Source organism: Aphanizomenon sp. CS-733/32, assembly GCF_028330045.1.
GTDB lineage: Bacteria > Cyanobacteriota > Cyanobacteriia > Cyanobacteriales > Nostocaceae > Dolichospermum > Dolichospermum gracile.
The window spans coordinates 1-57,671 of the sequence record NZ_JAQMSE010000172.1; the positions used below are offsets into that span (position 1 = coordinate 1).

Here is a 57,671-nt window from a genome sequence, read left to right on the forward strand (position 1 = left end):
AGGAGGAAGAATTAGAAAGATATAAGAATAGTCTCAAATTCCAGAAAGTGATAGGTTTTTAATGGTTTCAATGCTTATTCCTTGCACCTAATTCACTTTTTTACCCCGGAAACTCTTAATATATCTAGGTTTTCGGTTTATATGGCTTACGCCACGCTACGCTATCAGCAAGCCCTACTTAATACCTTTAATTTTAGTTCCTGGATAATAAAACTCCAAAATCTTAGCACTAGACCAACCCAGTTTGGCTAGGTTCTGAGCGCCTGTTTGGCTTAAACCCACCCCATGTCCTAAACCACCACCAATAAAAGCATATCCCCACAGACTGGTTTGACCTTTATTCAATGGTCGAATGTAGAAAAGCGTGCTAATGGGGGCAGCAAAGGCACTGCGGACTTCATCTTTTTGTAAGGTAAAAACGCCGATATCTGTTTTCACAGCCAGTTTTAAAACCCGTCCGCTGGAACTGCGTTTAACAACGGACATGGCTTGAATTGTTTTGAACTTGCTATAGTGGCTTTTTTTTGCTTTTAAGAACTTTTGCAAGTCCTTGGTAATTTTATTGATGTCCGTTTCTCTGTGCCAACGGAAGACATCCCATTTACTTTCATTAAATCCGGCTTTAAGATTGATGAATTTCTCGAAGTTCCGATCATCTGCTAGATTCTGATGTGATAAGTTCCACAGATTTTGATTAGGAGTATCTATGATCGGTTTTAAATAGGGACGATCTTCTCCATTCCAGATATCACTAAAGTTAGCGGTAACGCCACCTGTAGTGGAAGAATACAAAGCATCAACTATTTCGTTATTATAAGTGAGAACCTGACCTCTGGTTGAGGCGATCGCCTGATCTGTATTTTTAGCAATTCCGCTCAGTCCTTGATACACTTGACAGTGTGTGTCCGCACATAATTGATAATTATCTACCGCAAATCGGCGAACATTTCGCAAAGCATAGGTGCGGGCAATAATCGCTTGTGCTTCTAGGGCTGCCATTGGTGCATCTATGCCAATTTCATGGGGTAAAACTCCTCGCACATAAGTTTCCAAGGGTACGGTATTCACTAAGGTGTAATGCCCATAGGCGTTAGGCTGCAAGGTCAATTTTCCTGGGTAAACACGCTTTAATTCGAGTTTGTCATCGGTACTGACTTTGACCAATTCCTTACCCGCAGTCACTTCCAGATAATTGGGACTATAATTTTTACCATTTACTACCCAAGTAATTTTTGGGACTTTTGATAAAATATTGGTGGCTAAGTAAGCATTTTGATCACCGGATGTTTCTATACTTTTTAATAGCAAGCGGCGAATTAAAGGAGTGCTGTAAACGTCCCGTTTTGCCCATACTTGCCAACGTTCTGGTTGGGATATTTCCACCTCTATCCCCAAGGAACGCCAGCGATTAGCCTTATCTTCTGCTGTTTCAAAGGTGCGAAAGTCACCCAGCACCAATACTTCCTGAACCACTGTTTGGGTTAAGGGCTGCATAACTGTTGCTAACTGGATGGGTTTGTCTGTGACTAGGGTTTGTTGCTGATTACCTACTGCAAATTTTAATGTTAAGCGATCGCCTTTGGTGGGAGATAATTCTAACTTGTCTGTGGGTTTAGCCCCAAATCGTTGGACAATACCAATTTGCAATTTTACATCCTGGTTTTTGCTTACGGGTTCTGATGCGGCAGTCAATCCCAATAAGCACAAGGTTGTTATTAATCTGTAGGAGGAACGCCAAATAAATATTTTCATGCAAACTAATTCTAATTGCCCTTATGCTGTCGGAGAGGTTTTAAATTAATTAACTCAAGTTACTCATGATAAGAAGATGCAGGGCGGCAGGAAGAATCACAGATTACAAATATAGCAGGAGTCAGGAGTTCGGAGTCAGATGTACAACTGGCTCAGTGTTTAGCTTTGCAGTTGTATCCTGTATGTCATTGATTTGCGATTCGCTGTATATATTTTTTACTTATGCGCTTCTATAATACCATTACGTCTTTGCTTCGGCACATTTGCAAATCAAACTCATTACGAGTACGATTTATTGAGTGATTTTTGAGTTTCCAAAGCAGAGGATAATGAAAAAAAGGTATAATAGCTAACAATATATTAGATCCCATATTTTATGGTGCAAGTTGACTTGACTGATAATTTGCGAAATTTAATGCAAAAAGTTGGTTGTGATAGTTTTAACGCTTTAAGTCGTGCTGCTGGTGTTTCCCAATGGCAAATTTTGCAGTTGCGGAGGGGGAAAATCGCCAAGATGCGGATAGAAGTATTGGTAAAACTGTCAGAGATTTTACAAATATCTTGGGTTGAGTTGGTAGAAACTTTCGGTGTTGATGGTTTATTTTCAAGTGTCAACAACACTCATTCCTCTGATCAAAACATAAACTTATTAAGGCAAATTACGGATTTACAATCTGAGTACGAAAGATTAACATTATCAATGTTAGAACAACGGGAAGTATTACAACAAGAATTTCAGCGATCGAGTTTACAAGTATTGGAATCTTTACTATTACAATGGCCAATAGCAGCACATAGAGCCAGGGAGGATCACCAGTTAGCAGCCGTAAAAATACTACCTTTGGTAGATAAACCCCTAGAGAGATTATTACAGAGTTGGAACGTGCAAGCGATCGCTTCCGTCGGTGAGCAAATTCCTTATAATCCGCAACTTCATCAATTATTGGAGGGAACAGCACAACCAGGAGAAATCATTAAAGTCCGTTATCCAGGTTATATGCAACACGATCAGCTTTTATACCGAGCTAGAGTCAGTCCCATATAATTGTTTCTTGCGACGCAATCTACCAAAAATGCTCTAAAGGATCACTATTTTGTGTTATGAGAAACTGGAATAAATGCCTGATGAAAAATTGCTCAATATTTTTGTGTACAAAATGTCTTTATCCAATTTAACATTAAGATATACTAATAAAATCAAAATTCAGAACCTTCTTAAATAAATCAAAATTAGCATATTATGAATCAGCAGGTGAAAGTGATTTCTATCAGTGGGAGCTTCAATGCCAATAATTCTCAAAGCTTTCGACAAAGTATCACAGAATCAATGGACAGTGGAACATCCATTGTGTTAGTTGATTGTCATAATGTTACCTTTATGGATAGTTCTGGATTAGGCACGCTGGTTTTAACATTTAAAGCTTTACAAGAATCAGGGATCAAAATGGTAATTTGTTCAATTAATGAACAGGTGAGAATGCTATTTGAATTAACTGGGATGGATAGTAAATTTACAATTGTTCCTAGTCAAGAAGAATTTGAAAATCTTTTGCTTTCTGCTAATTGAGGCTCTACTATTCCCTTTATGTAAAACAAGATTGATTGTAGGTTGGGTTGAGGAACGAAACCCAACACCTCTTATTTATCCTCCTGCTAATGTTGGGTTTCACTTCGTTCAACCCAACCTACGAAAATTAAATTAATATTCTCTTCCATAAGGGGAGCGGTAGAACCCTAATTGATCAATCAAATTTAACTTGAAGAATAGATAAATCATCCTCAAATATTTCTTTAGAGTTTAATTTAATTAGGTAATCCAGTATATAATCTAGTTGATTATCAACAGAATACTGTAAGCTAATTAAAATCTGAGTAAAACCTTCTAAACTCCAAAGATTGCCATTGGATTGAGTGATTTCATAAGCACCATCACTAAAAATATAAAGGGTACTAGATTTTTCAATCTGACAATAAGCATCAACATATTTAGCTTCAGGAAACATCCCCACCGGCATTCCTGGAGTTTTTAATCTTTTTACTTCTGTGTTAGTAGGAGAGTTACCAGAAATGATAATAGCTGGTGGATGTCCAGCACTAGAGTATGTTAACTGCCGACTAACTCGATTATAAACTCCATACCAAATCGTAAAATACTTATCATTTTGATAATTTATTTGAAAGGTATTATTTAAAGCCGCTAATACCTCGCTAGGTTGATAGTAATTTAAATCTTTGAGAGCGCGGGAACGGAGGAGATTTAGTACAGAAATTGAAGGCAGAGTCGCTTTTAGTCCATGACCAGCAACATCTAGTAGGTAAATAGCTAAAGAATCAGCGTCCAGCCAATTATAGTCCAAACAATCTCCACCAAGTTGGCGTGATGGCACAAACTTAAACTGAATACTCAGGGGGTTATTTATAGGTAGGGGTAAAAGGGATTTTACATATTCTGTAGCTTCGGCTAATTCTGTTTCTAAAAGTAGTTTTTGGGTCTGTAAATCCTGACTTAATTGATGTAGACGTAAACCGGCTCTAACTCTTGCTTGAAGTTCGTTTTGTTCGATAGGTTTGGAGATAAAATCATCAGCACCAGCATCTAATCCTTTAACTCGATCTGCGACGGAATCTAAAGATGTTAATAAAATAAAAAATGTGGTAGATAATTTGGGATCTTTTTTAATGACATTACATACTTCTATCCCAGTTAATCCCGGCATAATCCAATCACATATAATTAAGGCTGGAGGTGAATCCAGCGTTCTTAGAATCCCTTCTTCTCCCGTACTCGCGGTAATAACTTGATAACCTTGTTTTTCTAAAATTCTTTTCAGGAAAATTTGGATGGATTGGTCATCATCAATAATTAGGATTTCAAACATGAGATTATTAAGAAAGGGGATTTAACCAAAACAATATAACTTGTTTTAATTGATTTAAATCTCGATAAACTTCTTGCTTTAACCATTGTCCTAAAGCATCAAAGGGACTAAAGGAAGTTCCTGGTTGCCATTTAACATCTTGTCCTAAAGGTGTGGTATGAGTGCCTGATAAAGTTTGTGTTGTCACCAGATCAGGAAAGAGTTGTTGTAAAATTATTGTTAAGTTTGCTGATTGATCTAGGCTATCTTTATTAAATCTGATTAATAAATTTCGCCGAATCTGGTAACTGTCTTGGACTATTTGGTTAGTTTGTGCGGGTGTGGGTGTAAATTCAATATCTAATTGGGAATTGAATTGGGAATTGAACTGTTCTACTAATGGTATGGCTTCATTGGCGGCAAAGTTATTAAAGGATATTAAAATATTACCAGCCCTTTGGATGGGAAACAGGCTACCAATTAGTAAATGCAATTTACAACCCATGCTATGTCCGATTCCATAGGTGGGAAGATAAAGTTTGCGGAGTTTTCCAGAGTCTTGTAACTTTTCTAGGGTATATTCAAATTTACGGAGGACAGATTTAGCGATCGCTATATGATCTAATGTATTCACAAAAGGTGTAGCAATAATCACATATCCTTGATCCGCTAAGTTTTCCAGTAACCAACGATAAGTTAAATGTGGTAAGGTGGCGACAAATGCACCACCTAAAAAATGAATAATCCCGATAGGATTACGGGGAATAAGTACCCAATTGCCTCTAATTTCTTGCCAGTTCATTTAAAAAGTTTGTAGAATAGGATGTAGGGGCGCAGGGCCTGCGCCCTGTCAGGAGTCAGGATAAGAAAGAACAAGAAGAAGAAAGTATTTTATATATAGCAATCCTAAATGATTTATGAAGACTTCTGTTTCCTGTTCCCTGTTCCCTTCTCTCACCGATAAGTTCTCAACTTAAATAGGATTGCTATGGCTATATTTTACATCTAAACATATATCAAATCTTAACTTTGACTTTGTAAATTTTTCATTTCTCGCTGTACATCTAGGGAAATTTGCAAGGCTTCATTTAATAATTTACCATGTTCGGTGGCTTCTTCAGTAATTTGCATTGATGCCAAAGCGGCTAAATTATTGGTAAATAAATCAGTATTAGTGATAATAAAACTTTTATTTTCTCGCAAAATTCTCTCTGTTTTTAAAGCGCGGATTAAATCGTTTCTAGTTAATTCAAGTGCTAATAATACTTTTTCTCTTTCTTGGATACTGACTCCTAAATTACCGACATCCTCAATTTGGTCATTAATATCTATAGCTTTAATCACCGAATTATATCTTTCCACATCATTTAGTAAAATCCGCAAAGAATTGGTCATATTCTGCTTGAGAAACTTACTTTTACCTTTCCATAATAAATATAATAATATTTGGATACTCCCACTTGTCCATAAAATAAAAATAATTAATAACAGTAAAGATGATAGTTTTACTAATAGGTAAGTACAAACAGAAATAGCCGATCCAGCGAAAACAACAGTAGCAATTTCTGTTTTTTGAGCTTTTTTCAGCAACTTGATACTGAATTGCTGGATAATATGAGTAATAATTATTAATTTATTATCAACAGGTAAATTAGTCGCATCTTGAAGTTGATCATGACTAATATCCAATCCCTGCAAATCATCTCGCACAGTTGCTAAATCCTTAACTACTATTGATTTAGTCTAATATAACAACTGGATTTCCACAATGGCAATTACCAATTACCAAACTAAGTTACTTGTAACAAATAGCTCATACAGTTCCCCATTAAAAAGTAAACTACTAGCATTGCTGCTGCGGCTAATGCCACTAGTGTACCAGCCAGCATGAGCGAAAATTCTTTATGCTGATAAGCTTTTTCCATTAGGTGTAGCGACCATGCTACAAGTGCGACATCAAAGATTAAAATAGGAATCAACATATTTCTTAATATTTCTTAATAGAAGTACCCTTATCTTAACACTGTTTTGGATAACTGTGTTTTGTCTTCAATAGATGCAGTTGGTCGCTGTATTTGATCTCAAGTAGGAAGCCGGACAGGAACATGGCGTTCTTGCAAATAGGTTTTAATTTGTGCCACGCTTAGTTTCCCAAAATGTAACAAAGACGCTAAAAGTGCAGCTTCGGCTTTACCTTCCGTTAAAGCAGTGTGAATATGTTCACAATTCCCTGCACCACCAGAAGCGATGACGGGGATTTCCACAGCATTAGCGATCGCTTTTGTCAATTCCAAATCATAACCAGCTTGAGTTCCATCAGCATCCATACTCGTCACCAACAATTCTCCAGCGCCTCGTTTTGTGACTTCCTCAGCCCACCAAAGGGCATCAATACCAGTATTTTCTCTGCCGCCGCGAACGTAGACATCCCAGCCAGGATTTTCAGGATCAAGTCTACGTCTAGCATCAATAGCTACAACAATACACTGATTACCAAAGCGATCGCTGGCATGATTAATTAAATCTGGGTTTCTGACCGCCGCCGAATTAATACTAACCTTATCAGCCCCTGCCCTTAACAAACCTTTAACATTTTCTAATGTTTGAATCCCACCACCCACAGTCAGGGGAATGAAGACCTGTTCAGCAGTCCGGTAAACCACATCAATAATCGTGTCCCTGTCTTCATGAGTAGCCGTAATATCCAGAAACACTAACTCATCTGCACCGGCTTGATTGTAAACCTTGGCCAGTTCTACAGGATCACCCGCATCCTTAAGATCCACAAAGTTAATTCCCTTCACAACCCTGCCCGCCTTGACATCTAGACAAGGTAAGATTCTTTTAGACAACATAACGACTTTTTCACTCCCGGTAATTGCTAGGAATTTAAATTGTAAAGGCAATTGGGGAATAGATGACAAGAGAGGGTTAATATCAGTCAGTTGTCATTGGTCAGTTGTCAGTTGTCATGGAAATAAGTAGTTTAACACTGATAATCCTGTAAATCCTATAATCCTGGACATCCTGATTCTGACAATTATCTCGTTCCCAGTTTCAGACTTGGAATGCTATCATCAAGGTTCTGCCTCCGCTATTATTGATAGCGCAGCGTGGCGTAAGGAATGTGAATTAAATAAAGTGCAAAAGTAGGGTGTGTTAGCGACAGCGTAACGCACCATTCCACGTTAAATCAGAATTGCAGGTTATTAAATTTGCGTTCCTAAGCCATAATCAGAGACTCCTAGAATCCTATACAGAGTATGGGAACGAGAAAATCCTTAAATTACTAAACAATAAACAGGTATTAAAAATAAAATGCCAAGAACAAACATTATTAATCCAGATCAGTCTTATACTTTTGCTGATTATTTTAAACTTAACTTTGCTCCGCAAGATATTTTAGCTTATTTTAATGTTTCTCTTCAACGTCACGCTTTAAAATTGCCTCAATCTACTCATACTCTTGATCGTTTAACTGATCTAAAAGCACGTATTGAAGAAGTTTTACCTCGTCTTAGTCTAACTAGTGAAATGGCCCGAAGGGAATTTCTGATTGCTCCAGTTTTAACGGACGTGCTGCACTATACTCAAGCTACGCTTAATATTGAATATCCGATTGTTGTTAATCATCAATTAAAAGGTTCTTTAGATTATTTCATGCAAAACTGCCAAATTTTTCTAGTTGTTGAAGCTAAAAATGAAGACTTAGAAAAAGGTTTTTTGCAATTAGCAATTGAACTAATTGCTCTTGATCAATGGATTGAATCAGACAAGAATATTTTACATGGTGCAGTTTCTACAGGCAATATTTGGCAGTTTGGGAAATTTGATCGTCAGTCTCAGACAGTAACTCAAGACCTTGATTTATATCGTGTTCCGGCTGACTTGGAGGATTTATTGAGAATTTTAGTGGAAATTTTGGAATCTTAATGATTTTTATACTACTTCATTTTAAAAGTTATTTAAGATAGTTCTTCCTTATCAAGCTCAGAATAACATATTTAAAATGAGATGTCAATAGGTTTATTACCTTTTTTTGGCGATGAGTTATGAGATGATGAAAATATTTCTTTGGATTATTATCTGATGCTTTGGGAATAATTGTCTGATAGCGCGGATTAGGTTGTTTGCTATGATAAGAGTCACTAAAATCCGTCTAATCCGTGATTCAGACCCTATTTTATTTTTTTCAAAATGAGAATTGCTGAGGATTTACAGGATTATATGTATAAGAGTAATTATTGTGGATGATTTATGGGATTTACTTTAATTATTGCCTCATTTTCTATCTAAGCAATTTTCTATCTATGGTTTTAGTAGTTGTTCTCAATGGTTTTTGGTAAGTTAATGATGAATTACGCAAATCAGAGTTAGTTTTGTGAGAGTTTCCCACAAAATCGCATTATATTTATTTAACTCAAGCATGATCTTCTTCAGGATTTTAGTAATTTATCAAGTATTTTGACAATTATGATCCTGTAAATCCTATAATCCTGGATATCCTGATTCAGACAACTTTAAGATTGTATGACAATCATTTCTTTATCTATCATGATCAGATGCTTCTGTTTGCTGCTGCAAAATTCCCGAAGACATGACAATAAATCAGGATTGCTTTCTATTTGCTCGCCAAGCTATACTAGCAACTTGAGTTAAATAAATTGTTACTTTACAAAACTATTAAAAATATATAAACTAAATAAAAATTTCTATAGCTATAAACTAATATTTGCAGCGCCAATATAGGTTGCAGTCTTGATTTATCACAATTAGAGCAATTTGTACACATTCCATAGGAAGATGATATGTGACTAGAGTAGCACTAAATTGATTGAGTACGTTGTTAAGCACAGCAATTATGGAGGTTTGGTTATAGCACCAAACCTTTTTTTTCGCTTCTCAAATTCAGGAGTCAAGAGCATTGGTATTAGTGTTAAATTAACAAAAAAACCATCCCGCAAGGAACTCAAGTTCCTTGCTAATAGCGCAAGTTGTCTTTTGATGACTGAACACTAGGAAAATCTATTCAGTAGGTTTACACAATAAAAGCGAAATAGTAAGTCTGGAAGGCAACAGATAAGCTATTTTTAATTTAAGTTATTGTTGTATATTAATACACTAATAAATACAGAGCATACAGAATATTTGTAATTATATTAAAGCTCATAAAGTCTTGACAAAACCCATAAGTAATGTGTTAACATGGGAACGTTGACAAATATGCTGCCCAAAATACACATCAGTATACCAAATACATTAATTTAGATTAAAAGGATTATGGGATGCCGACTGAAAATTTTGTTAAGTGATGAAGAAAAATTAACTTTAGAAGAGTTGAGAAAAGCTAAGGATGTTCCTCAGCGGACAAAAGACCGCGCTCAAGTTCTACTGTTAAATGCTCGTGGATTAAATAACGAACAAATTGCTCAAGGTTTAAACTGGGCAGTTTCTACAGTCCGTCAGACCCTACATCGTTGGCAAAAGATGGGTTTAGCCGGATTATGGGATGCTCCAGGTCGAGGCGGAAAACCCCGCTATTCAGAAAATGATTTAGAGTACCTAGAAAACTGTCTAGTTGAAGAACCTCAGACTTATAACTCTAAACAACTAGCCAAAAAATTAGCATCTGAGCGACAAGTTTACTTGAGTCCAGACCGACTCCGCAGAGTTCTCAAAGCCAGAGGTAAGGGGCAGAGGGAAATGACAACTGACAACTAAGTATTTATTTCTAATAAATAGGGTATTTTAATTACAAGAAAGAGGTGAAAAAGCAAAAAAATCCTGAAATCTATATAAATTAATAGTTTCATCTATCCACTTCGGGCGACAACACCTTAGAATGATTCATTGAAAAGTCAAGTCAATCGTATTTGCAGCGATTTTGAGTGTAAATACTCTCAAGGAACGATTTTTGTATTTCTACAAACAGAGATTTACGTAAAGATGCTTTAATGGTGCATTCTGAGAAATAATCTCTGATAAAACTTTAGGAGTTTGATATGAACAAGGGCGAATTAGTTGATGCAGTAGCTGAAAAGGCTAATGTTACCAAGAAACAGGCTGACCAAGTTTTGAGCGCTGCCATCGAAACTATTGTGGAAGCGGTTTCTTCCGGTGATAAAGTGACATTAGTGGGATTTGGTTCGTTTGAATCACGGGAACGCAAAGCCCGTGAAGGACGTAACCCCAAAACGAACGAAAAAATGGAAATTCCCGCTACCAGAGTTCCCGCTTTCTCTGCTGGAAAACTGTTTAGAGAAAGAGTAGCGCCCCCAAAAGAGCCAAAAGAATAAGTTCGGTTATAAGAAGGATATTTTTGATGCCACAACAAGCACACGGGGGAAACTTGGCTTGGGCAGCAGCACTGGCTGGCTGTTCCCCTGATGCTATTGTGGATTTTTCTGCCAGTATCAGCCCGTTGGGACCACCAAATAGTGTGATTACGGCGATTGTGTCTCAACTAGGCAGTTTGAGGAATTATCCTGACCCAGAGTATGGTGAATTACGACTTGCTCTGAGTCATTTTCATCAATTACCTACTGAGTGGATTTTGCCGGGTAATGGTTCAGCAGAATTATTAACCTTGGTGGGTAGAGAATTAGCACAATTAGCAGCAACGGTTGTACTAACTCCAGCTTTTGGCGACTATTACCGCACGCTTGCGGCTGATAATGCTAAAGTTCTGGAGTTTCCTGTGGATTTGTCCAGGGGAAAGGGGAATATGTCTCTGTTGCCAGATTTCGGATTGGAAACTTCAGGTTTTGGGTTATTGCTGAATAACCCCCATAATCCAACGGGAAAGTTATTTTTGCGGGAATCTGTTTTACCGTATTTGAAAAAGTTTGCTTTGGTGGTGGTAGATGAAGCGTTTATGGATTTTTTGCCACCGGCAGCGGAACAAAGTTTAATTGGGTTGGTGCAGGAATACGAGAATTTGGTGATTTTACGATCGCTCACCAAATTTTACAGTTTACCAGGGCTAAGATTAGGATATGCGATCGCTCACCCTCAACGTTTAGCTAAGTGGAAATCATGGCGAGATCCTTGGCCTGTAAATACTTTAGCAGCAGCCGCAGCGATCGCCGCCCTCCAAGATACAGAATTTCAAAATCTCACCTGGAAATGGCTGCCAGGGGCGAGAAATCAACTATTTCAAGGTCTAGCCTCAATTCCTAGTTTAACCCCCCTAGAAGGCTCTGTTAACTACCTATTGGTACAATCTCAAGGACCTACTTCCCAGCTACAACAAAATTTACTTCAGCAACACCAGATCTTAATTCGTGATTGTTTAAGCTTTAAGGAATTAGGCGATCGCTTTTTCCGCGTCGCAGTCCGTACAAAAGCTGATAATCAATGCCTATTAACAGCACTTGAAACAATTCAAAATCAATAGCAGGAGTTCAGGCGGTAGGGGCGCAGGGCCTGCGCCCATTCAGGAGTATGGCTAACGCTGCGCTATCAGGAGGAAGAAGGGAGAAGGGAGAAGGGAGAAGGAAGAATAAAATTACCTAATGACAAATGACAAATATTGATTACGACATCGTTGTTATTGGTGGCAGTATTACTGGATACCAAGCGGCTTTAAGTGCTACTCGGCTACACGCTAAAGTTGCCTTGATTATTAGCGCAGATTTTTCTCATAACTATAATTTGAATTATCAATACATACTTAGTGAAATTAGTCAAATTACTCAGAAATATTATAATTTAGCAAATCTAGGAATTTACGAAAAAAATATTCAATTAAATCCAGAATCTTTAAATTTAAACAAAGGATTGTTGTATGCAAATGCTGTTGCCAAAAATATTAATCAAATAAATTCAGCAGAGAATTTAGCTGCCCAAGGAGTTGATATTATTGTTGGCAATGGTCAATTTCAATCTTCTCCTCAATTAAGTTTTACAGTTAATGAAAGACGGTTATATAGTCGTACTTACTTACTCGCTAATGGTTCTCGTCCATTAATTCCTAATATTTCAGGATTAGATACTATTAAATATCTAACTTTAGCTAATATTTGGCAATCTTTAGAAAAAACCACATTACCCGAAAATTGGGTGATAATTGGTGGTGTTCCTCAAAGTATAGAAATAGCCCAAGTTTTAGCCAGATGTGGTTGTCAAGTCACATTAATAGTCAAATATTCTAGCATTTTGCCTAGTCTTGATACAGAAATAGCCAAATTACTAACAGCACAATTAGAAATTGATGGTGTACGGATTTTAACACAAACTCAAGTTACCCAAGTCCGACAAATAGATCATAAGAAATGGGTACAAGCTGGAAATCAAGCCATTGAAACCGATGAAATTTTCATTGGTGCTGGACAACAGCCAAATTTAGAGGATCTGAATTTACCAGCGGTAGGAGTAAAATGGCATCAACACCGCTTGGTTGTCAATGAAAAATTACAAACTACAAATCATCGAATTTACGCTTGTGGTGATGTGCTAGGTGGTTATGATATTCAGAGTATTGGTAATTATGAAGCTAATATTGCTGTCAAAAATGCCCTATTCTTTCCCAAACTAAAAGTTAATTATGAATTTGTTCCCTGGGGAATATATTCTCAGCCCAGGGTAGCACAAGTTGGTTTAACAGAAAAACAAGCTAAAAACCAATATTCTCAAAAGCAAGTTTTAGTTTTTAAGCAATATTTTAAAACAGCCACGGCGGCACAAATACAAGCAGAAATTACAGGTGTTTGTAAATTAGTAGTTTTGGAAAATGGAAAAATTCTGGGATGTTCTATATTGGGAATAGCAGCAGAAGAATTAATTAATTTAATTAGTTTAGCAATCTCACAAAATATGAAAATTCAGTATTTGGCTAAATTATCACCTGTTTATCCCAGTTTTTCCGAAATTCTTATGGAAATAGTGCGAGAATGGCATAGACAGAGAATTAATCAAAACCATACTTTTTCAGAATTGCTACTAAGTTTCTTTAATTATCGTCGTGATTGGAATTTATAGTGCGTAACTCCTATTATCTATTCTTCCGTTGTCCTTTTTCTGATAAAGAAACACTACCAATTCCTTGTAAAATACCTCGACCAACTAAACCTAAACCTCTACCAACTATTTGAGTAAGAACGAAAACAATTCCAGTTCCTAAAAACCCTACCAATGATTGTATACGTGGAGAAATAGCATCCCGAAATTCCAGTATTAATGTTACCCCTAAAGGAATACCGGAAAGTTGAGCTAATTCTTGATTTCGAGGGGCATAAATTGATGTTTTCCTAATTCCTCGCGGGGAAAAAATAAAGAACTCATAGCGACTTTCAAAAATAGTTTGTGCTTCAGTTATATATTGATATAATTGATATTTCCAAGACAAATTATTTCTGAATTTCTCAATTTCCCTAGTAGAAATCATTTGCCAATTATAAAAATTTTGTTTAATACTTTCCTCGTCTGCTAAGTTATTTAGTAATGGTTGAATTACAGCATTAGCTATATGAATCAATAAATTTTCTAAAATTAATAATGCTTGAGATTGAGATTCTTTAGTTCCTGCTGGGTAAGAAACATTATCAATACATAAATCTGTTAGTAGCAGCAAATAAGACAATAACTCAAATAATAACGGCACTTTATTAATAATTTCTGTTTGCAAATCTGTAGTTTTATCTAATAAAAAATTGACTAAATTTATTTCTTGTTTATCTAAAATAATCCGATAATAATTACCAAAAAATTCCGTAATAGCAAATTTCCATAAATCTAGATAAATCTGATTTTGTAAATTAAATAGCTGATTTTCATCGAAATTAAAAGTATGTATTTCTTCCACCTGAGTAAAAAATTTCCTCAGAATAATATAAAGCAACTCTCGCTTTTTATTTTCTCGGAGAATATCAATTTCTAAAGGTGTATTAGTGAGATTTTCTAAAGAAAATTGCAATTTATTTAAACATAAAGTCAATAATTCAGATTGCAGTTGTCGACAACTAACTATAGGTGGTATGTTAACTGATGGTAGTAGTTCCAAATCAGATTTAATAATATTATCCTGGTTTTGAATATTTAGGGATAGTAATTGGTTTTTTGGTGGTAGTTTTTGTCTTTCTTGTGGTATCGTCAATAAGTGATTAACAACCCAACGAGCGGCTAAAAGTTCCCGTCGTTGTCCTGCTAAAATTGCTTTATCTAATAAGGGTATTCCTGGTGTTTTTAATTTCTCTGTAACTAGATTAATGGCTTGATTAATATTATCAATTCCTGAATTTTGTAAATTATTTCGTAACTTAGCAAATGGCAAAGGAGAATTAATCATTACTGGTTCTGTGAACCAATAATAACCACCATTAGCTACTTCTTGAAGAATGGGGACTAATTGAGAAATTGATATCCCTTTAGGACAATAACCATTTATTCCTATTGCTTTGGCCGCAATGAGCATTTCTGGTTGGGATTTTGAACTTAAAAGTAATATAGGTAGATGGGGATACAAGGATTTTAGTTGTTTACAGAACTGCAAACCCAATTGTTCATTCTCTAATTCTAAAATGATTAATTTAATTTGCTGGGAATTTACTTCTGCTAAAACCTGTAAAGCTGCGGTATCTGTGGCAACATCTGCTATAACTTGTAAATTAGGAATAGCTTCGAGTGTTACCTTTAGTCCTAAACGGAAAATTGGATCTGGGTCAATTAATAAGAATTGTAATAGGCGATCGCTCATTTTCACAAAAGATTTGATTCCTGATTTTTAGGCTAGTTTAAATTCTCAATTTCTAATCATTCATTTTGTCACGATAACCATAAAAGTTAATAGTATATTCAGAAATCTTAATCCCCGTTTGCGCTTCTACTTGACGTAACAAATCTTCAGGTAGTTCTATCTGCACATCTAAAATCTGATTTGTATCTATACAGTTAACATGACTATGGGAATCACTATTATTTCCATATAATCGTCCATCACCATGTTCAATACACTCTATAATACTCTGGCTAGATAAAGCTTCTAAATTTTGATATACTGAGGTATGTCCAATTTCTTTACCTTCTTGATTGAGTCGATCATAAATCTCCCTAGCAGAAAGATGCTCTTTTGCTCGCCAAAGCAACTCCAGTATAAAGCGTCGCTGACGACTGATACGCATTCCCAACATTTGACACCTATCCAAAGCATCTTCTAAGGAACGAATAGGTTTAAGACAACTTCCTTGCTTGTACATATTTTAGGTTGTGAATTCTAGAAATTGGAAATCAATTCAAAATACCCTCACGACAGGACTCACTCCCGCAAAATTAAAGAACACTTTGCCTTTTGCCTGCTTACTAATTTATAATGTTCTGAATCTAAAACAAACTCATAACAACTTTATCTTAAAATTCCTCCCAATGTCTACCTCAAGTGGTTAAAAAACTGTTACTGTGAATTGTCAACACTGTTGAGTAAGTATCTATCAGTCCATGACAATCACAATCACCCTCAACAACGATTCTATTTATAGTTTAGATGTATCACCTGCCTTAATGGTGATTGAACCACTACTGCAAGCCGGAAATATTTCCTCCTATGAACAGCAACTACGTCTAGAAATTAATTATGAACGGGAAGAAAATGATCCACGGGAGTTATCGGAAATTCCCGAGGTAAGACTGTGGTTTGTGCGTCTTGATGCTAAATATCCCTGGTTGCCATTTTTACTAGACTGGAAAGCTGGAGAATTATCTAGATATGCAGCAATGTTAGTACCTCATCAGTTTAGTTCTAAAGAAGGTATCCAGTACAACCCCGAAGCCTTAGAAATATTTTTGATGCACAAAATCTTTATTTTAAGTGATTGGTTGTACAAACAAGATATTGTGAGTCCATCTCGACTCAAATCCTTAGCGCAAATTCTGGGCTATGAATTAGATGATGCTTTCTTTGAAATGATTGAAAAAACTAATTAATTGGAAAGGGAACAGGTGACAGGTTACAGGTGACAGGTTACAGGTGACAGGTTACAGGTGACAGGTGACAGGTGACAGGTGACAGGTGACAGGTGACAGGGAAAAAATTTCCTCCTGACTCCTGCTAGTTGATTTTGAATCTAAAATCCAAAATTGATCATAGCTAACTTCCCCAAATTTTTTCTAAGACTATTTGGGGTGTAATATCCGCTAGTTTTCCAGTGGGTGAGGTAATAGTTAAGACTTTTTCACTTGTGGGTAATAATTTTTTTTCTGAATCCGTAGAATTAAGCAAAGCTATTGTATATGTTTCTACTGCTATGCTCAATTGCAGAAGACTATTTTCTACAGACAACATTAAACTAGCGCCACCAATAATGGCTGTTAGTTTGCCAATATCATCGGGGGAAGTAACTTTAATATTGTGACAATGTTCTAAAATTGAAAGCACAAACGACTCATTATCAGCTTCTTTAATGACAACAACAGGTAAATCTGGTTGTTTTTCTTGGCAAGCTACAATGATTTTTTGCCAACTTTCTACAGGGTAGGTTGTATCTAAATCAGTTCCACCAGCATTGATGAGAATAAAACCTGTTTTGCTTACGCCCAAACGGTTTTGTTCTCTTTGCGCCCATTCGATGTCTACTTTAGGCACATTTACTGATAGTGGAGGACAAGGAGTATTAATCTTTAAAGGTTTGAGTAGGTCATGGTACACTTTTGCCACATATTGGGATAGGTTGGGTGTAATGGGATTAGTGAAAAAAACCGCACCTTGTCCTTGGTAGCCAATGCGTGTGGGTATTCCTGTTAACCACATTAGCAATCCTACTAACCAACTTTGTCCGACAATAATAGCGATATCATACTCACGATCGCGGATCATGCCAACTAAGTTACCCCAATCAGCCAAACTATTCCGATCTTTGTAGTCAAAAGTTAATACATCATGAACTGACTTGCTGACTCGGTAAGCAGCCTTTGACTGGGGTTCGACAATGACATCTATCTGCGCGTCGGGATAATAACGCTTAAGATCATCAAGAGTGGCAAAAAAAAGAATCTGGTTATCAATTGAACCAGGTACAAGGGCTACTACACGCATAATATTTATTAACGTTTATTGTTTTATATTTTAGGAGAATATAGGAATTCAGAAGTTCGGAAGTTCAAAATTTAATCAGTCAAGGATTTAGGATTCAAAAGGTTTTGAATTTATTTTATTTATCCTCTATTTGAAAATTAAGGAAAAGTTGTGCATTTACTAATTCCCGCCGCTGGCAGTGGCAAAAGAATGGGCGCTGCTCGTAATAAACTTTTATTACAGGTACGCTCAAAACCCTTGATTGCTTGGACTTTGTTGGCGACAGAAGCCGCAAGTTCTATTAGTTGGATAGGAATTGTTTCTCAACCTCAAGATTGGGACGAGTTCAAGTCTATTATCGCTGACTTAAAGCTGAAAAAAACAATAGAATTAATTTCTGGTGGTTCTACCCGTCAAGAGTCAGTCTATAATGGTTTACAGGCATTGCCAAGTAACGCGGGACAGGTATTAATCCATGATGGCGCTCGTTGTTTGGCAACACCAGATTTATTTAACGCTTGTTCTGAAGCAATTCTTAATTGCTCTGGTTTAATTGCAGCTGTACCTGTTAAGGATACCATTAAAGTTGTTGATGACAATGGCATAATTAAAAGTACACCAGAACGTAAACAACTTTGGGCGGCTCAAACCCCTCAAGGGTTCGATGTCAAATTGTTAAAACAGTGCCATGCTGAAGGTGTCCGTCAAGGCTGGGAAGTGACTGATGATGCGGCTTTGTTGGAAAAATGCGGTATTGAGGTGAGGATAGTTTCCGGGGAAGAGACTAATTTAAAAATTACCACTCCTCAAGATTTAGCGATCGCCGAATTTATACTTAGTTATAGAGAATAGCTAATAACAACTGACAACTGACTAATGCCCAAAAATATACCTATAGCCGGCAAAATAGAAGCGATTCTTTATTTAAAGGGTAAACCCTTATCACTAAGTGAAATTGCTGAATATGCGAAATGCGATCGCCTGACGGCAGAAGAAGGAATTATCGAACTAATTGAGAATTATTCCCGGCGAGATACAGCTTTAGAAGTCGTAGAAACTGAACATGGTTATAGTTTACAACTGCGGTCAGAATTTCATGATTTAGTACAAGCTATCATACCAGTAGAATTGGGAGTTGGGGCATTACGGACATTAGCCGCGATCGCCCTCCATAATCCCATATTGCAAAGCGAATTGATTAATTTACGGGGTTCGGGAGCTTATCAGCACGTTCAAGAATTAGTAGAATCCGGTTTTGTCCGCAAACGCCGAGAAGGTGATTCTCGTTCCTTTTCCCTGCAAATAACCCCCAAATTTCATCAATATTTTCAAATCGAACAACTACCCCAAATTTTGGCAATTCCCGACAAAGAACAGCAACTAGAACTAGAGTTACAAGGATTAGAGGCAGAGGAGGAAACAAGTGAAAATTAAAAACCTATTCTTTATTCCCTATTTCCTTTTCTCTGTAGAAAATACGCTACCCTATGAATATGGTTTAGAGTATAATCAGCAGTTAAGCTAATATAAATCGCCAATGGTGTTTGATCCTGACTTTTTGCAAGACGACTCTGAGCAACACCCTAATCAACTTCTGAATGATCGCTTTGGGGACAACCCAAACCAGTTACTAAAATATTTACAGCATCAATCTCCTGAAGTTTTAGCCCGTGTCGCCCAAGCTGTCAGCCCCGAAATTAAACAAATCATTTCCCAGAATGTCCAAGGACTCGTGGGAGTGATACCGACAGAACATTTTAATGTGCAAATTACAACAGACCGGGAAAATTTAGCGGGACTACTAGCATCGGCAATGATGACGGGCTATTTTCTCCGCCAAATGGAACAGAGGATGCAATTGGAACATTTATCCAATCAATAGGAGTCGGGAGTCAGGAGTTCATCAAGAACAAAAAAACAAAGAACAAAAAGAAAATTTCTTCCCCTCTCCAACTCCCCAACTCCCCCTGTTCCCTGTTCCCTGCTATTGAGGATAATTTCCTCAACGAACTTTAAAGACTTGAGTTTTCCCATTACGGTTGACTTCTGTGTAGCGCTGATCATGCCAATAAGCTGTTGTGCATTTAGTTCGTATAATTCTAGCGGGCAAGATGCCCGCACCACAAAGTTCAAGTAAATTAATGGATAGATGAAAGCTTATCTCTTGAGGTAATCAAGCAAACCATCAGTGAACAGATCATTTGAGCGATAAATATCGAAAATTTGTCAGCATATTCGGAGATCATATCTAGTTCTTAGATTTCATCATGAATTTACTCGAAATGGGTAGTAAAAAGATAGAGGAAAAACTTGATCCTATCTTTAACAATTCCCCACTAAAATCTAAAAATTAGCGATTTCTGGACTTATTTACATGAAATTTTCCTATCGTTCACTATGTTTTTGGAGCTTACTTAGCACTTTAGGTTTATTATCCACCTTATCGCCATCACAAAGCGTTAATGCTAATCCAGGGAGTTGTCCTAGTCCCGTCTTAGCTCGTATCCAACGTCATCAAGTTAATCGCGGTGAAACTTTAGCAAGTATAGCTAGTCGTTATAATCTATCACCAGAGACCATTATGGGAATCAATCCATCTGTTAAGAATGGGGTGGTAAGTCCGGGTACAGAATTGCAAATTCTCCCTTTTAATGGCATTGTTGTGGAAGTTCCTCGTAATCAAAGCTGGCGACAAATCGCATCCAAATATAAAGTTCGTCCAGATACAGTCTTTGAAATCAATGGTTGTCAGAAAACCCCTAAATTTGTCTTTTTACCAATACTTTCAGGGGTAACTAATACTCCTGCCGCTGGAGTAATTGCTACCGCACCTAGTACCCCCACTGAAAACATTACTGGTTATCCCTTACCAAGTGTTACAGAGGTGGGATTAGCTTATGGTTGGCAATATCACCCGGTAACAGGAGACGTTTTCTTTCATAGTGGCGTAGATTTGTTAGCACCAGTAAATACTCCTGTGGCAGCGATCGCTCCAGGAATCGTCGTCTTTGCCAAGGAACAGGGTAGCTACGGCAAATTAGTCATTATTAACCACGCAGGTGGCTTACAAAGCCGTTACGCCCAACTTGACAGCATCAAAGTCACTCTAGGTCAAACGGTCAACAAAGGCGATATTTTAGCAGCAGTTGGAACTACAGGACAACCAACCTCTACTCAACCCCATCTTCATTTTGAAATGCGTTCCAACGGTTATTTAGGTTGGGAAGCAAAAAATCCCAAGGAGTTTTTAAAATGAGGAATCAGGATATTAACTACACGCCGAAATATTTTTGACCTTAATCGTGCGTAAAGTCCTCAAACTGTCTTTTTAATTCAAGATTAACTTGTTCACCGGGCTTAGGGGCGATTAGTTTGGTTGTTAAATGATTTTTCTCTAACAATGTCCGAAATTCTGCCACACTTCCCTTTTCTTGCAGGAATTTTACCAATAGTCCTGTAAACAAAATATCCCCTCCGGCTGCGGTAGGCAGGATAAATTGAGGTTTTACGGATTTTGTCACTTCTAGGGCGCTGTTCATGCCTTTGATAATCGGACCGAGTAAGGGTAAGCTCAAATCAATGATTGGAGTAATTACTACGTCAATGGGTGCTAGTTCTTTGAGTTGAGGGGAATGATAGCCATGAGGTTCATAATACAGTGTGGAATTATTTGCTAAATCTTTCAGTAGATAGCTATTTTCTAATAGGGTTGGTCCAATGGGAGAACCGGGAAAAGCTTTAATTTCTACTTGATGATTTAAGGTAAAGGTTTCGCCATGATTGAGGCTGATGATTTGTTGATAACCCAGTTGTTTTACTACTTTAACCGCATTGGGGGAAGCGACAACGGGGATATTTTTGTGAAGCTGCTTTAAAGTGGGTGGGTGTGCGTGATCTTCTAAACCTTGAGAAAGCAAAATTAAGTTTATATTATCTGGTATTGACCGATCCTGAGAACGAGAACCTTTAAATAACCAATCTAAATTATTAAAGGTTAAATCACCAATTAACCAAGGGTCAATTAGTATCCGCTGTTCACCAATTTCAATTAACCAACTATTACTATCTAACCAAGTAAGGTTCATATTTACACAAATCCTGAGTTTACGTGAGTTCGGAGTTCGGAGTTTGGAGTTTCTCCTTCGGAGACGCTACGCGAACGGAGTTATAATTTTTTCAACGAGATCATAAGGGCTTGAGACTCCTACGTGGGGTGAGTTTTCCACAAATTATCGTTATGTCGAACTCACGTGAGTTTTTAATTTTTAATATTTGATAATTTACCAACCTACAGCGATTTCCAATCATATAAGGTACATCTTAGCCCCCTCATCGCTTGCGGGGAGGGGGTTGGGGGTGGGGTTTTTGTTACGGGTTTGATGACAATTTGCTGTAATCAAACATTCTTCCCTCTTCCTCCTGACTCCTGACTCATTGTCCTGCTAACATTTGTAATAATTTATCCATGTTATCTAAGTTACCAACCATCCGCCGAATTGGGTGGGGCCAAACCTTAACTAAAGTGGGAGTAGCGGAAACTTGATCAATTTCTGCCTGTTCTGGATTTGTGAGGACATCAATAACTTTGAGAGTATAAGGATATCCTAGCGATCGCTCCAAGGATTCGTGCAAGTTCTGTAAAATTTTTTCTGTAGTCGCACTATGACCAGCCACAAACAAGCGCAAAACAAAACCCGGTACTCCTGGAATATTTTGTAACACAGGTTGTCTATTGACAACTGGTGGCTGGTCTTGGGAGGGAGAATCAGCCAAATCTAAACGCACAATTAAATCATGATCTTGCCAAAGCTGAGGAAATGTCGAGCGATAAGTTGATAATACCAGGCGATCGCACAAACCATCCTGCCAAGGTGCTGATTGCCAAACCAAATCCCCCGTCCCAAAAATCGCATTCAACACAGCCTGATGCCTAATCACTGCCGGGTAAGCTTCCGCAAAAATCTGTACTTGTTGAGTCCGCGGATTTAACCAATGATCAATAGTTGCGGTATAGCAAGGCACTAAAAAATGTGGCAGCTCCGGTAAATCGAGAATTTCCTGTAAAGCCGCACATAAATTTAAATGCCATCGTCCTTGCTTGTTAGGGTCAATACAATACATCAAATCCCCTCCAGGCGTAAACAAGGCAATCCCCTTGAACAACTGGGGTTTAGAAAGTTTGTCTACATTCAACTTAGTCATTGGTCATTGGTCATTGGTCATTGGTCATTAAACACGACCTCGGAGGAATTGGGCCATTTCATTAGGAGTTGGCGACATTTCTAGCGCCGTTTCCTCAGTAATTCGACCTTCTTGGTAAAGATTGAGCAATGACTGATTCATTGTCACCATGCCATCAAAACCAGCTTGTTTCATTAACTCCGCAATCTCATCATACTTGCCATCCTTCACCCATTCCTTCACAGCTTCAGTATTAATAAGAATATCGTGGAAAGCCGCCCGTTTACCATCTGTAGTCCGGCACAAACCTTGAGCAATTACAGCTACCAAAGATTCTGCCAGAGCTATCCGCATAGCTTCCTGTTCTTCACCCGAATACAAATTGAGAATCCGTTCAATAGTTTTTACCGCACTATTTGTGTGTAGAGTTCCCATCACCAAGTGACCCGTTTGTGCCGCCTTCAGTGCCGTATTCACCGTTTCCTTATCCCGCATTTCCCCCACCAGAATTAAATCTGGATCTTCCCGCAAAGCTGCTTTCAAAGCATTATCAAACTTACGAGTGTGCATTCCCACCTCCCGCTGTTTCACCAAAGACTTACGGCTTTGGTGGACAAATTCCACCGGGTCTTCAATCGTAATAATATGTTTAGCCATCTCCCGATTGATATAATCAACCATTGCCGCCATTGTCGTAGACTTACCCGAACCAGTAGGACCTGTGACCAAAACTAAACCCTTATGATGGTGACAAATATCTCTAAACACTGGTGGTAAACGCAACTGCTCCATAGATAGAATTTTAAGAGGAATTAACCGCAATACCATTGCATAACCACGCAGCGAATCAAATACATTAATCCGCACACGGGCAAAATCGTACTGAGTCGCACCATCAAATTCTAAATGTTCTTGAAATCTTTGAATTTCAGAATCAGAAAGAATCTCCCGCAACCAACGCATAAAAGTTGGTTTATCAACTTCGGGATAACTTGTCGTCAGAATTTCCCCTCGGCTGCGGAAGCGGGGAATTTCACCCACTCCCAAGTGAATATCAGAGTAACCCTCATCAAAAGCTTCCTGAACAAGCTGCGCCAAGGTCTGTCCTACAGGTTCATTTGTTAACCCATGAGAATTGGAGAATATTGGTGGTGGTGTGGTCATTATTGGCGGTGCTGGGGCGTTCATTTCTAAATTTGCCACCTGATGCTGTACTTTTGCTTTTGGTAAAGGTGGCGGCATTCTAAATGTTTGTGATTCTGTCATATATCTTCACCTTTGTTAATTAGTTATCGGTCAGTTGTCAGTAGAAAATATTTTTCCTCTGCCTCTTACCCCCTGTATCTGTTATGCAGTCTTTTTTGTCGGTTATTCACTAACATACATATTTTTTAACACATACTGATCATCCTTGATTTTCCGTAAGTTCTACGCAACATATCAGTAACTATAGGACTCCGGTTTGATTCCTGAATTTTCCGATTAAATAATTAAATATTCCGATCACCTGACAAACTTTAACAACATATCCCTTTGTTTGCACTATACAAACAAGGGATTTTTTTATGCAGATTCCTAAATGATACCAATTGTAGATGATAATCATCAATTTATATATCTTAGGGGGGACTAGATTAAACCCTAATAAATATTAAATATTAAATAGCCCGATTACCCTACCGGACTTTAGCTCCAAATCCTCTCTTGTCATTACCCGACAAGGGAGGTTTTATTCACAATTTTTAAACTTGACATATTACCAGAATTTGTCTACAAATTAAAAACAATGCCCCGACCATAATCAATACTAATGTTATCTTGCCTCCAGGAACTAGGGTTTGATAGTTACCATTAGCAAATTCTGGTGTTTGACTTTGTTTCCAACTCATTAATGCTGGCATAACTCCTGCTAGAATAGAAACACTAAATGCTCCCGTGTATTCTAAAGCATGAAAAAATATAGTAGGATTAAGTGTTCCTAAACTCAGAGGTGGAAGCAAAACTAAGGAATAGAGAGGTAAACGGGAAATTTCACTTTTGGTAATGATGGAAATATCTTGAAAAAAATCTGCTAAACCATAGGTAATACCTATAAATGATGTCACGATTGCAAATTCAGAAAAAATTGATAATAAAACGGCAAACCATTCTCCTGATTGGCCAGTTCGCAGAATTTGCAGTGGATCAAATACGCTCTCATTTGCGAAATTATGGGATAAAATATCTGGAGTCATACAGCCTAAAATAATAGCATTCCAAGCTAAAAACATGAATAAGGGAATTACTGAACCAATAATCATAGATTGTCGAATTTTGTTAATGTCTCCTTCCAATTGAGTGACAACCATTGGAATAATACTGTGAAAGAACATTGCTACATATATAATAGCAATAGCATTACCTACAGATTGCCAATTTTGTACTAGTAGTTGGGAGTTTTGGAATTGCATTCCTCCTAATATTAATAGACCCAAAAAAGTAATTAGTAAAATAATAATAAATATCCCATTTATTTTTGCCACCAATCTATCTTTCCCCCAATATATTAGACTACCAAATACGAGAAAAAAACTGACTGTTCCTACCCACTGAGGTGAAATATGTTCTAATTCCCAGACTTTATCAACTGTGGTTGTTAAAATTTTGCCACCTTCAGTCATATATGCCACTAAAAGGGCATAGTGGTTAAATACATAGGCAATTCCGGCAATTCTCGCTCCTAGTTTACCGAGAATTTTTTCTATAGTTGCTAATAAACCTATATGGGAAATCCCCTCAAATCTCATCACATTTAAAGTCAATTCTGCAATTAATAAACCGGAAATTAAAGTATACAGCCATACAGTAATAATTAGGATTGTGGATGGTATAATCCCCGATGGTAAAGTTACAGCAGGTAATCCAATAATCCCTGCTCCAATGGTAGTTCCTGTAATTAAAGCTGTATTTCCTAAAACACTACCGGGTTGATGTTGAAATTTATGGTTATCAAATTTTAGATGGGAAAATAATCGCGTTACTGTTTGTTCTTTTTTATTCATAAGTGCAGGTAATTAGTGTGATTGAGATTATTATATCCCCGACTCCTTGAAGAAGTAAAAGTATGATTTTACTTCACGCAGAGACGCTCCAGGCGCAGAGAGTAAGAGTTTGAGAGATGAAATTTTCGACTTTCATACCCCAATTCACCAACGCCTAAAAAAAGTTGTGTCAACTATTTTACTCATTCTTTGGCTAATTGGGCAATAATCAGGGTAACAATAATCTCTGGTTTTGATAAAAGTGAGAGGTTATGAATTTATTGATTTTTCTAAATAAATTTATTGACGATTTTGCATATAATCAAAATATATCTGCTAAAGGCATTAAGGCTGGATTTTTATTTCCTGTTGACATTGGTTGAGGTAAATAACCAATGAGGATTTGCGAGTAAGTCTATTATGCCTAAAAAGATGACTACTCCCCATTAACGACTCTGGAGACGAGATGTATCTAGCGCATTCATTCATGAGTGACGAGAAACGGCAACAACATCAACAGCCTTTGATTTTAGTGGTAGAAAATCATGATGATAGTTTACTGTTGATGAGTTATACTCTTGAGTTACTTGGTTGCCAGTCTATTTGTCAAAAAGAAAGTTCAACAACAGTATTTATGGCTAAGGAACATCAACCTGATTTAATTTTATTGAATATTTTTTTACCTGGGATGAATGGACTAGATTTTATTCGGTATCTTAAGCAAGAATCGTTAACTTGTCATATTCCTGTGGTGGCTATGACGGTTTTAACTGATGCTGAATATAATAAACGGATGCTTGAAGCTGGTTTTGATGATTACATCGTTAAACCTTATATGATTGAGGAGTTAGCTGCAATTATCTACCGTTTTCTAGGGAGGAAATTTGAGCTATGCTCCGTTTTAGAAGTGCCACAGATTCATTAATAATCATGGGGTGATTTTAGGGAGTTTGACTCTGAATATGCTGCCTTTACAGATTTCTGAGGAAAGTTCTATTTTACCTCCGTGTGCTTCAATAATGCGGCTGCAAAGATGTAGTCCTAAACCACTGCCTGATCTTTTATTTTTACCCTGACGAAAGCGCTCAAAAATAGTTTCTTGATCTTCTGGTGCAATCCCATAACCTGTGTCTTGAACTTCGATGATGATGGTACTGCTGCAATGATTAGCTGGGGATAAGGTTTCAAAAATGCGGATTTCTATACTGCCTGTATCTGTGAATTTGATGGCATTACCAATTAAGTTATGGAATACTCGTCTTAATTCTAAGCGATCGCCTTTAACTATGCCACCATCATTGCCTGTTGAAGTTAATTCATGGGTATCTAATTTTAAAGTTAAGTTTTTCTCCAGTGCTAAAAAATTTAATTCACTGATGACTTCGGTAGCAATTGTGATTAAGTTGCATGATTCAAAGTAAAGATTTTTTTGTCCAGCTTCAAAGCGGTAAACTTCTAGTAATGTATTCACCATTTCTAGGAGATTTTGATTGCTGCGAATCATGATACTAATGGGTTGTTTCATTTCTGAAGGAATTTCTCCAAAGACTTCTTGCAGAAATAAATTCAGCACTCGATTAGCAGCTATTAGGGGAGTACGTAAATCATGGGTAAGACGAGAAACAAAGTCTTCTCGCTGGAGGGTCATTTTTCGTTGTTCGTCAATACTGTACTTTAATCTTAGGAGCGATCGCACTCTGGCTAATAATTCTTCAATCTCAAAGGGTTTGCGAAGAAAATCATCAGCACCAATATCTAAACCTTCAACTACGCTGGATTCAGGATGGGCTGTTAGTAGTAGAATCGGAATATAGTTTATTTCCGAATTATTGCGAATCTGTTGTGTAACTTCATAACCGCTTATTTCTGGCATCATCACATCTAAGATAATCAAATCTGGTAGCGACTTTATAACTTTTTCTAAAGCCATTTTACCATCTGTCGCTCCATCAATTTCATAGCCTTCAATTTCTAAGATTGTTCGCAATAAAGTCAGATTATCTGGGACATCATCAACGGACAAAATTCTGGCTTTTTTCAAATTAGACATATTTAAGTTGTTGATAATCTACAATTTTAAATGAGGATAATATACGGAATGAAAACTATTTTCATGAGAACTGAAAACCACACTACCTAAATCTGGGGCTAAATTTATTTTTCGTGGTAATTTTATTTCAAATATTGAACCTACCCCTAACTGACTTTCGATATCTATTTTTCCTCCCATAATGTCTACCAATGAATCAATAATAGCTAAACCCAACCCCGTACCAGAATATTTACGGCCAATACCCTGATCAACTTGGTGAAATGCTGCAAAAATATTTTGAAAATCTTGAGAAGCAATACCAATTCCTGTATCTTTCACTGTTATTATAACTTGATTTTGAGTTATGTCTCGGATTTCTACCCAAATATTTCCAGACTCTGTAAATTTTACAGCATTGGAAAGTAAATTGATGACGATTTGCTGTAATCGAACTGCATCATTAAATACTAATGTATTTTCTAGGTCTATTTTAACTAGTAAAGATAAATTTTTAGCTTCAGCTAAGGGACGAATTTTTGTAACCGCATTACTCACAACTTTGGATAAATCTAATATTTCTGGCTTTAGTTCTAATTTCCCAGATTCTAGTTGAGAAAAATCCAGGACTTCATTAATTTTGATCAGTAAATTTTTGCCATTTTTGAGAATTTTCTCTACCATGTCTAGTTGTTTATTTGTCAACTGACCAAATTTGGGACGTAGGAGAATTTGCGAAAACCCAATAATTGCATTCATGGGAGTTCTTAGTTCATGGGATATGGTGGCTAAAAATACTGATTTTAAGCTAGATATTTCTAAAAGTTTCAAGTTTTGTTGTTTAATCTGTTGCTGTTGTGCTGTTAATTCTCTTTGCTGTGAAACTAGCTGTTCACGACTTTCTTTAAGCTGTTGATTTACTAAATCTAGCCGCATTTCGGCATGATGTATACGCATGGCACTGCGTAAAATTTGAGCTATGGTTTCTGGCGATAGTCTAGACTTAACAAAATACTCACTAGCACCTAATTTTATCAACTCTCTACCTATTTCTTCACTTGCTGAATCCATGAGGATGACTAATGGAACTTTAATCCCTGAAGATTGTAATTTACGGATTAATGTGAAACTATCTTGATTTTGCAAATAGTCAAGAAATACGCAATCATAGTGATTATTGATGAGGACAAACAAGGCATGATTCCCATCTTTGACTTCATCAATTTCCATGCTAATACCTGTTTGGGTCAGAGCTAGACTTACTATTGAGGGATCAGTCTGATTATCGTCTATAACTAATATCTTCAGATTCTCTTCCATCGGCTTTTCTTTCGGCTGTCAAATACAAATTTATATTCAGCATTTCTGTTTTTACAGTTTCTAGATTATACAAATAATGAACATGATCTTCTGGTGAATGAGCAAATTTATTTCCAGGTAAAAGAAATACTTTATCTAATTAAAAACATTGTAAATTAGTAGCTCATTAACTGTCCTCACCCATTAGTGAGAGTTGCATGGAAACATTATGTACCATTAGCTTCAGTGTTTTCATCTAAATATTGGTTAAAATTATCTGTATCACGCATATAAATACGTTTTTAACCTAGATACCAGCGTTGGAAGTTTTTTGTGTGTCTGATAGCATAGTATAATACTAGTAATACTCACATATTCTGTAACGATGCATTATATGTTACCTGCCAACCGCTGATAATACCATAACTGTAATTTTTCTGATTGGTCTCAATAATTTCATTTGTTTTGGGAGGAATATCTATATATCTTTAGTTAGATTTTTACAGCTACGGAAATTCAAAAATCAATTATTTATTATTCCTACTGATAGATGTTCATTGGTTCACGGATCATATATGCTGAGGAATGGATAAATTAGATACAATTTGTAATATTTCAGAAGTAATCTGATGATCATGGGTGTAATAATGAGTGATATTAGCATTTTATTAATTGAAGATCATGATTTAACGCGCATGGGACTCAAAACTGAATTGCAGTTGCATGGCGGTTTTAAGGTGGTGGGTGAGGCGGCTAGTGCGAATTTGGGACTAAAACTTTTAGAAACAACTAAACCGGATGTGGCTGTGATAGATATCGGTTTACCCGATATGGATGGGATTGAATTGACGCGCAAGTTTAGACGTTATCAAACGGAAACAGGACAATCGCAGACCAAAATATTGATTTTGACGATGAATAATTCAGAGAATGTGGTTTTGGCAGCCTTTGCCGCCGGGGCGGATTCCTATTATATGAAGGATACAAGTGTTAATAAATTTATTGAGGCTGTACAAGCAACTTTTCATGGTAACTCTTGGATTGATCCGGCGATCGCTAATATAGTATTACGGAAAATGCGCCAAGGTGTCCCCGGTGATCATCAATCCTTGGATAAGCCGAAAACGGTGAAAATTGAAGCCCTAGAAACAGAATATGAACAGGTTTTAGAAACTTACCCCCTCACCCAACGGGAGTTGGAAATTTTAGCATTAATTGTGGCTGGTTGCAGCAATGGACAAATTGCGGAGAAGTTATATATTACAGTAGGTACTGTCAAAACTCATGTTCGCAATATTTTAAATAAACTCTGTGCTGATGATCGTACCCAAGCAGCAGTTCGGGCTTTACGTTCCGGTTTGGTGGTTTAAGGAAGGAGTCATGAGGTAGGGGCGCAGGGGTTGCACCCAGTCAGGAGTATGGATAAGAGATAAGAAAATTACCCATTACCCATTAGCCTTTCTTGTAAACATTCTGCAATCCGTTGTGCTGCACCCGCACGTCCCATGCGTTGAATGCCATTTTCAGCGATCGCATGGAGGATGTCAGGATTTTTAAGGAGAGATTGGATGGCTGGGAGAACTTGTGATGGTTGATTGACGAGGGTAAGAGATATACCTAAAAGCCGACTTTGGGCTTCTGCAAAACCGGGGTTATATTGAGGACCATGACCAGGGATAGCGATCGCAGGTTTTCCCAAACCGATGAATTGTTCCGTTGCTGTTCCAGCCATAGCGATCGCCACATCACCTAAATACAAGCAATGATTATAGGCTTGTTGGGTCAAGATGAAGTAAGAATTTTTTTGTTGAAAAGTCAAACTGTCGGGGTCAGAAATTGGTAAAGGAGATTGATCACAGCGTCGCCAACCTTGGATATGTAAACTTTGTGATAAAATACTACAATCTAAACCAGGAGCGATCGCCCCTAGAAAAATCATCGTCCCCCCAGCCCCAAACAAAGAATCTGGTCGTCGTAAACTAGCCATCAGCGCTGATACAGCAATCATAATGACTTCCCAATTATTGTAAGCTTCCGGCGCACGAGAACCGGGCAAAAGAGTCACAATCAAAGGACGAATCATCTCTTCGAGTTCAGCATCAGGACGATAGAACTGTTGTGAGGTCAAACTTGTCTGTAACCCATCCATCATGGGATTCCCCACATCTACAGCGGGAATTGACCATTTTTTGAGAATTTCCGTAGTCAGAGAATCTCTAGGAAACACCGCCCGACAACGACCACGACTCATCAACCACCTTTCCCAAGGATGGTAAATCGAACCAGAAAAATTTTCCCACCATGCGGACTTTGATTTCCTGGCTAACAATCCCATTGTGTCACGCACATAGTATTCTGATTTAGCCGTCCCCACAAAAGCATAATCAGCACCACTCATTGCTGCCAACAGCAAAGGAACAATATCCCCCACAGCAAGAACAGCCTTGTGATTACCTAACTTAGTTTGTGAACTTACCCAACGGCGGATAGATTGAATTTGATTAAGAGTCAACTGCACCAACCCCCCGCCAATATCACGCATTAATTCACGGCTATCCATATAAATAAAACCACCAGAAGGCATAGTTCGCACTTTACCAATCAGAGGAATATCTATTTTTTGATAAGCACGTCCTTCACCCACTATTGGTAAAGCAAAAATATCCGGTGGAGAAGATAATTGTTGTAAAGCCTGAATAATCCGCACAGCAATCATATCTTCCCCATGACCATTGCTTAAAACTAATAACTGTAATGGAGAATTGATCATTTTTCTAAATGCTAGGAGTCAGGAGGTAGAATTGTTGAAGATAGCTTTTGCATATTCCCAGGATTACCATAGCCGGGGTTCAGAAGCTTGATGATTTTTTTATCTGCATTTTTAACCCTTGACTCCACTCCCCGTATCAGTAGGGACAATGTATTTTTGTAAAAACAAAAATAATACTAACACTGGAGTAATAGAAATTACTGAACCAGCAGCCACTAACCGCCAATCTAAGGAAAATGTTCCCGCTAACTTAGCTACCCCCAATGGTAGAGTATACAAACTTTCATCCTGAATGACAATTAAAGGCCACAAGAAGTCACTCCAAGCACCAATAAAGACAAAGATAGCCAAAGTAATTAAGGCTGGGCGAATGGCAGGTAGCATTACGCACCACCATAATCCTAACTCAGAACTACCATCTAAGCGAGCCGCTTCCTCAATTTCTTTTGGCACACTTATCAAGGCTTGTCGGAGTAAAAATATACCAAAAGCAGATGCTAAACTCGGAAAAATTATACCTAAGTAACTATTTCGCAATCCTAGTTGCACTGTTAAAATATATAAAGGAATCATGACAATTTGGAAGGGAATCATAATTGTGGACACAATGGCAATAAAAATCCCATTTCTGCCCACAAATGATAGTCTAGCCAAGGGGTAAGCCGCTAAGGAACAAAATAACAAATTTAAACCAACTGTTAATCCTGATACTAATATACTATTGTATAAATAAGTTCCAAAAGGTAGAGATTGCCAAACTCTGGAGAAGTTTTCTAATGTTGGTTGATTGGGTAGTAATTGGGGTGGTGACTGCCAGATATTTTCCGTTGGTGATTTTAAGGCTGTACTGACCAACCATAATAATGGAAATAGCATCACCAGGGCGATCGCTCCTAGTATGCCATAAATAACTAAGGTTTGAATGCGAGAGTTTTTAAAAGTCATTATCTTGATAAAAATGATTAAACACAAAAGTAATTAACCTAATAATACAAAAAAATGACGAGACTTTGCGATATGATGAAACCGGAATTTTCAAAATAAGTAATATTTTCATGAAACTAGTTCTGAAAATAGCAGCATTTGTGACTATAATTATTTTTGTTAGTGTTAGCTTAGTCTCTATTCACAAAATTTCCCAAAGTCAGCCAACACAAACCCCTCAAATCACGGCAGACTGTATAACTAACTCCGACATACCTTGTCATAGCCCAACAACATCTGTAAATACACAATTTATTCCCAATCAGCAATTAGATGATCAACAGCGTTTCTTAGCAGTAATCGCCAACAAAATCCTCACAATTCCCGAAGTTGACACTTTTGAATATACTTTACTGCGTGCTTATGGGACAGTATTTATTAATCAAAAGCCAGGAATTAACTTACCAAAAAAAGTGATTTTAGATAACGAATCAGCAACCCAATCTTTTCAAGACACAATCAATATAGCTTTAGTAAATGACACACAAGAATGTTATTTACAAAAAACAGCCGCCACCGCCTTAAATCAAGCCAAAAATTTAGCAACCATTCCTTTAAAATCAGGTTACGCTGGAGATTGTCTTCGCAATTTTGCCACCAATTTAAGATTTTGGAACAAATACGCAAATAGCGAAACATTAACACAAGTAAAAGCCGGAAAAGAAACAAAAATTCTTGGCTTAGTTGCCCCCCCTGGCACATCACAACATCTGTGGGGATTAGCAATTGATTTACAAGTATCAACATCAGCCCAAAGACAGGCTTTAAATGAAAATGGCTGGTTTCAAACTGTAGTTAGTGATCTTCCCCATTGGACTTATTTAGGCTGGAGTGAAGATGATTTACCCAAATTTGGATTACAACCAAAAATTGTCCAAGGAATTAAATATTGGGTAACACCAATTTAATTTGTCAAAAGTTTCCCCGCCCAGGGGTGTGGGGTTTCTACTCTCTATTTATCCCTCGTTCCCAGTCGGAGACTGGGAATGCTATTTTTAGCAGTAGTTATTTCATACAGTTTTACATAAACGCTCCATGAAAAATTCACATAAAGATTTGGAAAAAGACTGATGATTTGATATATTAAATAAAATAGCAGATAATAAAAATATGCAAAGTATCAAGATTCGTTCTTACCTAGGTAAAGATGGGATGCTTCATTTAGATATCCCTCTGGAGATGAAAGAAACAGAATTAGAAGTAACAGTAACATTTGAAGCTGTTAATCAAACAATCGAAATTGCCCAAAATCAAGAACTCAAAGATTTAGAATGGCATAATTTTATGAATAGAGTGAATTATGAAGAAAGAGAAACAGTAGAATGATTTACTGATAAGATTATTGCAGGAGGTTAGAAATCATTATGACAACACATCAACCAACAGTCATTACCAATGATAATCTTTACGACCAAGATTTTTATCTGTGGATAGAAACCATATCTAAACAATTAAAAGCAGGGAAATTTGCAGAAATTGATTTAGAAAATCTGATAGAAGAAATTGAAAGCATGGGAAAAAGTGAAAAACGGGAGTTAAAGAGCCGTTTAATTGTGCTATTAATGCACTTACTAAAATGGCAATATCAACCTGAAAAACGTAGTGAAAGCTGGCGCAGTACGATTACAGAGCAACGTATTTGTATTGAATTATTATTAGAAGATAGTCCTAGTTTGCAACCTCTATTTATAGAAATATTTGCAGATTGTTATGAAAAAGCTCGTTTAAAAGCATCTGAAGAAACAGGAATTAAATTAAACTCCTTTCCTAAAAAATCTCCTTTTACTTTAGTAGAAACCCTAAAAAATTACTTTTTGAATAATTAAATTATATCAATTTTCATGTTTATTTGTTCATATTTCAGTCTCTGTTTTAGGGAAAGTTAAGACTTTTATTCCAGTGATTCTCCGCCTGTGACTCCTAAATTAACTTATTTTTTATTTTCCGTAGTATAGAGGATGCGGTTTGAAGTTATCTATAAAATTGTATCTGTCTAAACTAGATAGGAAATTGAAATTATGAAGATTAATTTACAACTAGCGCTCAATGATACTGGTATAGATGCAAATCAAACTAGCACTCAACGTCAATTAGTAGTTTCCGTTTCTGCTGGTGGTGAAACAATAGATCGGAATGTGCCATTGAACTTATGCTTGATTCTCGATCATAGCGGTTCAATGATGGGAAAATCCCTAGAAACCGTGAAAAATGCCGCTTGTTTGTTAGTAGATCGTCTGAGTCCTGAAGATCGCCTCAGTGTAGTTGTTTTTGACCACCGGGCCAAGGTTTTAGTCCCCAATCAGTTAATTACAGATCGAGACCAGATTAAAAAGCAAATTAAACAACTCAAAGCTGATGGGGGAACTGCCATTGATGAGGGTTTACGCTTAGGAATTGAAGAGTTAGCCAAGGGTAAGCATGATACAGTTTCCCAAGCATTTTTACTGACTGATGGGGAAAATGAACATGGTGATAACGATCGCTGTTGGAAATTTGCCCAATTAGCCGCCAGCTATAATTTAACTCTAAATACATTGGGATTTGGTGACAATTGGAATGATAAGGTTTTAGAAAAAATCGCTGATGCTGGTATGGGTACAATGTCTTATATTCAACACCCAGATCAGGCTGTATCGGAATTTGGGCGGTTGTTTAGTCGAATGCAAACAGTGGGGTTGACCAATGCTCAACTATTATTATCTTTAATGCCTAATGTCCGACTGGCAGAACTCAAACCCATTGCCCAAGTGTCTCCAGATACCATTGAGTTACCAGTACAACCCGAAAGCGATGGGCGCTTGGTGGTGAGATTGGGCGATTTAATGAAAGACGGGGAACGGGTAGTTTTAGTTAATATTTATGTGGGACAGTTGCCAGAAGGTAAACAGGCGATCGCTAATGTTCAAGTCCGCTACGATGACCCCGCCCATAACCAAATCGGGCTATACTCCCCCAATCTACCAATTTATGCTCATGTCACCAGGGAATACCAACCAGCACCAAATCCCCAGGTACAACGGTCGGTTCTAGCTTTAGCCAAATATCGCCAAACCCAGTTAGCCGAAACGAAATTACAGCAGGGTGATCGGGCTGGTGCAGCAACGATGTTACAAACTGCGGCCAAAACTGCGCTGCAAATGGGAGATGCTAGTGCGGCAACGGTATTGCAAGTTTCCGCCACCCGCTTACAAGCTGGGGAAGAGTTATCAGAAAGCGATCGCAAAAAAACCAGAATTGTCTCAAAAACTGTTTTGCAAGATGCTTCCCCTCAATGAAAGTTCAACTCACATCGGCTCTAAATGATACCAACGTTGATGCTGCCCAACAAAGCAATCAACGTCAACTCTCAATTTCTATTTCCGCCATTCCGGCTGAATTTGAACAAAGTTTACCCTTGAATCTCTGTTTGATTCTCGATCAAAGTGGTTCTATGTCTGGTGAACCCATGAATATCGTCATTCAAGCAGTTGAGCAATTATTGGATCAATTAAAAGCTGGTGACAGGATTTCCATCGTCGGTTTTGCTGGCACGTCTGGAGTCATTATCCCCAACCAAATCATCCAAGATGTTGAAACCATCAAAACCCAGTTAAGAGCCAAGCTAAAGGCTGCTGGCGGGACTGTCATTGCCGAAGGTTTATCCTTGGGGATTACAGAACTACTCAAAGGCACAAAAGGGGCGGTTTCCCAAGCCTTCTTACTCACAGATGGTCATGGGGATAACGGGTTACAGATTTGGAAGTGGCAAATTGGACCAAATGACAATAAACGTTGTTTGCAACTTGCCAAAAAAGCCGCCAAACTCAGCCTAACAATTAACACTCTGGGTTTTGGTGATGACTGGAATCCAGATTTATTGGAAAAGATTGCTGATGCTGGGGGTGGGACTCTAGCCTATATCGAGAACCCAGAGCAAGCTGTAACTCAATTTGCGCGGCTATTTCGGCGAGTACAGTCGGTGGGATTAACAAATGCCCATTTACTTCTATCTTTAGTCCCGGCTGTCCGTCTGGCGGAACTCAAACCCGTTGCCCAAGTTGCGCCAGATACCATTGAATTACCAGTCGAAACCGATGCTAATGGGACTTTAATAGTGCGGTTAGGGGACTTGATGAAGGATAGCGAAAGGGTTGTTTTAGCGAATATTTATCTGGGACAATTACCGGAAGGGAAACAAGTCATTGGTCATATCCAAATTCGCTATGATGACCCATCTTTGAATAAAGAGGGTTTGCTTTCTCCCTTAGTGCCAATATATGCCAATTTTACCAAGAGTTATGAACCTGCTCTCAATTCCCAGGTGCTAAACTCGATTCTGCTTTTGGCTAAATATCGGCAAACTCAATTGGCTGAGGCAAAATTAGAACTAGGCGATCGCCTTGGCGCTGCTACAATGTTACAAACTGCTGCTAATACCGCCTTACAAATCGGTGATACCTGTGCAGCAACTGTGTTACAAGTTTCGGCAACTCGCTTACAAACCGGTGAAGAGTTATCGGAAAGCGATCGCAAAAAGACAAGAATGGCATCCAAGACTATTTTGAAAGAATAGCTGTAAGGTAGGTCTTTTGGCCTACCTGATCAAATTTTCGGCAATTTTCGAGCCAGCGATCGCTGGCTCAAAAACCAGATAAACATCCGTCATATCAGATTTTATTGAATTTGTACACACCTGATAGGAAGATGAATAGGAGTAATTTAAGGTTTAAAGTATCTATATATGGTAAACACCTGGTATATATTAAGGCTTGGCTAACACCCGAGCCTTTTTTATAAGAAAATAGGCTAAAAACCCTTATAATCTCGTTGAAAAAATCATAACTCCGTTCGCGTAGCGTCTCCGAAGGAGAAACTCCGAACTCCGAACTCACGTGGTATCCCCAAATGCTGGGCTATTTTATCAGGCTCAACGTTTACCCCAAATTTTGCAGCTTCATCGTTTATCTGCGTTTAATTCTGACTTCTTGTACCTCACTGGCATGGAAATTGCTATATTTTGGCAGTTAATTCCTGGGGATAGATGACAGATTACAAAAAAAGGTAAAAGAAATCAAATGACGATTTGTCAAATATTTCAAAGGTTAAAACTTTTGGAAGTAATACCGGATAAACACAAAATTACTGTATATCCTAAATACATATTTAGCGGTTTTGCGTAACTCGTTTCAAGAGTATGGAAATTTTATCTAACACCGTGGCATTATCGCGGATGCAATTTGCATTTACAGCGATTTTTCACATGATATGGCCTGTCCTTACTACAGGTATGTCTATCTACTTAATTGTCGTCGAAGGACTATGGTTAAAAACCAAAAATCCTACTTATTATCATCATGCTCGTTTTTGGTCAAAACTGTATTTACTCAACTTTGGTATTGGAGTTGCATCAGGTTTACCAATGGGTTTTCAGTTTGGGACTAACTGGTCCCCATTATCCGAAGCAGTGGGAGATTTTTTAGGTAGTATTCTGGGATTTGAAGGCTCAATGGCATTTATGTTAGAGGCTTCTTTTTTAGGAATTATGATGTTTGGTTGGGAGCGAGTACCTCCAGTAATTCACTATTTAGCGACTATTTTGGTCGCCTTTGGTGCGAATCTTTCCACGTTCTGGATTTTAGTGGCTAATTCATGGTTTCAGACTCCTAGTGGTGGAGAAATGGTGAATGGCAAGTTTATTGTTAATGACTATTTCCAAGCCATTTTAAATCCTTTCATGGTGAATAGTTTTCTCCATATGTTTTTGGCAACTTTGGAGACTTCTTTATTTGTCATTGGCGGCATTAGTGCTTGGTACATTCTTAATAATCGCCAGCAGGAATTTTTTAGCAAATCCTTAAAAATAGTTTTAGCCATTGCCATTTTTGTTGCCCCTGCACAAGTATTAATTGGTCATGCTAGTGGCGATCAAGTTTATCACTATCAACCCACCAAACTAGCAGCAATGGAAGCACAATGGGAAACAATTCCCGCTGGAGAATCTGCAAATTGGAGTATATTAGCATCTCCTAATGGCAAAGCGGAAAAAAATGATTGGGAAATTTCTATTCCCAATGGTTTAAGTTACATTTTAGAACTCAAACCTAAACTTTCTGAGCCTGTTTTGGGACTCAAAGAATGGAAACCAGAAAACCGTCCACCAATGATTCCCCTCATTTATTATTCTTTCCGCTTAATGCTAGGAATTGGCTTTTTCTTAGTCGGATTAATGCTGTGGAGTATTATTCAATGGCTAAGAGGTCAACTGAGTAATCAAAATATAACTCAGCAAAAATGGTTGTTACGAGCTTGGATTTTGTCTGCACCTTTAGGCTATTTAGCAATTGAATCAGGCTGGATTGTTCGCTGTGTGGGAAGACAACCTTGGACTGTATACGGGCAAATTCGTACTACTGATGCAGCTTCTCATTTAGAACCAGGTGAGGTGTTATTTTCACTCACAGTTATTACTCTTCTTTATAGTGTGCTGTTCGTCTCAGCCATGTATTTTGGTAGCCGTATTATTCGCAAAGGACCAGATTTGAATTTACCCATACCCGGAAGTGAAATCAAAACAGTAATGGCTACGGAATCGGTGAGTCATATTCCCGATAGTCGTCCTTTGGAAACACCACAATAAAAAGAAGTTTTATGGAAGCTTTATTGCACTTTTTACCACAAGTTTGGTTTGTAATTCTGGGTTTATTTCTGTTTCTTTATGTGCTTTTAGATGGCTTTGATTTAGGTGTTGGTATCCTCTCTTTAACTTCTTCTGATGAACAGCGTCGTAGTCTATTAATGACTAGTTTGGGTAATGTCTGGGATGCTAACGAAACCTGGTTAGTGTTGATGGCTGGGGCATTATTTGGGGCTTTTCCTTTAGCTTATGGGACAATTCTCAATGCCCTTTATTTGCCTTTAATGGTGATGGTTGTAGGGTTAATTTTGCGGGCTGTTGCTTTTGAATTTCGGGAACATTCTGAGAATAAAAGTTTTTGGAATTTTGCTTTTGGAATCGGTAGTTTCATTGCTTCTTTATTTCAAGGATTTGCCTTGGGTGGTGTATTAGCAGGAATCAAAGTTGATGCGGCTGGGCATTTTATTGGTGGAATATGGGATTGGTTAAGTTGGCAATCGTTATTAACGGCATTGACACTTGTGCAAGGTTATGTATTGATTGGTTCAACTTACTTGATTTTAAAGACTGAAGGGACATTACAGGAAACTCACTTTCGCACGGCAAAATTAGCAGCTTGGACAACTTTCATTGGCGCGATTTTAATTACAATTAGTACACCCATTGTCTATGAAAATGCTAGAGCTAGGCTATTTCATCAACCAGAGGTTTATATTTTTGCCCTGATTCCTTTATTGGGTATGCTGTTGATTTGGTTGCTACTGAAAAGTTTAGATAGAAAAGAGGAAATTGCCTCATTTGTTTACACGGCATTAATATTTCTACTAACGTTTATTGGTTTGGGATTTATTGCCTTTCCTTTCATTATTCCCCCAACTATTACTATTTATCAAGCTGCCTCTTCTGCCACTTCAATGGTCTTTATGATTACGTTCATTGGGTTCTTGATTCCAATTATGTTGTTTTACAACATCTACAATTACTTTGTCTTTCGGGGTAAGGTAGTCATTAGTGAAGAGGGGGATTGACACTTTCAGAGAGAAAACCACACTCGTTGCTGCGGACAGAATTAAATTAATTTAATTCTCGCTACTTTTTGGGTAAATCTTAATTTATGCTTAATAAAGATAACTCTGTTGAGTTTCAATTTTGGTTTAACACAACTTTTAATTGTTTGTAATGTCTTATTCCGCCGAAGTTTCTAGCAACCCAAACATTTGGGCAACTACCACTGATTTAACCACTCTCCGTCAAAAGTTACTAGATTTATTTTGCCGGCTTGCGTATCAAGAAGGTGATTTTGTTCTTTCCTCTGGACAACAAAGTTCTTACTATATTAATGGTAAACAAGTCACACTTGACCCCCAAGGTGCTTTGGCTATGGCGAGATTATTATTACCAATGTTACCTCAAAATACTCAAGCTGTGGCAGGTTTAACCTTGGGGGCTGATCCTATTGTATCCGCAGTTAGTGTAGTATCCGTATACGAAAATAGACTGATACCAGCTTTAATTATTCGCAAAGAAGCTAAGGGACACGGAACAATGGCTTACATTGAGGGTCCCAGTTTACCCCAGGGGGCAAAAGTCGTGGTTTTGGAAGATGTGGTAACAACTGGACAATCTGCCCTCAAGGCTGTAGAACGGCTACAGGCTGCTGGTTATACGGTAGATAGGGTAATCTCCCTCATAGATAGATTGCAGGGCGGTGGGGAGCTATATGAGTCGGCTGGGTTGCAATTTGAGGCTTTATTCACAATTGAGGATCTTCAAAAACACTATCGAGAAATTAACTGAGGAGTCAGGAGTCAGGAGTCAGGAGTCAGGAGTCAGGAGTCAGGAGTTCAGGAGTTCAGGAGTTCAGGAGGAAGAGAGAAGTAAATTTCTTCCCTGTCCCCTATTCCCTATTCCCTATTCCCTGTCACCTGTCACCTGTCACCTGTCTGAGACATTGTAGAAATTAGATTGGTAATCTCCTGATAGTACCGCGTGTTTCCTGACTGATAATAGAGATCAGCAGATTTACGAAAATCGGCGATCGCATCTAATTGATTACCCGAATGTTTATGCATATCTGCTCTGACTAAATAAGCTAAAGGATAACGGGGCTGTAATTGTATGGCTTGGTTTAAATCTGCTAATGCGTTATTTAAGTCTCCAACCAGAAAGCGACTTCGACCTCGATTAAACCAATCTTCAGCTAAACTAGGGTTAATACTGATAGCTTGAGTATAATCTAATATAGCTTTTTGATATTCTTTCAGGGCATAACGAGCATTGGCGCGATCGCTATAAAAGACAGCAGACTGGGGATTTAAGCGTAAAGCTTCAGTAAAATCACTAACTGCACCAGCAAAATCTTTAACTGCATAACGACTATTGCCTCGATGATAATAAGCAGCTAGAAAATCTGTATCTATTAGCAAGGCTTGATTGTAGTCTTGAATAGCTGTTTGTATACTACCCAACAACCTATGAGCATCACCTCGCTTACAATAAGCCGGGGCAAATTCTGGAGACACTTCTATAGCTTGGGTATAATCTGTAACTGCATTAACAAAGTCTTGCATAGCCTCTCGTACCATTCCCCGTCCATAATACGCTGTAGTTAAATGGGGATTGATTTGTAATGCCTGATTATAATCTTGAATAGCACTTTCATAGTTTCCTAATTGATGATGTGCATTAGCTCGAAACCCATATACTAAAGCCAATGTGGGATTGATCTGTAATGCTTGGTTATAATCTTGAATAGCATTTTCATAATCTCCCAAGTTGCTATAGACTAAACCTCGTTCAGAGTATGCTTGAATATCATCAGGAACTATTTTTAATGCTTGGTTAAAGTTAGCGATCGCTTGGTGATAATCTTGAATACGAGCATAAACTAAACCGCGATTGTAGTAAGCTGCACCAAATTTAGGATTAATTTCTAGAGAAAAATTATAATTAGAAAGCGCATTTTCATATTCTTGTAAAGCATAATAGCTATTACCAAGATTATGATAGGCTTCCGCAAAATTAGGATTTATTTTTATACATTGATTATAATCAGCGATCGCTTTTTCATAATTCCCTAAAATATGAAAGATATTACCTCGATTAATATAAGCTATCGAGAAATCAGGGGATAATTCTAAAACTGCATCAAAATTAGCGATCGCTTGTTGATAATTACCATCATGATAATGATCTAAACCCTGTTGGTGCAAAGCATTAATAACATCAAAATTAATATTTTTATTCATTTTGTAACTTGTAGACGCACAAAATAGATTCTACCATAAATACAGGTATATCCCTGTAGATCCCCGACTTCTCAAAGAAGTCGGGGATCTGGTCAACTTATCAATACAGTTTCATACCGAGACTTTCCAGACAAATCCACCATTTCTCCTTCCATATTACGTAAAGAAGTTAACATCAAATCATCACGGTGTTGCCAAACTGCAAATATTTTGTCTCTACCATCATTGAGACTTTCTAAATCAATTGTATAACCATCATTAACTTGTTGCAACTTCAAACCCAACAAACTTAAAAATCTGTTTAATAACTTAACTCCCGAAACAGATTCTTTACCTCTAACTAAATCAATTCCCAAAGCCCGTTTAATGTGTCTACTACTTTGTACAGCCACATTTTTCAACCAAATTAAGTCAGGATCATTTTCAGTAAATACCCTTGCTATTTCCAAAAATTGCATTATTCCCAAAGCCCGCATAGCTTCCACTTTGAGGGTATAAGTTCTTAAATCTGGGAGAAAAACCTTACCTTCACCCCACAATAACTGCTGACTCCATTCTTGTTGATCTTTGACATGAAAATATTCACTTTCATGAGTTAAATAATAATGAATTAACAATTGCCCATAATATCCTTTTTCGTCTTGTAATTTCAGTTGGGGAGTAACGACAATTCCATACCTTTGTCTGAGAATATATTTATTAACCTGATGACGTTCGGCATTACTGAGAGAATGTTTAGTCAATAGTTGTTCATATTCTAGATAGTTAATATCTTTGGCTGTAGCTACAGAATTGGCTGCTGCTAATTGATTCTGCTGCTTAATGTCCTTGATTTTGCGTTTAATTTCTTTAGCTTTTTGACGACTTTGCGCCCAATCTTTTTGCGCTTTCACAATTTCGACAATTAACCGTTTACGATTTTCTAAATCACTAGGTTCAGTGGCAAAAAAGGCTAAACGTAAATCACGGAGAATGTTGTTTTGTACTTCATTACTTCGCATTTGAATATAATGACCATCAGCTATCAATCCATCTTGCATAGATTGCCGATAAAGACGAATAGAGGCATTTACCCTAGCAGATAATTTTGCCCAAGTTCGTAAATGAATGGGATCATAAACTAAAGGTAAATCTACATCTATTTTGTGTAAAGGACTTAATAAAGCCAAATTTTCTTTTTGATTTTCTTGATACCAATGAGATAGTAACCGATAATTTGTACTACCACTACCAATTAAGCCAATACCGCGTTTAGCACACCAAATCACACGGGGAACATTATCTCTAACTCTTGCTAAAGCTTGACGTGCTTCTGAGTCAGGAATTACCCCTTGAAAAATACCATAAACTCGGTCAAAATGTTGGACATCAATACTAATTCCTGTTCCTAAACTGGGAGTAACAAAAACAGTATCATAATCAGTGATTTTTTGATTTATTGCTGCTATCAAATCAACGGCTGCATGACCAGGTGTGTTAGTAGTATGACTACTAACTACCAAGGTTTCAGGAAATTCTCTTCTGAGTTTTTGTAAACGTTCCCTTAAATAACGTTCAATAGTTTCACAACTGTAACGTCCAGAACGACTATCGGTAGTTACATAGCATCTTCGTCCAGCAATTAGGTCTAATTCCAGTTGATTAATTAGGGGTGTAGGATTGGGTGAATCATAAAAAGTTGTATCCCAACCTTTTGCCGGTTTCCATTCATTGACAACTACCCAAGGGGTTAATTTAATTCCTGATAAAGTCTGTAAATATTCTAAAGATACATCTGATAAATCGGCATCTTGGGCAATGATTAATCCTCCAGTTGTGAGAACTGTAGAAATTAGTTGTTGAAAAATGCGGAGAATTTTAACTCGTTTTTGTTTACAGGTATTGCTATTGAGTAGATGCCATAAAGATTGTTCAACTTCATCTAAAATTAATATTGCACCGCGCCAATCTTCGGGTCTTAATTTCCAAATTGAATCTACACATAATCCTAAAGATGGGGTAATTGCTAAAGGATAAGTAACAGGTAATTCATCAGCTTCTATACTCCATTCTTGATGTTCAAAACCCCATTTAATGCCGATTTTATCACATAAAAACCGTCCTAAGATGATTCTATGGGTAATTAATAAAACTGGTTGATTATGGTTTCTTGCTTGTTGAACAATGCTTTCTAGGGCTGTGGTTTTACCTGTACCTTTTGCTGATTTAACTCCCACTAAACCAGATGTAGGAAAGGCAATGTTTCCCAAATAAGGACAGTTAATAGTCAGTGTTGCCGGAATTGTTAACTCTGTGTGAGGTTTGGTTTGGGCAATATAAATATCTAAATCTAGACTTTGACAATAAGTTTTATCAAAGGCTGTTGCACCTTTGGCAATGATAAATTCATCAACTCCTTTTTCTTTTCCTGGAAGTTCGACAACTTTAACAGGGCAGTTTTGTTGTTGAAATAAATAACCGAGTTGGGAAATAGCATTATTGACAGCGGCAATTTTTTTGGCTTGGGTTTCAAAATCAAAACAAATATAAAAATCGCGTTTTGTATGTGTAAATGTGGCTAAATCAGGGATTAATTGCCGCCGGGTAACTTTGCCAAATTCATCTTTAATGACCCGATAACCGCTATTAATACCGGGAATCGCAATCGCCACATATCCCTGACTTAAAAGGGCTGCGGCTTTTTTCACACCTTCACAAATAACAATAGCTATTTTATTTTTAATTACCCATGGCCAAAAACCTTCGGCTTCACCATCATGATTAATGGTGATATTTTCCGGTAAACTTAAGTTGTAACGTTGTCCAACTTCTTGCCAAATTGCTAAGGATATGCGTAAACAAAATATGCGTGTGGGTGTGCTGGGAGGATGTTCATATTTGATGGATTTACCTTTTTGATTTTGTCGCGGTTGGTTGGGCTTAAAACATCCCCATTCCATATTATGCCAATTGTTAAGGGGGTCTAGTCCCGAACACCACCAACCACCTGCGGTAACATGATGATAACGCTGCAACCAAGCATTTCTAATCATCCCTGTATTGGTGCGCGGGAGTTGGTCAGAAATCAGCAAATATTCATAAGCACTGATGCCCTGAAGCGATTTAAAGTTCAAAAGAATTAAGTCTAAGTTTATACCACTGCTCTTGACTAATTCTTCAAGGTGTTGTGGATGTAAAGAAGGCAGATACATAAGCTGAAGCAGCTAAGGAGGATAACAAGATTCAAACTTTAGCATGGCTCGGCTGATTTTTTATAAAAGAAATTTCCATTTTTAAGTGTTACTTTTTTTACTTTGTTTTGATAAATACTTCTGTGAATATATCAAGGTGTGGTTAGGGCTGTGCAACCGTAAATATAATAAATTTGTATTGTGATATTTATACATATATAATTTTTGGTTATAGGTGTTAGCCGTAAGGTTAGTTCACCCAGAGACGCGGTTTATGGCAATCTGATAGATATAATTTAAATAAACTGGCAGATGGGCTACGATCTAAGAGGATGTGCAACCATTCCACTAATATAGTAAGTATAAATGTATAACTAACCTATGAACTACGACATACAAGAAACAGAAAGTCCAAGACTAGAAGTTGAGTATTACGGTGCTGATTTTCCAGTTGATACATTAGTAAAACGAATGGAAGAACAAGAATTTATTATTGCAGAGTTTCAGAGACAGTATGTTTGGAAAGAAGAAGAAGCATCACGCTTTATTGAGACTTTATTATTAGGTCTTCCTATCCCTTCACTCTTTCTCGCTAAAGATAAGTTTTCTAAAAAATATCTGGTTATAGATGGACAACAACGTCTGAAAACTTTACAATATTTCTTTCAAGGATTTTTTCCAAATGGAAAAGTATTTAAGCTTAAAGGTGTTGTCCAACAGCTAGAAGGATTAACTTATTCGACATTACCTTCATCCGAGCGTCGTGAGCTTGATAATGCAATAATCCACTGTGTAATCATATCTGAAAGTTATGATCCACGGGGTATATTTTATCTATTTGAACGACTGAATACTACTGGAACGCCTTTAAATCCCCAGGAAATTCGCAATGCTATTTATCATGGTTCTTTTAGTGAACTGCTTCAAGATTTATCAAATAATGAAACCTGGAGAAAGCTTTATCATAAGGATGATATTATTTCTAATGGACAAGAGCTTATTTTAAGATTTTTGGCTCTACATTTTGATTTAGTGCATTATTCAGGAAATATGATTGATTTTCTTAATAAATTCATGTTAGAAAATAAAGACTTGAATATAATTTCTGAAAATGAAATAAAAAATTTGTTTTTCAGTACAATAGATTTTCTTGAAAATTGTATAGGATCAGAAGTTTTTTATCCTAAAAAATCATTCAACACACTTCTTTTTGAGAGCCTGATGCTTCTAACTCCTAAAGGTTTGGAATGCTCAAAATTCAAAAAAGCCTACGAATTACTCACAAATGATCAGCATTTCTGGTCACTTACTAAACACTCTACCACAAGTAAAAAAAATCTTATGAAGAGGCTGGAGTATGTGGAAGAGCTTTATAGAAATACACACTTATGAATCCATCTATATTAGCTCATCGTCAGAAAATAGATAATCTATTTAAAAAAGTTGCCCTTTTTGAAGAACTAGAGATTAAAAGTGAATGGTCAAAATATTTATGTATATTGGTATCAGGATTCATTGAGGAATCTCTGAGAGTTTTATTAGAAAAATATTGTGAAAATAAAGCTTCAGCCAATATTCAAAAATTTGTTGGAAAAAAGATAGATGATATAACAAACTGTAAAACAGAGAAAATTAAAAGAATATTGCTTGAATTTAGCTCAGATTTGGCAAATGAATTCACTAATAAAATAAATGATCAAATAAAAACCTCTATAGATAATGTGGTTGAAAATCGCCACAAAATAGCTCATGGTAAAAGTATAGGTATGAGCTACCACAATATATTGAGCTACTATAATAATGTCAAAAAGGCTGTAGAAATTTTGGAGGAAATAATCCAGTAACTATTCCTCTGCGGATTTCATGAATATACAGCACTTCTAGGTGTTATGAGGTACAATAACCCCACCCCCAAACCCCCTCCCCGCAAGCGATGAGGGGGCTAAGATGTAGTTCAGATAAAATGTGCTGTATTCATTAATGTTGCTACGAATCTTAAACCAAATTCTTCTTCAAAGACTCCTTTTTTGTAGTCTAAACTCCACATTTCTAAGGAACATTCATCATCAATGGTAGATGGAAATATGGACATCTTAAATTCTTTGAAGTTGGGAATATAGTCACATTTAATATAAGAAATAGCTCCTATTTGTCTTCTGTCTAAAGCCACAGCTAATCTTAAAATTGCGCTGAGTTGATTAACCATTGTCCGATGTTCTTTGTGGAGTAGATTTCGATAGCTGTCGTGCTTTTTCTTGGGTGGAGATTTGCGGTGATAACGGGCTATATTGGCGATGATTTCGATTTCGGTTTCGTTATAACCGAGTAATTCACTATTTCTAATTAAGTAGTATGAATGTTTGTGGTGTGATGAATGACCGACATAGTGACCACAATTGTGTAAAATGGCAGCAGCCCATAGTAATTGGCGTTGATCTGTATTCCAATAATGTAGTTGTCCTTTGGTTTGGTCAAATATATCTAAAGCAAAAGCGGTAACTCGTTGACTATGTTCTAAGTTAGTTTGGTATTTTTTGGCTGTTTTTAATACACTGCGTTCTCGAATGGAACTTTGAAACCGTAGTCTGTTGTCAATGAAGCCATGAGTCAGCATCCAGTCTACAATTACCCCTTCTCGAAGCGATCGCTCACAGACTGTTAAGGATTCGACTCCTAACAAGGTCATCGCTTCCTGTAAAATTACTGCCCCTGAAAGTATCACTTCTGACCTCTTTTCTGGCATCCCGGCGATCGCTGCCCGTTCCACATTGGTCATTTTGCGGAGGCGATTTACCCAGGTTCGCAAGTCTTGAAGACTGAATTGATAGCCGTTGAGGGTGGAGGGAACAAGACCTAATTTTTCCCGCGCATGGATGGTAGCAATGGTTTCTATTGTCCCAGATGTGCCGATTAACTGGGGAGAATCGCCAATTTTGAGTTTTCCTTGGACTTCTTCGACAGAACGTTCTAGCATTCCTCTAGCGTAGGCTTGGAGGTATTGAAATTCGGTTTCGCTGATGGGATCTGAGGCGATTAATTCTCCCGTTAGACGCACTGCACCGATTTTGGTACTGGTGAGACTACGGGGTTCTTCGCTGTCTCCTAAAATCAATTCTGTTGAACCACCACCAATATCAATGATGATGTGGGGTTTGTTGTTAAATTCCATCCCCGACAAGACACCTAAGTAGATGCGACGGGCTTCTTCGGGTCCAGAAATCAAGTCAACGATTAAGCCAACTTCGGTTTCGATTTGATGAAGAAATTCTTTGCCGTTGGGAGATTCACGGACGGCACTTGTAGCTACAGCCACAATGCTATTTGTTCCTAAGCTTTCAGCAAGGGTTTTGAATCTGCCTAAACAGGCGATCGCCTTACTCATGATTTCTGGTTTTAAGTCCCCAGTCATTAAATTGCGATCGCCTAATCTCACCGTTTCCTTTTCTCTGGCAATAATGGTAAAAGATGGTAAAGTTGCGTCAATTTTTACCACCACCATGTGCAAAGAATTTGTACCAATATCAATGGCTGCAATCATCTGATTTTCTGGAACTGGTTGACTGGGTGGATTTCTGTTGTCAACAGGGATTAAATTCAGCATCTGGATTATCGCTCGAAAAATAGATAAAAATACCGTCTTGAGGTCTCCCCATTATCAAAATAGATTAATTACATTAATGGAGACTATAAATTAGCTAACTGTTACAAAGTTCACAAAAATCCTGCCCAATCCGTATTTTTAATTGTTAACTACAGAAAAAACTCAATACCAGTTCAGTTAATTACTCAGATATTTCAGGAACATTAGCCACCTATCGCTTGCCCTTCTACAACACTTACCATTCCTCGCGTTGGCACAATTCTCACCAATTCAAGTTGAGCTTCTTTAAATATATTAGAAAACTCTTCAGCGGTTCGTTCCTTGCCTCCGGTACACATCACCAACATATTTATATCCATAAATTTGCCGGGAAAAGGCTCATTACCTGAAGGTATAACTGACTCCACTACTAAAACTTTACTATGGGCTGCCATCGCTTGACGACATTGTTGCAAAATGGCGATCGCCTTTTCGTCATCCCAATCATGGATAATATGCTTGAGCAAATAAGCGTCTTGTTTGGGTGGCAATGGCTCAAAAAAGCTACCGCTAACTAATTGGTAGCGATCGCTTGTTTCATCGTCAGTATTACCTCTTTTATTTGCTATACTTAATTTAGCCCTCTCAATCACATGAGGTAAATCAAATAATATCCCCGTCATTTGCGGATAAGCCTGGAGAATTGAGGTTAGTAAACTTCCCACCCCTCCACCCACATCAACTAAACTGTTAATTCCTGTAAAGTTATAATCGGTAATTACCCCGGCAGCTTCAATTTTAGAAAAACCGGTCATAGATCGATCAAAAATATCCGCAGCCTCCGGGTTTTCACAGTAATAGTCAAACACATTCATGCCAAATGACTTTTTAAATCCGCTCTCACCTGTTTTAACAGCGTGGACAATATTACCCCAACTTAATTGATGTTCGATATCACCTAGCATAATTCCTACATATCGCAATGAATCAGGCACATCACTACGGAGCAGGTTTGCCATGGGAGTTGTCGCAAAATACCCAGGACTTGTCTCAATAAAGATGCCTACACTCGCCAATGCTCTCAAAAGACGGTAAAGAGACTCTTCATGGGTTTGAGTTGTACTTGCAAGTTCAATATAACTCTTTTCCTCATCAGTAATATAATCAGCAATGCCTAGCTTCGCGGCGGCATAGATGGATTGGGACACCCAATACCCTGTAAGCATTTGCATTAAGTCCATGGACTGGGGTGAAACAGTGGTAATTTCCATTGTTAGTGATAATTATTCTTCACTTAAGTAGTTTAACACGATAAAATCAAACTCTGTGGAAAAACGTAAAATCACTAAAAACCTATTTACTTTTGCTTGCATTGCTATAAAGATAATTTTTAACGCCTACTTAAGTAGGTGAACACAATAAAACCAAACTGTGTAAAGAAACGTAAAATCGCCCAAACCCTCTTCACTCTTGCCTCTTGCCTTTTGCCTTGCCATAACGACAATTTTCAACGTCAACCTACTTACTTAACTTTATTTGTTTGCAAAGTACCTGATTATTTATGGCTAATGAAATTATGGTGTAATCAAGGTACTATGCACAATCGTCTCATATGTTTAAAACACCAAAAACCAACCAAGAACCATTATGGCTTGTAATTATCCGGCTGTTAAGGTGGAATAAACCGGAAGGTAGGTTAATTCTGATGATACCCGCATTATGGGCTGTATTCTTGGCCGCTGCTGGTAAACCGCCTATCCCCCTAGTAGGAGTAATTATTTGCGGTAGTATCGCCACCAGTGCGGCTGGTTGTGTGGTTAATGATTTATGGGACAGAGATATTGATCCTCAAGTTGAAAGAACACGCGATCGCCCCCTGGCATCTCGCGCCCTTTCCGTTAAAATTGGGATTGTGGTGGGGATAGTCTCCCTCGCCTGTGCCGCAGTTATCGCTTTCTATCTTAACCCATTAAGCTTCTGGTTGTCTGTGGCCGCCGTTCCGGTTATCGTCCTGTATCCCGGTGCAAAACGGGTATTTCCCGTTCCCCAATTGGTGCTTTCCATAGCTTGGGGTTTTGCGGTTTTAATTAGTTGGAGTGCAGTGACAGCCAATATTACAGCACCGACATGGTTACTTTGGGGGGCGACGGTACTATGGACATTAGGATTTGATACAATCTATGCAATGAGCGATCGCCAAGATGATCAACGTATTGGCATTAATTCTAGCGCGATATTCTTTGGTAAATATGCCCCAACAGCGATCGCTATTTTCCTCATGGGGACAGTTATTCTCCTAGCTGGAGTAGGTTTCTTAGTTCACTTAAATACAGCATTTTGGATCAGTTTAATCCTCGCTACCATTGCTTGGATTTGGCAAATTATCCGCTTACAACAGCCAGAAATACCTCATCCTGCCTATGGGGAAATGTTTCGTCAAAACGTCTGGATTGGTTTTCTAATTTTGGCAGGAATGATCATTGGTTCTTTTTAAATTTGTCATCAATTTAACCAAATCAAAATTTTCCTGTTAATCTAACTCAGGCTAGATTCAAAACTATCAGGACTGCTGTTTTAAAGGTTGGGATATTAATCTACCAGCTAGATGCAACCCAACCAAATGAAGCAATCTATTTTAGTTAAACTCACTACAATAATTTTACTGTCCTTGGGTAGTTTTGGTCTAGTTATTGGCGGTTTTCTGATTAATAAAGCTACTAGTAAAACCAAACAACTACAGCTAATTACAGATACATCACAATATCAAGAAATTCGTCATCACAAATGGGCTGATCTTCAACAAATTCAACATTTTCCCAGACAAATTCCTAGTGATGCTCAAGTTTTACAAATGGCTTATTCTCCCGGAATCACACCCGAAAGTAGTTCTTTGCAAATTCGTCTCAAAGAACCACAAGCAAAGATTGAAAACCTCCTGAAACAATACAAAAAAATCTCTCAGCATCAATACCGGGGTGGGAATACAAATAATCATAGTAATCAACCCAACGGCGTACCAACAACATTCTTTTATACTAGCGATTCAGAAACAGAAACTTTTCCTAGCAGTTATGAAATATTAGTATTAAAAGCTGAAGATAAAGGCCAACCCGGCTCAAAATGGAATCATGGGAATAGTCATGGAGTCGCAATTGATGTAACATCTTCAGAGATTATCTACTGGGCGGAAAAATGGTAAAAAAGGAGGAAATTTAAGCCCTGAAGAATAGAATTTATATAAGACTCCTATAGGACTCCTATTTGATTTTTGATAGCTTGCATGGCGTAGCTATACAAAACTCGGTACACCTTCATATTCTGATTGCTTTTATCAAGGACATCGCTATCGTAGCATAAATTAACACCTAAAATTAGGTATTGAGGGTTTGATCTGAGCTTGTTTTCCCAAGCACCACTAGCATGGTGTAGGAAGAAGTTATAATGAATACGAACCACAGAGACGCAGAGGACACGGAGGTAAGAGGTTTGGTAGAGGTGATAATTGGGTTAATTTGGTAATTACAGCAATTTGCAATCACACAAGGTACATCTTAGCCCCCTCATCGCTTGCGGGGAGGGGGTTGGGGGTGGGGTTCTTGTTCCAGGTTTGATGACAATTTGCTGTAGTTGTTTTTGCAGTTATAATGAATACGAACCACAGAGACGCAGAGGACACGGAGGTAAGAGGTTTGGTAGAGGTGATAATTGGGTTAATTTGGTAATTAGTTGTTTTTGCAAGGATTATATGATGAAAACGAACCACTCCAGGCACAGAGAACACGGAGGTAAGAAATTTGGGAGAGGATATGAATGAGCTTACGGGAGAGGTTATTGGGGCTGCAATTGAGGTACACCGGGTTTTGGGTCCTGGGTTTTTGGAGGAGGTGTATAAAGAGGCACTGGTTGTTGAATTTATGATTCGGGGTATACATCATGAAGTTGAAAAGTCAATAAGCTTGACATATAAAGGACATGATGTAGGTAGAGGTAGATTAGATTTTTTAGTTGCAGACTGTTTAGTTGTAGAATTAAAAGCTGTGCAAACCCTAGCCCCCATTCACGAAGCTCAACTTCTCTCCTACCTCAAAATAACCAAGCGCACTTTAGGACTCCTCATCAACTTTAACGTTCCCCTCCTCAAAGACGGTATCAAACGCATAGCCCTCTCTCTCTAACTCTTCCCTCTGTGTACTCTGCGCCTCTGCGGTTCGTTAATTCCTCCATAACCGTATTAGTCCAGCCAAAATCATGTATTTTTGTAAATGTGGCGAAAACCTTCAGCAATATCGCTAAACAAAGATCACAAACTGCGATAATTTAAGAACAGCTTTTGGATTAATCCATGTACCGTGAGACAACCGGGAACTTATCCACTATCTGGATAAAAGCTTGGGTAATTATTCGTGGCAATTGCACGAGTAAGTATGAACTATTAAATCTGTGATTAGACCAATCTAAAACATACAGGTTTAAACCAAGAATCCTTCGCCTGTAAAGGCTTAGGAATGTCTAAAAAAATTAAAAAAAGCTTTGGCAACTGATTCTTAGGTGAACTATGGCACAACGGACTAGGTTGGGAGATATTCTCAGACCCTTAAATGCTGAGTATGGTAAGGTATCTCCAGGTTGGGGAACAACACCCTTAATGGCTGTATTTATGGGTTTATTCTTCGTATTTCTGCTAATTATTCTCCAAGTTTATAACAAGTCTCTGTTAATTCAGGATGTGCTTGTGGATTGGCGCGGTTTAGGCGGCTAATGACTATCCAGTCATCAAGCTGACAATTAGCATCTACCCGGCTCGTCCGGGTTTTTTTATTCTTGAAAAAAATACCTAAAAATAGCGATAAAATTAATCTAGATCCCAAAGCTATAAGGTAGTTGTGGCGGTTTTTCTGTACACAGGAGAGAAGAATGAATATATTTGGTATCGGCTTACCAGAAATGGGTGTCATTATGGTAGTTGCATTATTAATCTTTGGACCCAAGAAGTTACCAGAAATTGGTCGCAGTTTGGGAAAAACCATTCGCAGTTTTCAAGAAGCCTCTAATGAATTTCAAAGCGAGTTTAAAAAAGAATCTGAACAATTAAAAGAAACCGTACAAACAACCGCTGAATTAGAGCATAAACACATTGAAGCCGGAAAAAACCAGCCAGAAAATATACAAGGATGAAAGATGAACAATTAAAACCAACGGCTTTGGTAATTCCCCAGCTAATTGTCGGACTGGGAAATCCAGAACCTAAATATGATCAAACTCGTCATAATATTGGCTTTGCAGCCATAGACACCCTATCTCGCGCGTGGCAAATTTCTCTAGCTGAAAATCGCAAGTTTCAAGGAGAGTTTGGAGAAGGGAATGCAGCGGGTCAGGGTAAAGTCCGCTTGCTCAAACCCCTAACCTATATGAATCTTTCAGGACAAGCTATTCAAGCCGTGACAAATTGGTACAAAATACCGCCTGAATCAGTATTAGTCATTTATGACGATTTAGATTTACCTTTGGGTAGGACTCGCTTACGTTTATCCGGTTCTGCGGGTGGACATAATGGCATGAAAAGCATTATTTCTCATCTAAATACCCAAAATTTCCCCAGATTGCGAATTGGTATAGGTAAGCCAAAGAGTGTCATAGATGGGGATAATTCTCATACTGTTTCTCATGTTTTGGGGCGATTTTCCACTGCTGAGAATAAAGTTATGTCTCAGGTTTTAAACTTTGTTGTTGAGTGTGGAGAATTTAGTTTTAAACAGGGAGTAGAAAAGGCAATGAATCTTTGCAATACCCAGAATTTTACTGGTATTGATTCTTGATCAGGAGTTGCTTGTTCACAGAAGGAGTTAGGAATCCTGACTCCTGACTTCCGAGACAATGTGCGATAAGTTAAATTTTGTAATATTCTATAAATATGGCTTTCATAATATGTATCTAAATTTATGGACTTAGAACCCGCTACGGTGCTTGGAATTGCCTTTTGCTCGGCATTGGTTGCTATTACTGGTATGGCAATTTATACATCTTTTGGACCTCCAAGTCAGGAATTAGATGATCCCTTTGATGATCACGATGATTAATAGGGTTATCAATTTAACATGATGGATCATGGTGGGCAATGCCCACCCTAATGAGCTAGGATGTATATAAATTTGATTTACTTACTTTTTGTTTCAGCATGAGCCGCATAAACACTCTTGACATTATACCAATTCAAGAAAATTCGGGCAATTTCCAAAGCCAATTGCGGTTTACCAATATTAATTAGCCATTGTAAAAACGGAGACATAGTTCTTTCATTCAATAATCCGTTTACAGAGAGAATCCTCCATAATAGACGATGAAACCAGGTCATTTGAATCATCATTTTTACTTCCCAAGTGGGATGTTTTTGATAAAACAAAACTCCCATGCGTCCCCGTTGAATTTCCTGATCAATTAACTTAGGAATTTGCTGTAAACTAAATGGTGGATGCCAGTGATAGCCAACGGCTTCAGGACATTTAATTAATTTTAAACCCAAGTTTTTTAACCTAACACCTAATTCTAGATCTTCCCAACCATAAAGTTGAAAACCATTATCAAATAATCCAGCTTTTTCTAACCAATGTTTGGGAATAGCCACATTACCCGTAGCAAAGAAAGCAGCAGAAAAATCTGTGATTTTATAAGGTTCACCCGTAGGATTGTTGAAATTACAAGTATTAATTACAGCACCGTAAGTAAAAAAGCGATCGCTCCCTAATTTCTCTCTTCCCTGTACCAAAGCATTTGTATGAGCTTGGAGGAAATTAGACAAAACCACTAAATCACTATCAATAAAAATAATTGTGTCACCTTGCGCTTTTTCCACCCCTAAATTTCGCGCTGCTGCTGGACCTGCATGATTTTGTTCAAAACAGCGGACGTGGGGAAACTCATCTTTATGTAAAGCTAACCAATTTAAAGTACCATCGGTAGAGCCATCATCTACTAACACAACTTCATAGTCTTCTATATAAGTTTTATTGCTGAACTCCTGACTCTCCAAAGCGCGGAGGCACTTTTCCAAAATTGGTAAACGATTATATGTAGGAATGACAATACTCAAAAACACAATTGCACCCAAAAAACTATTACCCATATTTAGGATAAAACAAATATAGCAAAGTCACAGTTGCATAAAAAAATATCCGCTAGGCAAGTCAGATATAATAATGACTCATTCTTTGTTTTCCTAAGTGGAGAAATTCATGGGTCGCGCTAAAAAGGTTGTTCTAGCATATTCTGGTGGAGTTGATACTTCTGTTTGCATTCCCTATCTCAAGCAAGAGTGGGGAGTAGAGGAGATAATTACCCTAGCAGCAGATTTAGGTCAGGGAGATGAATTAGAACCAGTTCGAGAAAAAGCTCTTAAGTCCGGTGCAAGTGAATCCTTGGTAGCGGATGTTAAGGATATATTTGTTAAAGACTACGCATTTCCGGCGATTCAAGCCAATGCGCTCTATGAAAACCGCTATCCTCTTGGTACAGCCCTGGCTCGACCCTTGATTGCTAAGATACTGGTAGAGGCGGCTGCAAAATATGGTGCGGATGCGATCGCTCACGGTTGTACAGGTAAAGGTAACGATCAAGTACGCTTTGATGTTTCCTGTACAGCCCTCAACCCTAACCTGAAAATCCTAGCACCAGCCAGAGAATGGGGTATGAGTCGGGAACAAACCATCGCCTATGGTGAGAAATTTGGTATTCCTGCACCCGTGAAAAAATCCTCTCCTTTTAGCATAGATAAAAACTTGCTAGGTCGCAGTATTGAAGCTGGTACATTGGAAGACCCAGCCAACGAGCCACCGGAAGAAATCTATGAAATGACCAAAGCCATAGCGGATACTCCCAACGAGCCGGAATATCTAGAAATTGGCTTCCAAAAAGGGCTTCCTACCACTATCAATGGCACATCAAAACAGCCTGTTGAGTTAATTGAACAACTCAATAAAATCGTGGGAAATCATGGAATTGGCCGCATTGACATGATTGAAAACCGTTTAGTAGGCATCAAATCACGGGAAATCTACGAATCACCAGCCATGATAGTTCTGATTAACGCCCACCGTGACTTAGAAAGCCTCACATTAACAGCAGATGTCAGCCAGTACAAACGAGGCATAGAAGAAACCTACACCAAACT

54 protein-coding genes (1 of these 54 running past the window's edge) are annotated in these 57,671 nt (G+C 37.8%); 32 read left to right on the top strand and 22 right to left on the bottom strand.

The window, feature by feature from the left end:
* Positions 1–174: 174 nt before the first annotated feature.
* Entirely contained in the window at positions 175–1,752 is a 1,578-nt protein-coding gene (locus PN471_RS13535) for a SpoIID/LytB domain-containing protein (RefSeq protein WP_271777293.1), read from the bottom strand.
* Positions 1,753–2,128: 376 nt separating this feature from the next.
* Here PN471_RS13535 and grpE point away from each other — a divergent pair, with 376 nt between their 5' ends.
* On the top strand, positions 2,129–2,797 hold the full coding sequence (gene grpE, locus PN471_RS13540) for a nucleotide exchange factor GrpE (RefSeq protein ID WP_271777294.1): 669 nt from the start codon (positions 2,129–2,131) through the stop codon (positions 2,795–2,797).
* A 195-nt stretch (positions 2,798–2,992) separates the two neighbouring features.
* Entirely contained in the window at positions 2,993–3,319 is a 327-nt protein-coding gene (locus PN471_RS13545; RefSeq protein ID WP_271777295.1) for an STAS domain-containing protein, read from the top strand.
* 175 nt (positions 3,320–3,494) lie between these two features.
* On the opposite strand, the gene PN471_RS13550 is transcribed toward PN471_RS13545, so the two are convergent.
* The 5 genes from PN471_RS13550 to hisF form a co-directional block, all read right to left on the bottom strand.
* A complete protein-coding gene (locus PN471_RS13550; protein WP_271777296.1) occupies positions 3,495–4,631 on the bottom strand; it encodes a PP2C family protein-serine/threonine phosphatase in 1,137 nt (378 codons plus the stop codon).
* A 7-nt stretch (positions 4,632–4,638) separates the two neighbouring features.
* Positions 4,639–5,412, bottom strand: coding sequence for a DUF1350 family protein (locus tag PN471_RS13555; RefSeq protein WP_271777297.1), 774 nt, complete (start codon positions 5,410–5,412; stop codon positions 4,639–4,641).
* A gap of 221 nt (positions 5,413–5,633) precedes the next feature.
* The gene (locus tag PN471_RS13560; protein WP_271777298.1) at positions 5,634–6,320 is read right to left on the bottom strand and encodes a hypothetical protein; all 687 of its coding nucleotides are present in this window, start codon (positions 6,318–6,320) and stop codon (positions 5,634–5,636) included.
* Between the two features lie 80 nt (positions 6,321–6,400).
* A complete protein-coding gene (locus PN471_RS13565) occupies positions 6,401–6,592 on the bottom strand; it encodes a hypothetical protein (protein ID WP_193894094.1) in 192 nt (63 codons plus the stop codon).
* A gap of 99 nt (positions 6,593–6,691) precedes the next feature.
* Positions 6,692–7,465, bottom strand: a complete 774-nt coding sequence (gene hisF, locus PN471_RS13570; protein ID WP_271777340.1) for an imidazole glycerol phosphate synthase subunit HisF — start codon at positions 7,463–7,465, stop codon at positions 6,692–6,694.
* Between the two features lie 463 nt (positions 7,466–7,928).
* On the opposite strand from hisF, the gene PN471_RS13575 reads away from it, so the two are divergent.
* The 5 genes from PN471_RS13575 to PN471_RS13595 all read left to right on the top strand — a co-directional run bounded on the left by PN471_RS13575 (position 7,929) and on the right by PN471_RS13595 (position 13,589).
* Positions 7,929–8,543, top strand: a complete 615-nt coding sequence (locus tag PN471_RS13575) for a hypothetical protein (protein ID WP_271777299.1) — start codon at positions 7,929–7,931, stop codon at positions 8,541–8,543.
* Positions 8,544–9,890: 1,347 nt separating this feature from the next.
* Positions 9,891–10,331 carry a helix-turn-helix domain-containing protein gene (locus PN471_RS13580; protein ID WP_271777300.1) on the top strand — a complete coding sequence of 147 codons (441 nt, stop codon included), beginning with the start codon at positions 9,891–9,893 and terminating at the stop codon, positions 10,329–10,331.
* Between the two features lie 281 nt (positions 10,332–10,612).
* Positions 10,613–10,906 carry an HU family DNA-binding protein gene (locus tag PN471_RS13585; protein ID WP_027401744.1) on the top strand — a complete coding sequence of 98 codons (294 nt, stop codon included), beginning with the start codon at positions 10,613–10,615 and terminating at the stop codon, positions 10,904–10,906.
* Between the two features lie 26 nt (positions 10,907–10,932).
* Positions 10,933–12,006, top strand: coding sequence for a threonine-phosphate decarboxylase CobD (cobD, locus tag PN471_RS13590; RefSeq protein WP_271777301.1), 1,074 nt, complete (start codon positions 10,933–10,935; stop codon positions 12,004–12,006).
* A gap of 125 nt (positions 12,007–12,131) precedes the next feature.
* Positions 12,132–13,589, top strand: a complete 1,458-nt coding sequence (locus PN471_RS13595; RefSeq protein WP_271777302.1) for a dihydrolipoyl dehydrogenase family protein — start codon at positions 12,132–12,134, stop codon at positions 13,587–13,589.
* Between the two features lie 13 nt (positions 13,590–13,602).
* On the opposite strand, the gene PN471_RS13600 is transcribed toward PN471_RS13595, so the two are convergent.
* Together PN471_RS13600 and PN471_RS13605 are read right to left on the bottom strand one after the other, a co-directional pair.
* The gene (locus tag PN471_RS13600; RefSeq protein WP_271777303.1) at positions 13,603–15,303 is read right to left on the bottom strand and encodes a DUF3685 domain-containing protein; all 1,701 of its coding nucleotides are present in this window, start codon (positions 15,301–15,303) and stop codon (positions 13,603–13,605) included.
* 52 nt (positions 15,304–15,355) lie between these two features.
* Positions 15,356–15,802: a Fur family transcriptional regulator gene (locus PN471_RS13605; protein WP_193892106.1), complete on the bottom strand. Its 447-nt coding sequence runs from the start codon at positions 15,800–15,802 to the stop codon at positions 15,356–15,358.
* Positions 15,803–16,040: 238 nt separating this feature from the next.
* On the opposite strand from PN471_RS13605, the gene PN471_RS13610 reads away from it, so the two are divergent.
* Positions 16,041–16,526, top strand: a complete 486-nt coding sequence (locus PN471_RS13610) for a CRR6 family NdhI maturation factor (protein WP_271777304.1) — start codon at positions 16,041–16,043, stop codon at positions 16,524–16,526.
* Between the two features lie 163 nt (positions 16,527–16,689).
* Here the strand turns inward: PN471_RS13610 and PN471_RS13615 are convergent, their stop codons facing one another.
* Positions 16,690–17,634, bottom strand: coding sequence for a glycosyltransferase family 9 protein (locus PN471_RS13615; protein WP_271777305.1), 945 nt, complete (start codon positions 17,632–17,634; stop codon positions 16,690–16,692).
* A 150-nt stretch (positions 17,635–17,784) separates the two neighbouring features.
* Between PN471_RS13615 and ispD the strand changes: the two genes are divergently transcribed.
* The 4 genes from ispD (at position 17,785) to PN471_RS13635 (ending at position 20,869) form a co-directional block, all read left to right on the top strand.
* A complete protein-coding gene (gene ispD, locus PN471_RS13620; RefSeq protein ID WP_271777306.1) occupies positions 17,785–18,465 on the top strand; it encodes a 2-C-methyl-D-erythritol 4-phosphate cytidylyltransferase in 681 nt (226 codons plus the stop codon).
* A 24-nt stretch (positions 18,466–18,489) separates the two neighbouring features.
* Entirely contained in the window at positions 18,490–19,047 is a 558-nt protein-coding gene (gene scpB, locus PN471_RS13625) for an SMC-Scp complex subunit ScpB (protein ID WP_271777307.1), read from the top strand.
* Between the two features lie 103 nt (positions 19,048–19,150).
* Positions 19,151–19,495, top strand: a complete 345-nt coding sequence (locus PN471_RS13630) for a DUF760 domain-containing protein (protein ID WP_096667135.1) — start codon at positions 19,151–19,153, stop codon at positions 19,493–19,495.
* 492 nt (positions 19,496–19,987) lie between these two features.
* On the top strand, positions 19,988–20,869 hold the full coding sequence (locus tag PN471_RS13635) for a LysM peptidoglycan-binding domain-containing M23 family metallopeptidase (protein WP_271777308.1): 882 nt from the start codon (positions 19,988–19,990) through the stop codon (positions 20,867–20,869).
* Between the two features lie 40 nt (positions 20,870–20,909).
* Here PN471_RS13635 and PN471_RS13640 read toward each other — a convergent pair whose 3' ends face one another.
* The 4 genes from PN471_RS13640 to PN471_RS13655 form a co-directional block, all read right to left on the bottom strand.
* Positions 20,910–21,698 (bottom strand): MBL fold metallo-hydrolase, encoded by a 789-nt coding sequence (locus PN471_RS13640; protein WP_271777309.1) that lies wholly within the window; start codon positions 21,696–21,698, stop codon positions 20,910–20,912.
* A gap of 346 nt (positions 21,699–22,044) precedes the next feature.
* On the bottom strand, positions 22,045–22,815 hold the full coding sequence (locus tag PN471_RS13645) for a circadian clock KaiB family protein (RefSeq protein WP_271777310.1): 771 nt from the start codon (positions 22,813–22,815) through the stop codon (positions 22,045–22,047).
* 27 nt (positions 22,816–22,842) lie between these two features.
* Entirely contained in the window at positions 22,843–24,060 is a 1,218-nt protein-coding gene (locus PN471_RS13650; RefSeq protein ID WP_271777311.1) for a type IV pilus twitching motility protein PilT, read from the bottom strand.
* A 476-nt stretch (positions 24,061–24,536) separates the two neighbouring features.
* Complete coding sequence (locus tag PN471_RS13655; RefSeq protein ID WP_271777312.1) at positions 24,537–25,835, bottom strand: amino acid permease; 1,299 nt, start codon at positions 25,833–25,835, stop codon at positions 24,537–24,539.
* A gap of 445 nt (positions 25,836–26,280) precedes the next feature.
* Here PN471_RS13655 and PN471_RS13660 point away from each other — a divergent pair, with 445 nt between their 5' ends.
* Positions 26,281–26,739: a response regulator gene (locus PN471_RS13660; protein ID WP_271777313.1), complete on the top strand. Its 459-nt coding sequence runs from the start codon at positions 26,281–26,283 to the stop codon at positions 26,737–26,739.
* 3 nt (positions 26,740–26,742) lie between these two features.
* Here the strand turns inward: PN471_RS13660 and PN471_RS13665 are convergent, their stop codons facing one another.
* Complete coding sequence (locus tag PN471_RS13665; protein WP_271777314.1) at positions 26,743–27,864, bottom strand: hybrid sensor histidine kinase/response regulator; 1,122 nt, start codon at positions 27,862–27,864, stop codon at positions 26,743–26,745.
* Between the two features lie 18 nt (positions 27,865–27,882).
* Positions 27,883–29,163 (bottom strand): ATP-binding response regulator, encoded by a 1,281-nt coding sequence (locus PN471_RS13670; RefSeq protein ID WP_271777315.1) that lies wholly within the window; start codon positions 29,161–29,163, stop codon positions 27,883–27,885.
* 626 nt (positions 29,164–29,789) lie between these two features.
* Between PN471_RS13670 and PN471_RS13675 the strand changes: the two genes are divergently transcribed.
* Positions 29,790–30,512 (top strand): response regulator, encoded by a 723-nt coding sequence (locus tag PN471_RS13675; protein WP_193892226.1) that lies wholly within the window; start codon positions 29,790–29,792, stop codon positions 30,510–30,512.
* Positions 30,513–30,580: 68 nt separating this feature from the next.
* Here PN471_RS13675 and PN471_RS13680 read toward each other — a convergent pair whose 3' ends face one another.
* Positions 30,581–31,912 (bottom strand): lipid-A-disaccharide synthase-related protein, encoded by a 1,332-nt coding sequence (locus PN471_RS13680; RefSeq protein WP_271777316.1) that lies wholly within the window; start codon positions 31,910–31,912, stop codon positions 30,581–30,583.
* A 111-nt stretch (positions 31,913–32,023) separates the two neighbouring features.
* On the bottom strand, positions 32,024–32,857 hold the full coding sequence (locus tag PN471_RS13685; protein WP_271777317.1) for a carbohydrate ABC transporter permease: 834 nt from the start codon (positions 32,855–32,857) through the stop codon (positions 32,024–32,026).
* 110 nt (positions 32,858–32,967) lie between these two features.
* Here PN471_RS13685 and PN471_RS13690 point away from each other — a divergent pair, with 110 nt between their 5' ends.
* The 8 genes from PN471_RS13690 to pyrE all read left to right on the top strand — a co-directional run bounded on the left by PN471_RS13690 (position 32,968) and on the right by pyrE (position 41,306).
* Positions 32,968–33,804: a D-alanyl-D-alanine carboxypeptidase family protein gene (locus PN471_RS13690; RefSeq protein WP_271777318.1), complete on the top strand. Its 837-nt coding sequence runs from the start codon at positions 32,968–32,970 to the stop codon at positions 33,802–33,804.
* Between the two features lie 202 nt (positions 33,805–34,006).
* Positions 34,007–34,222: a hypothetical protein gene (locus PN471_RS13695; protein ID WP_271777319.1), complete on the top strand. Its 216-nt coding sequence runs from the start codon at positions 34,007–34,009 to the stop codon at positions 34,220–34,222.
* A gap of 38 nt (positions 34,223–34,260) precedes the next feature.
* Entirely contained in the window at positions 34,261–34,722 is a 462-nt protein-coding gene (locus PN471_RS13700; RefSeq protein ID WP_271777320.1) for a DUF29 domain-containing protein, read from the top strand.
* A gap of 192 nt (positions 34,723–34,914) precedes the next feature.
* A complete protein-coding gene (locus PN471_RS13705) occupies positions 34,915–36,171 on the top strand; it encodes a vWA domain-containing protein (RefSeq protein ID WP_271777321.1) in 1,257 nt (418 codons plus the stop codon).
* Entirely contained in the window at positions 36,168–37,448 is a 1,281-nt protein-coding gene (locus tag PN471_RS13710; protein ID WP_271777322.1) for a vWA domain-containing protein, read from the top strand. The genes PN471_RS13705 and PN471_RS13710 overlap by 4 nt, the downstream gene beginning before the upstream one ends.
* Positions 37,449–38,069: 621 nt before the next feature.
* Positions 38,070–39,512 carry a cytochrome ubiquinol oxidase subunit I gene (locus PN471_RS13715; RefSeq protein ID WP_271777323.1) on the top strand — a complete coding sequence of 481 codons (1,443 nt, stop codon included), beginning with the start codon at positions 38,070–38,072 and terminating at the stop codon, positions 39,510–39,512.
* Between the two features lie 11 nt (positions 39,513–39,523).
* Positions 39,524–40,537 carry a cytochrome d ubiquinol oxidase subunit II gene (gene cydB, locus PN471_RS13720; protein WP_193892049.1) on the top strand — a complete coding sequence of 338 codons (1,014 nt, stop codon included), beginning with the start codon at positions 39,524–39,526 and terminating at the stop codon, positions 40,535–40,537.
* 151 nt (positions 40,538–40,688) lie between these two features.
* Entirely contained in the window at positions 40,689–41,306 is a 618-nt protein-coding gene (pyrE, locus tag PN471_RS13725; protein WP_271777324.1) for an orotate phosphoribosyltransferase, read from the top strand.
* A 131-nt stretch (positions 41,307–41,437) separates the two neighbouring features.
* Here pyrE and PN471_RS13730 read toward each other — a convergent pair whose 3' ends face one another.
* Positions 41,438–42,757 (bottom strand): tetratricopeptide repeat protein, encoded by a 1,320-nt coding sequence (locus PN471_RS13730; protein WP_271777325.1) that lies wholly within the window; start codon positions 42,755–42,757, stop codon positions 41,438–41,440.
* A 92-nt stretch (positions 42,758–42,849) separates the two neighbouring features.
* Positions 42,850–45,948: a plasmid replication protein, CyRepA1 family gene (locus PN471_RS13735; protein WP_271777326.1), complete on the bottom strand. Its 3,099-nt coding sequence runs from the start codon at positions 45,946–45,948 to the stop codon at positions 42,850–42,852.
* A 360-nt stretch (positions 45,949–46,308) separates the two neighbouring features.
* On the opposite strand from PN471_RS13735, the gene PN471_RS13740 reads away from it, so the two are divergent.
* A complete protein-coding gene (locus tag PN471_RS13740; protein ID WP_271777327.1) occupies positions 46,309–47,319 on the top strand; it encodes a DUF262 domain-containing protein in 1,011 nt (336 codons plus the stop codon).
* A complete protein-coding gene (locus PN471_RS13745; RefSeq protein ID WP_271777328.1) occupies positions 47,316–47,771 on the top strand; it encodes a HEPN domain-containing protein in 456 nt (151 codons plus the stop codon). The genes PN471_RS13740 and PN471_RS13745 overlap by 4 nt, the downstream gene beginning before the upstream one ends.
* A gap of 110 nt (positions 47,772–47,881) precedes the next feature.
* On the opposite strand, the gene PN471_RS13750 is transcribed toward PN471_RS13745, so the two are convergent.
* Both PN471_RS13750 and PN471_RS13755 read right to left on the bottom strand, forming a co-directional pair.
* Entirely contained in the window at positions 47,882–49,528 is a 1,647-nt protein-coding gene (locus tag PN471_RS13750; protein ID WP_271777329.1) for a Ppx/GppA phosphatase family protein, read from the bottom strand.
* 203 nt (positions 49,529–49,731) lie between these two features.
* Positions 49,732–50,778, bottom strand: a complete 1,047-nt coding sequence (locus PN471_RS13755) for a methyltransferase (protein ID WP_271777330.1) — start codon at positions 50,776–50,778, stop codon at positions 49,732–49,734.
* A gap of 341 nt (positions 50,779–51,119) precedes the next feature.
* Between PN471_RS13755 and PN471_RS13760 the strand changes: the two genes are divergently transcribed.
* The 7 genes from PN471_RS13760 (at position 51,120) to psbN (ending at position 55,584) form a co-directional block, all read left to right on the top strand.
* Positions 51,120–52,001 (top strand): 4-hydroxybenzoate solanesyltransferase, encoded by an 882-nt coding sequence (locus PN471_RS13760; protein ID WP_271777331.1) that lies wholly within the window; start codon positions 51,120–51,122, stop codon positions 51,999–52,001.
* A 126-nt stretch (positions 52,002–52,127) separates the two neighbouring features.
* Positions 52,128–52,706, top strand: a complete 579-nt coding sequence (locus tag PN471_RS13765; RefSeq protein WP_271777332.1) for a hypothetical protein — start codon at positions 52,128–52,130, stop codon at positions 52,704–52,706.
* A gap of 607 nt (positions 52,707–53,313) precedes the next feature.
* The gene (locus PN471_RS13770) at positions 53,314–53,682 is read left to right on the top strand and encodes a GxxExxY protein (protein WP_271777333.1); all 369 of its coding nucleotides are present in this window, start codon (positions 53,314–53,316) and stop codon (positions 53,680–53,682) included.
* A 380-nt stretch (positions 53,683–54,062) separates the two neighbouring features.
* Positions 54,063–54,266 carry a photosystem II reaction center phosphoprotein PsbH gene (gene psbH, locus PN471_RS13775; RefSeq protein ID WP_193891962.1) on the top strand — a complete coding sequence of 68 codons (204 nt, stop codon included), beginning with the start codon at positions 54,063–54,065 and terminating at the stop codon, positions 54,264–54,266.
* A gap of 155 nt (positions 54,267–54,421) precedes the next feature.
* Positions 54,422–54,682 (top strand): TatA/E family twin arginine-targeting protein translocase, encoded by a 261-nt coding sequence (locus PN471_RS13780; protein ID WP_096668843.1) that lies wholly within the window; start codon positions 54,422–54,424, stop codon positions 54,680–54,682.
* Positions 54,679–55,323 carry an aminoacyl-tRNA hydrolase gene (gene pth / locus PN471_RS13785; RefSeq protein WP_271777334.1) on the top strand — a complete coding sequence of 215 codons (645 nt, stop codon included), beginning with the start codon at positions 54,679–54,681 and terminating at the stop codon, positions 55,321–55,323. Before PN471_RS13780 ends, pth begins: the two co-directional genes overlap by 4 nt.
* A 123-nt stretch (positions 55,324–55,446) precedes the next feature.
* Positions 55,447–55,584 (top strand): photosystem II reaction center protein PsbN, encoded by a 138-nt coding sequence (gene psbN / locus PN471_RS13790; protein WP_027402855.1) that lies wholly within the window; start codon positions 55,447–55,449, stop codon positions 55,582–55,584.
* A 77-nt stretch (positions 55,585–55,661) separates the two neighbouring features.
* Here psbN and PN471_RS13795 read toward each other — a convergent pair whose 3' ends face one another.
* The gene (locus tag PN471_RS13795) at positions 55,662–56,627 is read right to left on the bottom strand and encodes a glycosyltransferase family 2 protein (protein ID WP_271777335.1); all 966 of its coding nucleotides are present in this window, start codon (positions 56,625–56,627) and stop codon (positions 55,662–55,664) included.
* Positions 56,628–56,736: 109 nt separating this feature from the next.
* On the opposite strand from PN471_RS13795, the gene PN471_RS13800 reads away from it, so the two are divergent.
* Positions 56,737–57,671, top strand: the 5' portion of a protein-coding gene (locus PN471_RS13800) for an argininosuccinate synthase (RefSeq protein ID WP_271777336.1). 265 nt of this gene lie beyond the right edge of the window; 935 of the gene's 1,200 nt are visible here — the first part of the coding sequence; the start codon lies at positions 56,737–56,739; its stop codon lies off the right edge, out of view.

Coding starts and splice junctions, on each gene's coding strand:
- psbN (WP_027402855.1), top strand. CDS start 55,447: ATGGACTTAGAACCCGCTACGGTGCTTGGAATTGCCTTTTGCTCGGCA.
- PN471_RS13660 (WP_271777313.1), top strand. CDS start 26,281: ATGTATCTAGCGCATTCATTCATGAGTGACGAGAAACGGCAACAACAT.
- PN471_RS13685 (WP_271777317.1), bottom strand. CDS start 32,857: ATGACTTTTAAAAACTCTCGCATTCAAACCTTAGTTATTTATGGCATA.
- PN471_RS13610 (WP_271777304.1), top strand. CDS start 16,041: ATGACAATCACAATCACCCTCAACAACGATTCTATTTATAGTTTAGAT.
- PN471_RS13635 (WP_271777308.1), top strand. CDS start 19,988: ATGAAATTTTCCTATCGTTCACTATGTTTTTGGAGCTTACTTAGCACT.
- PN471_RS13640 (WP_271777309.1), bottom strand. CDS start 21,698: ATGAACCTTACTTGGTTAGATAGTAATAGTTGGTTAATTGAAATTGGT.
- psbH (WP_193891962.1), top strand. CDS start 54,063: ATGGCACAACGGACTAGGTTGGGAGATATTCTCAGACCCTTAAATGCT.
- PN471_RS13765 (WP_271777332.1), top strand. CDS start 52,128: ATGAAGCAATCTATTTTAGTTAAACTCACTACAATAATTTTACTGTCC.
- PN471_RS13585 (WP_027401744.1), top strand. CDS start 10,613: ATGAACAAGGGCGAATTAGTTGATGCAGTAGCTGAAAAGGCTAATGTT.
- PN471_RS13600 (WP_271777303.1), bottom strand. CDS start 15,303: ATGAGCGATCGCCTATTACAATTCTTATTAATTGACCCAGATCCAATT.
- PN471_RS13595 (WP_271777302.1), top strand. CDS start 12,132: ATGACAAATATTGATTACGACATCGTTGTTATTGGTGGCAGTATTACT.
- PN471_RS13710 (WP_271777322.1), top strand. CDS start 36,168: ATGAAAGTTCAACTCACATCGGCTCTAAATGATACCAACGTTGATGCT.
- PN471_RS13665 (WP_271777314.1), bottom strand. CDS start 27,864: ATGTCTAATTTGAAAAAAGCCAGAATTTTGTCCGTTGATGATGTCCCA.
- PN471_RS13580 (WP_271777300.1), top strand. CDS start 9,891: ATGGGATGCCGACTGAAAATTTTGTTAAGTGATGAAGAAAAATTAACT.
- PN471_RS13555 (WP_271777297.1), bottom strand. CDS start 5,412: ATGAACTGGCAAGAAATTAGAGGCAATTGGGTACTTATTCCCCGTAAT.
- PN471_RS13680 (WP_271777316.1), bottom strand. CDS start 31,912: ATGATCAATTCTCCATTACAGTTATTAGTTTTAAGCAATGGTCATGGG.
- cydB (WP_193892049.1), top strand. CDS start 39,524: ATGGAAGCTTTATTGCACTTTTTACCACAAGTTTGGTTTGTAATTCTG.
- pth (WP_271777334.1), top strand. CDS start 54,679: ATGAAAGATGAACAATTAAAACCAACGGCTTTGGTAATTCCCCAGCTA.
- PN471_RS13780 (WP_096668843.1), top strand. CDS start 54,422: ATGAATATATTTGGTATCGGCTTACCAGAAATGGGTGTCATTATGGTA.
- PN471_RS13605 (WP_193892106.1), bottom strand. CDS start 15,802: ATGTACAAGCAAGGAAGTTGTCTTAAACCTATTCGTTCCTTAGAAGAT.
- pyrE (WP_271777324.1), top strand. CDS start 40,689: ATGTCTTATTCCGCCGAAGTTTCTAGCAACCCAAACATTTGGGCAACT.
- PN471_RS13695 (WP_271777319.1), top strand. CDS start 34,007: ATGCAAAGTATCAAGATTCGTTCTTACCTAGGTAAAGATGGGATGCTT.
- PN471_RS13655 (WP_271777312.1), bottom strand. CDS start 25,835: ATGAATAAAAAAGAACAAACAGTAACGCGATTATTTTCCCATCTAAAA.
- hisF (WP_271777340.1), bottom strand. CDS start 7,465: ATGTTGTCTAAAAGAATCTTACCTTGTCTAGATGTCAAGGCGGGCAGG.
- PN471_RS13575 (WP_271777299.1), top strand. CDS start 7,929: ATGCCAAGAACAAACATTATTAATCCAGATCAGTCTTATACTTTTGCT.
- PN471_RS13740 (WP_271777327.1), top strand. CDS start 46,309: ATGAACTACGACATACAAGAAACAGAAAGTCCAAGACTAGAAGTTGAG.
- PN471_RS13760 (WP_271777331.1), top strand. CDS start 51,120: ATGTTTAAAACACCAAAAACCAACCAAGAACCATTATGGCTTGTAATT.
- PN471_RS13565 (WP_193894094.1), bottom strand. CDS start 6,592: ATGTTGATTCCTATTTTAATCTTTGATGTCGCACTTGTAGCATGGTCG.
- PN471_RS13715 (WP_271777323.1), top strand. CDS start 38,070: ATGGAAATTTTATCTAACACCGTGGCATTATCGCGGATGCAATTTGCA.
- PN471_RS13735 (WP_271777326.1), bottom strand. CDS start 45,948: ATGTATCTGCCTTCTTTACATCCACAACACCTTGAAGAATTAGTCAAG.
- PN471_RS13650 (WP_271777311.1), bottom strand. CDS start 24,060: ATGACAGAATCACAAACATTTAGAATGCCGCCACCTTTACCAAAAGCA.
- PN471_RS13645 (WP_271777310.1), bottom strand. CDS start 22,815: ATGACTAAGTTGAATGTAGACAAACTTTCTAAACCCCAGTTGTTCAAG.
- PN471_RS13545 (WP_271777295.1), top strand. CDS start 2,993: ATGAATCAGCAGGTGAAAGTGATTTCTATCAGTGGGAGCTTCAATGCC.
- PN471_RS13675 (WP_193892226.1), top strand. CDS start 29,790: ATGAGTGATATTAGCATTTTATTAATTGAAGATCATGATTTAACGCGC.
- PN471_RS13755 (WP_271777330.1), bottom strand. CDS start 50,778: ATGGAAATTACCACTGTTTCACCCCAGTCCATGGACTTAATGCAAATG.
- PN471_RS13630 (WP_096667135.1), top strand. CDS start 19,151: ATGGTGTTTGATCCTGACTTTTTGCAAGACGACTCTGAGCAACACCCT.
- cobD (WP_271777301.1), top strand. CDS start 10,933: ATGCCACAACAAGCACACGGGGGAAACTTGGCTTGGGCAGCAGCACTG.
- PN471_RS13700 (WP_271777320.1), top strand. CDS start 34,261: ATGACAACACATCAACCAACAGTCATTACCAATGATAATCTTTACGAC.
- PN471_RS13535 (WP_271777293.1), bottom strand. CDS start 1,752: ATGAAAATATTTATTTGGCGTTCCTCCTACAGATTAATAACAACCTTG.
- PN471_RS13550 (WP_271777296.1), bottom strand. CDS start 4,631: ATGTTTGAAATCCTAATTATTGATGATGACCAATCCATCCAAATTTTC.
- PN471_RS13795 (WP_271777335.1), bottom strand. CDS start 56,627: ATGGGTAATAGTTTTTTGGGTGCAATTGTGTTTTTGAGTATTGTCATT.
- scpB (WP_271777307.1), top strand. CDS start 18,490: ATGCCCAAAAATATACCTATAGCCGGCAAAATAGAAGCGATTCTTTAT.
- PN471_RS13705 (WP_271777321.1), top strand. CDS start 34,915: ATGAAGATTAATTTACAACTAGCGCTCAATGATACTGGTATAGATGCA.
- PN471_RS13615 (WP_271777305.1), bottom strand. CDS start 17,634: ATGCGTGTAGTAGCCCTTGTACCTGGTTCAATTGATAACCAGATTCTT.
- PN471_RS13745 (WP_271777328.1), top strand. CDS start 47,316: ATGAATCCATCTATATTAGCTCATCGTCAGAAAATAGATAATCTATTT.
- PN471_RS13750 (WP_271777329.1), bottom strand. CDS start 49,528: ATGCTGAATTTAATCCCTGTTGACAACAGAAATCCACCCAGTCAACCA.
- PN471_RS13770 (WP_271777333.1), top strand. CDS start 53,314: ATGAATGAGCTTACGGGAGAGGTTATTGGGGCTGCAATTGAGGTACAC.
- PN471_RS13730 (WP_271777325.1), bottom strand. CDS start 42,757: ATGAATAAAAATATTAATTTTGATGTTATTAATGCTTTGCACCAACAG.
- PN471_RS13690 (WP_271777318.1), top strand. CDS start 32,968: ATGAAACTAGTTCTGAAAATAGCAGCATTTGTGACTATAATTATTTTT.
- PN471_RS13670 (WP_271777315.1), bottom strand. CDS start 29,163: ATGGAAGAGAATCTGAAGATATTAGTTATAGACGATAATCAGACTGAT.
- grpE (WP_271777294.1), top strand. CDS start 2,129: ATGGTGCAAGTTGACTTGACTGATAATTTGCGAAATTTAATGCAAAAA.